The following is a 57,010-nucleotide window of genomic DNA, read 5'->3' as shown; positions in this document are numbered from 1 at the left end:
CGGTCACGGTCTCATCTCCGTTGTCATTCGGCCGGACCGAAATCGGTCCGCGTTTTCCCGCGCGGTGAAACGCGGGGAGGTCTCTGATCCCTGGGAGAGCGCTCGGGACGCGGTACGGGCCCCGAGCCGCGATCATCCCTTGGGTTTGTTCGCCGGCCGGGCGCCCTTCTTGGGATTCACCGGTTTGGCACCCGGCTTGGGTGCGAGCGCCTTGGTGTCGACCACCGGACTCACGACCGGCTCGGGCTGGCTCTTGCGGCCGAACAGGCCACCGGTGCGGGCCGGCTCAATCGGGCTTTTCAGGCCGGCCGGGCCCTTGGTGCCGGGCGCGGGGCGGGTACCGGTGCCGGGCTTGTTGGCCATCTGCGGCGGCGGGAACTTGCGCAGCACCCACTGCTGCTGAGCCAGGGTGAACAGGTTGTTCGTGACCCAGTAGATGACGACACCGATCGGGAACAGAGCGCCGGAGAACAGCAGGGTGAACGGGATGCCGTAGAGCATCAGCCGCTGAATCATGAGCTGCTGCGGGTCCTCGGCCCAGCCGGTCTTCAGAATCATCTGGCGCTGGGTGAGGAACGTGGTGGCCATCATGACGAGCACCAGGACGGCGGCCAGGATCTTGACGGTGGTGCCGTCGGCGCCGAGCGCGGCCAGCTCGCTCGCCGAGGAGCCGAACTTGGCGCTGATCGGGGCGTTGAACAGCTGGGCCACGGCCGCGCTGTTGAACTGGTCGAGCGGCCATCCGTACAGCTGCTTGTTGGTGTCGGAGATGGTCGGGTCCAGGTGCTGCAGCACGTGGAAGAGGCCGAAGAAGACCGGGATCTGGAGGAACATCGGAAGGCAACCCATCAGCGGGTTCGCCTTCTCCACCCGGTAGAGCTCCATCATTTCTTTCTGGAGCGTCTCGCGGTCACCCTTGTGCTTCTCCTGGAGCGCCTTGACCTTGGGCTGCAGCGCCTGCATCGCGCGCTGGCTCTTGATCTGCTTGACGAACACCGGGAAGAGGATGACGCGCAGCGTCACCACCAGGAAGAAGATGGCGAGGATCCAGGCCCAGTTGGTGCCGAGGATGCGACCGTCCGGTACGCCGATCGCGTCCCACAGGGAATGCCAGCGCAGAAGGATCCACGAGATGGCGTAGTAGATCGGGTCGAGACTCAATCTAAGCTCCAGTCACATCGGCAGGACGGTGACGGATCGGCTCAGGCACCGGGTCATACCCGCCAGGGTGGAAGGGATGGCATTTTAAGAGCCGCCAGATCGCCAGGCGCGTACCCCGGAGAGCACCGTGCTGTGCCAGGGCTTCCTGGGCATAGGCACTGCACGAGGGGTAGAAGCGACAGCGTGCCGGCAGCGCCGGACTCAAGTATCGACGGTACGCGACGACCAGAGCCGTCAGGAGCCGGGCGGCCAGGCTCATCGCGGCCGCCGTGGCCGACGGGCGGAAGCCAGCGCGCCCTCCAGGTCGGCGCCGAGAATGGCGTAGGTGGCGTCGGCCGCGGGAGGTAGTGCGCGGACAACCAGGGACGCGCCCGCGGGAAGTTCGGTCAGCAGCGGCCGGACGAGGTGCCGGAGGCGCCGCTCGACCCGGTTGCGGACGACCGCGTTGCCCACCGCCTTGGACACGACGAAGCCGGCGCGCGCCGTGGAGGCGAACGCCGGCTCGTCGACAAGCAGGTGGACGACCAGGGTTCCGCGGCCGGCTCTGCGGCCACCGCGAATCGCTGCGGCGAAGTCCGCGCTACGCCGCAGTCGTTGCGCTGCGGCCAGCACGACTACCTGGGCATTCCGACCGGGCTAGCGGTCGGCTCAGGCCGACAGCTCGCCGCGGCCCTTAGCCCGGCGGGCAGACAGGATGGCACGGCCGGCACGGGTGCGCATGCGCAGCCGGAAGCCGTGGGTCTTGGCACGCCGGCGGTTGTTCGGCTGGTAAGTGCGCTTGCTCACGTCAAAACTCCGTCTTCGTACTACGACTCTGGGGGCATCTTCCGCTGCAAGACGCCACTTTATCAGAGCGCGGCGGAGCAACCGCCCAACCCTACGCAGGCCCCCTTGGACGGTCAACCATATCCTGGTCCGGCACGCCGACATGGGCGAGCACCCCGGGTCCACCGGGTCCTTCCGTGCACAAAGTGAATCTTTTCTTGGCTCTGACCGGGGGATGGCCCGGACGGCGGTTGTAGTCCCCCTGTTGCCGCTGTTAGCGTGCGCGGTTGCTGGTCTCACCGGCCGTTCGCACACCGCGGGGCGGCGGCCAAAACCGGACAAGCAGGTGGATCGTTCGCCACGGTGAGCCTGTTTACCGCCCGCGCCACGACAGGCTCCGGTAAATCTGCCGACCATCCGGCCGGGAGCGGCCACCGGCACCGACACAGGTTGTGGATAACCTGTGGATAGCCGGTGGCGCCGCGCGTGTTCAGCACGTTAACTGTGCTGGGTCGGGGGGAGCCGTCCGGTCGCCCGCACGGGCGCCGGAAGGCACAGGCGAAAGGCCGGACAAGGCCCACCGGGGGTCGGTGGCGATGGGGGTGGCGCGGCGGTGGCCGATCAGGTCGACCTGGGCACGTTGTGGCGTGACACGTTGGACGAGTTGTCCGACGAGATCGCGTCACGGCAGCAGCGCGCCTATCTTCAGTTCACGCGCCTGCGGGCGATCGTGGAAGACACCGCACTCCTATCAGTTCCGGACACGTACACCCGGGACATCATTGAGTCCCGGTTGCGCCCGGCGATCACCGAGGCACTGACCAAGCGGCTCAGCCGGCCCATACAGGTCGCCGTCACGGTCCGCCCTCCGGAGGACGGTTCGGGGATGCCGGGCACCGTCTACGGCACGCCTGCCGAGCAGGCTTCGCCGATCGTCGAGGCCCAGCCACGGCACTACGCCGATCCCGGGCCCTACCAGCCGGAGCTGCCGGGTTACTCCGGCCCCCAGCGGATGCCCGACCCGCCGTACCAGCAGGCGGCCTTCGGCCCGGCCGAGCACACGCCCGAGCCCTACCCGACCGGGTCCGCCCAGCACTCGGCACCGCAGGCGCCGTACGCCCGTGGGGTGCCTTCGGCGCGCGACGGCCAGGAGGCGCTCTTCGCCGACCCGCTGCCGCAGCAGATGCCGCCACCCGCGGCCAACCGCTCCACGGCCGCGCGCCCCGGCGAGAAGGACGCGCCGAACGACGCGGTGGCCCATCGGATGGCGGCCGACGCCGCACAGCTGCGGGAGAACCAGCGTCACCGGGACGACCGCCCGATGCAGATGCCGGACCGCCGCGACGACGTGCCCGTCCGCGCGGGCGACAACGGTCCCGGCCGGCCGCCGCTCGACCTGCGAGGTCCCGGCGCCTCGCCGCGGCCCGGCGGGCAGGACGGCAACCGGCTCAACCCGAAGTACATGTTCGAGACGTTCGTCATCGGCTCGTCCAACCGGTTTGCGCACGCCGCGGCCGTGGCGGTCGCCGAGTCGCCCGCGAAGGCGTACAACCCGCTGTTCATCTACGGCAGCTCCGGGCTGGGCAAGACGCACCTCCTGCACGCGATCGGGCACTACGCCACCACCCTGGGTCACGCGCGGTCGGTGCGCTACGTGTCGACCGAGGAGTTCACCAACGATTTCATCAACAGCCTGCGCGACGACAAGACGCAGGCGTTCCAGCGGCGCTACCGCGACGTCGACATCCTGCTGATCGACGACATCCAGTTCCTGGAGAACCGCGAGCGTACGCAGGAGGAGTTCTTCCACACCTTCAACACGCTCCACAACGCGAACAAGCAGATCGTGATCAGCTCCGACCGCTCGCCACGGCAGCTGGCCACCCTCGAGGACCGGATGCGGACCCGGTTCGAGTGGGGTCTGCTCGCCGACATCCAGCCGCCCGACCTGGAGACGCGTATCGCGATTCTGCAGAAGAAGGCCGCGCAGGAACGCATGTATGCCCCCGACGACGTGCTGGAGTTCATCGCGTCGCGGGTCTCCAACTCGATCCGCGAGCTCGAGGGCGCCCTCATCCGGGTGACCGCGTTCGCCAGCCTCACCCGTTCCCCGGTTCAGCTCTCGCTGGCCGAGGAGGTGCTGCGCGACTTCATGCCGGACGGCGCCGGCCCGGAGATCACCGCCGACCAGATCATGGTGTCGACCGCCGACTACTTCGGCGTCTCGCTGGAGGACCTGCGCGGCCATTCGCGCAGCCGTGTGCTGGTCAACGCCCGCCAGGTCGCCATGTACCTCTGCCGCGAGCTCACCGATCTCTCGCTGCCCCGGATCGGCCAGGCCTTCGGCGGCCGCGACCACACCACGGTCATGCACGCCGACCGCAAGATCCGGCAGCACATGGCGGAGCGCCGGTCGCTCTACAACCAGATCGCCGAGCTGACCAACCGGATCAAACAGAACACCTGAGTCGTACGCCCGGAACGGCCCGCAACCACACCACGAGGTTCCGGCCTCGCGTCTTCGGCGTGGCTGCGCGGTACCGCGCGTCCCTCGCCGCCGGGCTGCAGCCCACTCACTGATGGCAACTGCGGGATCCGATCCACGCCGCGGCGCCTCCACCGCCTTCGGTTCATCACGTGGGGCGTCCTCGGCACCTCGATTCCACCGGCGGCCGGAGGACCCGTCCCCGGCGCGGCAACTCGGCGCAACAGCGGGCCGACGACCATGGGCGACGTGCTCGGGCGCGACCTGCTCGCCGTCCGGTGTCCGTACCCGATGAGCCCTCGACCGCAGCGGACCCTCGGTCGCTCCTTCGGCTGGTGACGAATTTCGGCGGATCCGTGCTGTGGAGAACCGGGACCAGCAGCCTTCCGCGCCGACATGTCCGTCGTCCACAGCGACGTGGCACGCAGGGACGACCTTCGACGTCCGCAGGGCGGATCCGGCGCTTTCCACAGGTCAACCACGATCGGGTGACCCCGTCCTGAGCTGGTCTTTCGCAGCATTTCAGGAGTTGTCCACCGGTTCTGCACGGGGTTGTCCACAGCTTGTCCCCAGATCATCCGCCGAACGGCCTTCCATCGACATCGTTCACTGCCAAAGATCGAGGGTCCTTAAAGGCCTTTTGTCAACGCCGCGACGTGACAGTTTCGTGCCAACGTTGTCCACACTCGTCCACAGGCGTCCACAGGCTCTATCCCCAGACGGTGGAAAACGCCTGACACCTATCTCCACAGATGTGGACCAACCCTGGGGATATCGATGTGGACAGTCACGGAGAGCAACAAAAGATCTCACAGGCTGTGGACGCCTGTGGATTACCTGTTGAAGGTTCTGGGGACGACGCGTCGGTAGCGTTCCTGCGTAATCCACAGCGCAGGGGATAAAACCAGTGGATAACCGGTGGATAGCCTGTGGGCAACGGTGGACAACCATCGCGACGGCGGGTGCCTGTGGATGCAGACCCCTGGTTATACCCCGGTTGCCCACATGTGAATCACCGGTGGATAACCCTGTCACCAGCGCAAACGCGGGTTCTCCACAGTTTGCACAGGACCGATGAAGACGACTAGTTATCTCTTCTAAGAGAACAAAAACCAATCATCAGCGTTGTGGAAGGTGTGGATGCTCGGCTTCCGGCTCGACCGGGGTCGGGGAAGCTGGGCATCGGAAGCAAGGCTTGGCGTCCCGCACTCCTGGTGGTGTAAGAAGCCGGACCAGGGCCGGGCAACCGCCGGTACGGCCGGAGCCATAGAGTTCAGGGGGGTCCATGCCCCTGTATGAGGACGCATCGCGGAGGACAGCATGAAGTTCCGGGTGGAGCGAGACGCGCTCGCCGACGCCGTGGCGTGGACAGCCAAGAGCCTGCCCAGCCGGCCTTCGGTGCCGGTGCTGGCCGGCGTCCTGCTCCGGGTCACCGACAGCCGCTTGCAGGTGTCGGGCTTCGACTACGAGGTCTCCAGCCAGGTGACGGTGGAGGTGCAGGCCGACGCGGACGGCGCCGCCCTGGTCTCCGGCCGCCTGCTCGCCGAGATCACCAAGGCGCTCCCGGGCAAGCCGGTCGACATCGCCGCGGTCGGTGCGCATCTCGAGCTGGTCTGCGGCAGCGCCCGTTTCACCCTGCCGACGATGCCGGTGGAGGACTATCCGAGCCTCCCGGAGATGCCGTCCAGCGCGGGCACGATCGACGCGGCCACGTTCGCCTCAGCGGTTTCCCAGGTGGCGATCGCCGCAGGTCGGGACGAGACCCTGCCGATGATGACCGGTGTGCGGCTGGAACTGAACGGCTCGACCATGGCGCTGCTGGCCACCGACCGGTACCGCCTCGCCATGCGTGAGATCGAGTGGACCCCGGACGACCCGGAGATCAGCCTGAACGCGCTGGTCCCGGCCAAGACGCTGAACGACACCGCGAAGGCACTGGGCCCGATCGGCGGCTCGGTGACACTCGCTCTGGCGCAGGGCAGTGCCGGCGAGGGCATGATCGGTTTCGCCGGTGGCGCCCGCCGCACCACGAGCCGCCTGCTCGACGGCGCCAACTACCCGCCGGTGCGTTCGCTGTTCCCGGCCGCCCACAACGCCGAGGCGCGTGTTGCCGTGTCGGCGCTGGTCGAGGTGGTTCGTCGCGTTGCGCTGGTCGCCGAGCGGACCACTCCGGTGCTGTTGAGCTTCAGCGAGGACGGCCTGGTGGTCGAGGCGGGTGGCACCGAGGAGGCCCGCGCCAGCGAGGCGATGGAGGCCGAGTTCACCGGTGAGCCGCTGACGATCGGCTTCAACCCGCAGTACCTGATCGACGGTCTGCAGAACCTGGGCGCACCGACCGCGTTGCTCTCGTTCGTCGATGCGTTCAAGCCCGCTGTGATCTCCCCCGCTGGCGAAAGTGGCGAAATCATCCCGGGTTACCGCTATCTGATCATGCCGATCCGGGTCACTCGCTGATACTGAGCTTTGAACCAATCGCTCATCTAGGGAGATCACCATGCAACTCGGCCTGATCGGTCTCGGCCGCATGGGTGGCAACATGCGGGAACGACTGCGTGCAGCGGGGCACGAAGTAGTCGGATTCGACCAGAACCTGGAAGTAAGCGACGCTGCCAGCCTCGCTGAGCTGGCCGAGAAACTGGCCGCGCCGCGGGTCGTCTGGACCATGGTGCCGTCCGGCAAGATCACCGAGGACACCATCAACCAGCTCGCCGAGGTCCTCGAGCCCGGCGACATCATCATCGACGGTGGCAACTCCAAGTTCACCGACGACGCCCCGCGGGCCGAGCGGCTGAAGGTCAAGGGCATCCACTACCTGGACGTCGGCGTCTCCGGCGGTGTGTGGGGCATCAAGAACGGCTATGCGCTGATGGTCGGTGGCGAGGCCGACAAGGTCGAGCACTGCAAGCCGATCTTCGAGGCGCTCAAGCCCGCCGGGGAGTTCGGCTTCGCGCACGCCGGCACCCACGGTGCCGGCCACTACGCGAAGATGGTGCACAACGGCATCGAGTACGGCCTGATGCACGCGTACGCCGAGGGCTACGAGATCCTCAAGGCGTCGGAGTACATCCACGACGTGCCCGCCGTGATCAAGAGCTGGCGCGAGGGCAGCGTCGTCAAGTCGTGGCTGCTCGACCTGCTCGACCGGGCTCTCGACGAGGACCCGGAGCTGGAGGCGCTGAAGGGTTACGCCGACGACACCGGTGAGGGCCGCTGGACGGTCGACGAGGCCGTGCGTCTCGCGGTTCCGGCGCATGTCATCGCCGCGTCGCTGTTCGCGCGTTTCCAGTCCCGCCAGGACGACTCGCCGGCCATGAAGGCCGTCGCCGCACTGCGCCAGCAGTTCGGCGGCCACGCCGTCAAGCGCTGATCCATGCACGTACGCCGGGTCGAGCTCACCGACTTCCGCTCCTACGAGCGGGTAGCGGTCGATCTCGACCCCGGCGTGTCCGTGCTCGTCGGCCAGAACGGCATGGGCAAGACCAACCTCATCGAGGCGCTCGGGTACGTGTCCGCTCTGGACAGTCATCGGGTGGCCACCGATGCGCCACTGGTCCGGGCCGGGGCCGCGTCGGCGGTGATCCGTTGCGCGATCGTCCACGAGGGACGCGAGTTGCTGGTCGAGCTGGAGATCGTGCCGGGCCGGGCGAACCGGGCCCGCCTCAACCGGTCGCCGGTGCGCCGGCCGCGCGAGGTGCTCGGCGCGCTGCGGATGGTGCTGTTCGCCCCCGAGGATCTGGAGCTCGTGCGCGGTGATCCGTCCGAGCGCCGCCGCTACCTCGACGACCTGCTGGTGGCCCGGCAGCCCCGGTACGCGGGGGTGCGCGCCGACTACGACCGGGTGGTGAAGCAGCGCAACGCCCTGTTGCGCAACGCCTACCTGAACCGCAAGGTGGGCGGCACCCGCGGCCAGGACCTGTCGACGCTGGCGGTCTGGGACCAGCACCTGGCCCACCACGGCGCCGAGCTGCTGGCCGGCCGGCTGGAGTTGTCCGCCGCGCTGGCCCCGCACCTGACGAAGGCGTACGACGCGGTGGCTCCCGGCCGGGGAGCGGCGGCGATCGCCTACGCGTCCCGGCTGGGTGAGGCACTGCCGGTGGACCGGCCCGCCCTGGAGGCGGCGATCCTGGACCGGTTGCACGAGCGCCGGCCGGTGGAGATCGAGCGGGGTATGACCCTGGTCGGCCCGCACCGTGACGATCTCGCGCTGAGCCTGGGCGACCTGCCGGTGAAGGGCTATGCGAGCCACGGGGAGAGCTGGTCGTTCGCGCTGGCGCTGCGGCTGGCCGCCTACGACCTGCTGCGCTCCGACGGCATCGAGCCGGTGCTGGTGCTCGACGACGTGTTCGCCGAGCTGGACACGCAGCGGCGGGAACGACTGGCGGCCCTGGTGTCCGACGCGGCACAGTTGCTCGTGACGTGCGCGGTTCCGGAGGACGTGCCGGCGAGCCTGCATGGTGCGCGCTTCGACGTCGTGACGGGATCGGTGAGCCGTGTTTCCTGAGTCCGGACGTGACCAGGCGCCAGAGCCCCCTCAGAGGCTTGCTGAGGCTCTCGGGGATCTCTGGGCGGGGGTCGATGAGGACCGCGAGTTGCGGGGCTCCTCACGGGGCGCTGAGCCGGTTGCGCCTTCCACGGGTGGGCCGGGCGCCGGCCGTACGCCCGCAATTGATCCTCCACAGCCTGTGGACAAGGAAGGCCTGGCCGGGCCGGACCTGGCTCGTGCCGTGCTCGACGCCGCTCTGGCACGCCGCCGTGAGGCGGCCCGGACGCCGCGCCGCACCGGGTCGGGCAGGGGCAGTGGGAAGCGCCTGCGCGGCTATTCGGGTCCCGGCCCGGACCCGCGCGACCCGCAGCTTTTCGGGGCGATGCTGGAACGGCTGGTGAAGGCGCGCGGCTGGGAGAAGCCGAAGGCCGAGGCGACCGTGTTCGGCGCCTGGGAGCGGGTGGTCGGGCCGGACATCGCCGGGCACAGCCGCCCGGTGCGCCTGGAGGCCGGGGTGCTCACCGTCGAGGCCGAGTCCACCGCCTGGGCCACCCAGCTGCGGATGCTGGCGGCCACGCTGCTCCGCAAGATCGCCGGCGAGGTGGGCAACAACGTGGTCACCCGGCTCAACATCCATGGGCCGGCCGCGCCGTCCTGGAGCCGTGGGCCCCGGCGGGTGCAGGGCCGCGGACCGCGGGACACCTACGGCTGAAACCTTTCCGGCCCGGTGTGCGTCTGATCGCGCATGACTGTGCATCTGCGCCGATTCCTGGTTCTGCTGCTGCTCGTCCTCGCCCCGTTGCCGGTGTCCGCGCGACCGGCCTGGGCGTGTTCGTGCGCTGACAATCCCGATCCGCTGGGACGGTCGGAGACGGCGTTCGTCGGCGTGGCGGAGGACGTCGACGGCTCCTGGTCCGGCAACGAGGTCGAGGTGCGGTTCGCCGTGGAGTCGATACTCAAGGGCGACGCCGGCGCTTCAGTGACGCTGATCACCATGAAGGATTCGGCGTCCTGTGGATACGGGTTCGTCGAGGGCGGCCGATACCGGGTGTTCGCGAGCGGGGGCGAGACCAACCTGTGCGACGGCAACGAGCTGCTGTCCAGCGGGCACCCCACCGGCGACGGCACGGACCGCACCCTGATCTTCTGGGGCGGCACGGTTCTGGTGCTGCTCTTCGTCGCCGGCGGAGTGACCTGGCTGGTCAGGAAGTCCTAGTAATCGGCGAAGATCGCGAAGCCGCGTTCGGCGCACCGGCGGTAGAAGCCGGCCAGGACGGCCAGTTCGGTGCGCGCGAAACTCCAGTGCGGCGAGTTGCCGGCGTCGTCGCGCAGCGCGGCGAGCCGCTGGTCCAGCCAGCGCAGCTGCTGGTCGGCGAGCCGGCCCGCGGAGATCGCGGTCCGCAGGACCTCGGTGACGGTGTCGAAGGTGACCAGGTCGCCGAACTTCTCGTGGCCCTCGACGAACCGTTCCAGGCCGCCGGCGATCCAGGCGCAGCCGTCCGGGTCGATGACCGGGTCCTCGTCCTCGGCGGCCGCGTCGGTGGCGTAGAGGACACCCTCGAGACCGAGGAGAAGATCGACCAGCTCGGTGTACGCGGTCGCGCGCACCGTGCCGGTCTTGGCGATGTGCAACGCGAGCGCACCGGTCGGCGCGGCGATCTCGGGCCGGTCGGCGATCGTTCCGAAGTCGACGAACTCGGCGGGAGCCACCGGGTCGTAATACTGGTTGGTCCGCGGCCAGTGCACCGCGACGTTGTCCAGGCCCTTGTCGTGCGCCATCCGGGGCCACCCCTCCTCGACCTGTCCTGCGACCACCCGGGAATCTCCGGCCCGCGCGGGCGAGGTTACGACACGGGCGCGGGACGCTGTCGAGCAGTGTCGCAGTGAGTGCCGGGCGAGCATCGCAGGCGCGCCCGGCCGCCGGAACTGCCGCAGCGTTTGCCATTGCGTGGGGCGACTGTGCCGTGTAGGGGAATACTTGGGTAGCGCCTTGAATCGCTCTCCGGCAGTCTCAGGCACCCGGAAGGGGTGCCGGACCCTCGCCGACTCGTTCCGGCGGAGTAGAATCGACGGCGACCGGGAAAACTGTGCATGAGGTTGCGGACGGCTACCAAGCCAGTCCTCATCGTCACGCTATGCGGTTTTTCCAGCCGATCACGATCCGCGGGACCGTCCGCGGTCGCCGGCGCGCATGGTTCCACCGGTGGCCCGCTCTTTTCCGCGGTGTCACCTCCGGTTCCTCGCGTGCGCCCGCGCCGCTGCCGACGGCCCCGACAACCCCGCTGCGGGGCCTCACGGCCCGGCGCGAGAAAGTGGCCGAGGGTGTCAGAGAATCAGCAGGAATACGGTGCCGGCTCTATCACCGTGCTCGAAGGCCTGGAAGCGGTCCGCAAACGTCCCGGTATGTACATCGGCTCCACCGGAGAGCGCGGACTGCACCACCTTGTGTGGGAGGTTGTGGACAACGCGGTGGACGAGGCGCTGGCCGGCTTCTGCGACACCATCGACGTGGTTCTGCTCCCTGACGGGGGCGTCTCGGTCACCGACAACGGCCGTGGTTTCCCGGTCGACCTGCACCCGACACTGAAGAAGCCGGGCGTCGAGGTGGCGCTGACCGTGTTGCACGCGGGTGGCAAGTTCGACGGCCAGGCGTACAAGGTCTCCGGTGGTCTGCACGGCGTCGGCGTGTCCGTGGTGAACGCGCTGTCGACGCGGATGGCCGTCGAGATCCAGAAGGACGGCTTCTGGTGGCGGCAGAAGTACGACTACTCCGTTCCCGGCGAGCTGGTGAAGGGTGAGCCGACCGACAAGCTCGGCTCGACCGTGCAGTTCTGGCCGGACCCGGACATCTTCGAGACGGTCGACTTCGACTACCAGACGATCTACCGGCGTCTCCAGGAGATGGCGTTCCTCAACCGCGCCCTCACCATCAACTACACCGACGAGCGGCCCGACCAGGTCGACGAGAACGGTGAACCCCGCAAGGTCACCTTCATGTACGAGGACGGCATCGCCGACTTCGTGCGGCACCTCAACGCCACCAAGAGCGCCATCCACAAGACCGTGATCCAGTTCGACGCCGACGCCCCCGAGGAGGGCATGGCAGTCGAGATCGCGATGCAGTGGAACGAGTCGTACGGCGAGTCGGTCTACACCTTCGCCAACCGCATCAACACGCACGAGGGCGGCACCCACGAGGAGGGCTTCCGCGCCGCGCTGACGACCATCGTCAACAAGTACGGCGTCGAGAAGAAGTTCCTCAAGGCCGACCAGAAACTGTCCGGTGAGGACATCCGGGAGGGCCTCGCCGCGATCATCTCGGTGACGCTGGCCAACCCGCAGTTCGAGGGCCAGACCAAGACGAAGCTCGGCAACACCGACATGAAGAGCTTCGTGCAGAAGGTCTGCAACGAGCAGCTGGCCGACTGGTTCGACCGGAACCCCGCGGACGCCAAGCTGATCATCACGAAGGCCGACCAGGCCGCCCGCGCCCGGATCGCCGCGCAGCAGGCCCGCAAGCTCGCCCGCCGCAAGTCGCTGCTGGAGTCCGGTTCGATGCCGGGCAAGCTGGCCGACTGCCAGTCCACCGACCCGCGTGAGACCGAGCTGTTCATCGTCGAGGGCGACTCGGCCGGCGGTTCGGCCAAGTCCGGCCGGGAGAGCCGCATCCAGGCGATCCTCCCGATCCGCGGCAAGATCCTCAACGTGGAGAAGGCCCGGATCGACCGGGTGCTGAAGAACAACGAGGTCCAGGCACTGATCACGGCCATGGGCACCGGCATCCACGACGAGTTCGACATCTCGAAGCTGCGGTACCACAAGATCATCCTGATGGCCGACGCCGACGTCGACGGCCAGCACATCCAGACGCTCCTGCTGACCCTGCTGTTCCGCTTCATGCGGCCGCTGGTCGAGCAGGGTCACGTCTACCTGGCCTCCCCGCCGCTCTACAAGCTGAAGTGGAACAAGCGCGGTGACGACGCGCAGTACGCGTACTCCGACCGCGAGCGTGACGGCCTCATTGCACTGCGCCAGCAGAAGAAGCCCAACGCGAAGCCGGACGACATCCAGCGATTCAAGGGTCTCGGCGAGATGAACTTCCATGAGCTGTGGGACACCACGATGAACCCGGACACCCGCACGCTGCGGCAGGTGACACTCGATGACGCGGCCGTGGCCGACGAACTCTTCAGTGTGCTGATGGGTGAGGACGTGGAGGCGCGGCGCTCGTTCATTCAACGCAACGCGAAGGACGTCAGGTTCCTGGACATCTAGGTCCGGTGAGCCGTATCCACAGCGTGAGCCTGCTTTCCACAACGTTATCCACAGCTAAATGCCGGATCTGGCCGCATTTGCCCGGCATCACCTTGAGTAAGGGTTAAAAGTGACTGACACTCCCGAACCGCCGGACGTCAACGAGACCACACAGGACACCGGCGGTGGTGTGACCCAGCGGGTCGAGCCGGTCGGCCTCGAGGTCGAGATGCAGCGCTCGTACCTCGACTACGCGATGAGCGTCATCGTCGGCCGCGCGCTGCCCGATGTCCGCGACGGTCTCAAGCCGGTGCACCGCAAGATCCTCTACGCGATGTACGACGCCGGCTTCCGCCCGGACCGCGGTTACGTCAAGTGCGCCCGCGTGGTCGGCGACGTGATGGGCAACTACCACCCGCACGGCGACTCGTCGATCTACGACGCGCTGGTCCGGATGGGCCAGATCTGGTCGCTGCGGTACCCGCTGATCGACGGCAACGGCAACTTCGGTTCGCCGGGCAACGACCCGCCGGCGGCCATGCGGTACACCGAGGCGAAGCTCTCCCCGCTCGCCATGGAGATGCTGCGGGACATCGACGAAGACACCGTCGACATGCAGGACAACTACGACGGGCGTACCAAGGAGCCGACGATCCTGCCGGCCCGGTTCCCGAACCTGCTGGTCAACGGGTCCGAGGGCATCGCGGTCGGCATGGCCACGAAGATTCCGCCGCACAACCTGCGCGAGATCGCCGCCGCCGTCCAGTGGCAACTCGACAACCCCGAGTCGGACGAGGCAACCGCCCTCGAAGCGATGCTCGAGCTCGTGAAGGGGCCGGACTTCCCGACCAAGGGCCTGATCGTCGGCCAGTCGGCGATCAACGACGCGTACCGGACCGGTCGTGGGTCGATCCGGATGCGCGCCGTGGTCGAGGTGGAGGAGGACGCCCGGGGCCGGCCGTGCCTCGTGGTGACCGAGCTGCCGTACCAGGTGAACCCGGACAACCTCGCCGAGCGGATCGCCGAGCTCGTCAAGGAGGGCAAGCTCACCGGCATCGCCGACATCCGGGACGAGTCGTCCGGCCGTACCGGCATGCGGCTGATCCTCGTGCTCAAGCGCGACGCGGTCGCCAAGGTGGTGCTGAACAACCTCTACAAGCACACCCAGCTCCAGGAGACGTTCGGCGCCAACATGCTGGCGCTGGTCGACGGGGTGCCGCGCACGCTCAACCTGGCGCAGTTCATCCGCTACTACGTCGACCACCAGGTCGAGGTCATCCAGCGGCGGACGGCCTACCGGCTGCGCAAGGCCGAGGAGCGGGCCCACATCCTGCGTGGTCTCGGCAAGGCACTGGACATGCTGGACGAGGTCATCGCCCTGATCCGGCGCTCCCCGACCGTGGAGGATTCGCGTCAGGGCCTGATGACGCTGCTCGACGTCGACGAGATCCAGGCCACCGCGATCCTCGACATGCAGCTGCGCCGCCTGGCCGCCCTGGAGCGGCAGCGGATCATCGACGAGCTGGTGAAGATCGAGATCGAGATCGCCGACTTCAAGGACATCCTGGCGAAGCCGGAACGGCAGCGGGCGATCATCTCCGACGAACTCAGCGAGATCGTCACGAAGTTCGGCGACGACCGGCGTACCCAGATCATCCCGTTCGACGGCGAGGTTTCCATGGAGGACCTCATCGCCCGGGAAGACGTTGTGGTGACCATCACACGAACCGGTTACGCGAAGCGGACGAAGACCGATCTGTACAGGTCACAGAAGCGTGGTGGCAAGGGTGTGAGCGGCGCCACGCTCCGCCAGGACGACATCGTTTCCCACTTCTTCGTCATCTCGACCCACGATTGGATGCTGTTCTTCACGAACAAGGGCCGCGTCTACCGGGCGAAAGCCTACGAACTACCCGAAGCGAACCGGGTGGCGAAGGGGCAGCACGTCGCGAACCTGCTCGCCTTCCTCCCCGACGAGCACATCGCGCAGATCATCCAGATCCCGAATTACCAGGTCGCGCCCTACCTTGTGCTCGCCACCAAGAATGGTCTCGTGAAGAAGACGCGCCTGGAGGAATTTGACTCCAACCGCAGCGGTGGCATCATCGCCATCAACTTGCGGGAGGATGACGAATTGGTGGGCGCGTCGCTGGTGGCACCTGAGGAAGACCTGCTGCTGGTCTCCAAGAAGGCACAGGCCATCCGCTTCAACGCGACCGACGAGGCCCTGCGGCCGATGGGCCGCGCGACGTCCGGTGTGATCGGCATGCGGTTCGGCGACAACGACGAGCTCCTTGCGATGGAAGTGGTTCGTGAGGACATGGATGTGTTGGTCGCCACCAACGGTGGGTATGCGAAGCGAACGCCCATCGAGGAGTATCCGGTGCAGGGACGTGGCGGTAAGGGGGTGCTGACCGCCAAGATCACTGAGCGTCGTGGTGGACTTGTCGGCGCTCTGGTGATCAGCCCGGAGGATGAACTGTTTGCCATCACCAGCAATGGTGGTGTCATCCGGACTCCCGTGAAGCCTGTACGGCGCACACGGGATCGGAACACAATGGGGGTCAAGCTGATGGACCTCCCAGAAGGTGTAACCATCGTGGCGCTTGCTCGCAATGCCGACGAGCCTGACGAACAGGACTAGTTGATGCCGGAGACACAGGCGAAGTCGGGGGGCCCCGGAACCTCAGCGACTCCGGACGATGCGGCGAAGAAGGATGCTGCCGCACCGTCCGGGCGCGAGACCGCAGGGCGTGCCTCTGTCCCCGCCGAAGCCCCGTCCCCGCCGAAGTTCACCCGGGCGCCGGGCATGGCCCCGCCGCCGGGTGAGCCGGCTGCCGGCAGTGCCGACGGCGCCGACACCAAACGCCCGGGCGGCACGCAGCCGCCGGTGAAGGGCTCGGCCTCGGTGCCGGTCGTCACCAAGGGAAAGGGTGCGGCGCCGGGGACGACGTCCGGTCGTATCCCCGTCAGCGCTCCCGCCACGTCCCAGGGATCCGCGCCGCGGCCGGCCGCCACGCCGGCCGCACCACCCGCGGCCGCACCCGGTGCCACCAAGCAGCGCACCGGGTCGTCGGCACCGGCCGCCGGCGGAGCAGCGGCGGTCGGCGCGGCCCGCGTCACCGAGGCCGTGCGGTCCGCCCGTTCGACGGTGTCTTCGGCGGCCGCCCGCGGTCCTCGTCGCGCCCGGCTGAACCTGAAGCGGATCGACCCCTGGTCTGTGATGAAGTTCTCGTTCGCCGTGTCGATCGTGCTCTTCATCGTGGTGGTCGTCGCTACGTCGGTGCTCTACCTCGCCCTCGACACGATGGGTGTGTGGAGCTCCGTCAACGGCAACCTGCAGGAGCTGGTCAACGCCAGCGGCGGCACCGACGGCGGCGCCTCCACCGCGTTCCGGATCACCGCCTGGGGTGTCATCGGCACGTCGATGCTGATCGGCGCGGTCAACGTGGTGCTGTTCACCGCACTGGCCACACTGGGCGCGTTCATTTACAACGTTTGTGCCGATCTGGTCGGCGGTATCGAGCTGACACTCGCCGAACGGGACTGACGTGCGGCATCGGGTTGCGGGTACCCCCGCTTTGGAATCTCGCAACCCGATGCGGTAACGTTCTGTTCGCAGGTGAGGGGCTATAGCTCAGTCGGTTAGAGCGCAGAGCTGATAACTCTGAGGTCGCTGGTTCGATTCCAGCTAGCCCCACGAGTGACCGGGTGGCCCTTGTCCGCAGAGATCGCGGACCGGGGTCACTCGTCATATCTCCTCCGGAGGCCGAGCCCCCGGAAACCCCGCATCACGGTGATTACGATGGTCCCGACTCGCGGTTTCCGTTGGGTCGTGCGTTTTCGCTCCCGCTGGGGTACGAATAAGCAGGTTCTTCCGTGACGAGCGGTTAGGGGTAGCAGTTCAGTGTTGAAGAAGCTCCTCATCATTGCCGGTGTCGTCGGCGTGGCGGCTCTGGTGGTCAAGAAGGTCAAGGCCTCCAGCGACGAGCGTGCTCTCTGGCACGAGGCCACCACCGCTCCTGACCTGCGATAACGTAGGTCACGGGGCCCTAGCTCAACTGGCAGAGCACCGCCTTTGCAAGGCGGGGGTTAGGGGTTCAAGTCCCCTGGGCTCCACTTTTATGGCCTCTCACCAGGCCAAACGTAAGTCCAAGATCGTTGGGACCACATGGGGACGATCTCAGCCCAGGTCCCACCGGCCCGCGACCGCTTCTTTCAGGGTCTCGCCGACGATCCCCCGGCGCCTTTCACGGCGTGGCCAGAAGTGCACGTAGGTTTCCAAAGTGATCGACAGCGTGGAGTGCCGTAGCGCCCGCTGAACGTCCTTCGGGTCCGCGTGATTAATGATCAGCGTGGTCGCGCAGAAGTGCCGCAGCGCGTGAAAGCCGCCGTGTTCCTCCGGCCAGCCCGCCGCCCGGCGCCACTTCACCCACTCCGACGACCATGTACGGTCCGTGAACGGATTGCCGTGCACCGTGGTGAAAAGCAGCGGCACTCGGCGCCTGACTACAGGGCCGGAGGTGATGTCCGGCATCTCGACCTCGACCGGCGGGAATTCCTTCACGTGGTACGCCAGGGCGGCGGCGACCATCGGGTCCAGGTCCACGGCGCCCGCAGCCGGATCGAACGCCCGCACGCCCTTGGGCAGGCTGAGATAGAACCCGCCGTACTCCCTGGGCGCGTAGCGCAGCTGCTGGACCACATGCAGCTCCTCGTTACTCGTGTCCAGGCAGAGCGGCCCCAGCTCGAAGCCGAGCGCTTCGCTGATGCATAGGCCCGGCGCCCGCCCCGAGTTAGAGCAGGCCGTGATATCGCTCGGGCACTTTGCCGAACAGGCGCAGCAAACAGTTGAGCCGCTCGTAGGAGCAACGCCGGGTAGTTCCATCACTCGCCCCACGGCCGGAAACATCGACGAGTCCCTCGAGCTTGCACCGACTGGACCCGGGTTCGCATACTCATGCCAGCGATGTCGGTCGCGCGGAAGGGTGGTTCGACATGACGAACACACGTGCGGGCCTGGCCCGGACGACCGCGCGGGTTTGGTGGTCGGTAGGGACCGTGCTCGTCGCGAACGGCGCTCTGGTGACGATGATCCTTTCTGGCCGGTTGCGTCAGGTCACCGGCGACGGCGGCTGGTTGGTGCCGATCGACTTCATGCTCGGCCCGGTCGGTCTGGGCGCCCTCACGGTCGGACTGGCCGTAGCCCTGAGAATCGCGTGGCGTCAGCGCGCCACAGCCGGGCCGCCGGTCACCGGGATCGGTCGGGGGATCGGGGCCACCGCGGTCGGTTGGGCCCTGGCGATCGGACTCGACGTCGCCGCGACGATCGTCGTCTTCTACATGTAACTCTGACCCGCTCTGCGGCCGATCGTCGTCACGCGTCACCACGAGCAGGTGACGACGCCGGCCGGAACCGCTGGACAGAGCATCGGTACGACTGGTCGAGGATCGTTTCAGGGTGCCGGTGAGCGGTTTTGCTTGACGCCTGCTCTCTCACGGAACGCGAGCAGGTCGAGGGAATGCGGCCGTGCCGGGACGCGCCGCCACCGAGGCCGACCCGACTCCGACCGAGGGGCCGGTCGGTGGTCGCGGTCAGGCGGTCACGGGAGTGCTGGGCCTGGCCTCGCGCGGGGTCCGGAGCTCGGCCCTCCGCCTGCCCCGGACCGTCCACAATGAGGGCACCGGCGGATTTGCCGGCTTGCTGACCGGGATCGCGCGTCAGAGCGGGGTGTCCGGCTACCCGGGTGACGGCACGCAGCGCTGGCCGGCTGTGCATGCCCGCGACGCTGCAGTCCTCTTCCGGCTCGCCCTGGAGCGGGCGCAAGCGGGCACCGTCTGGCATGCCGTGGGCGATGAGGGCGACCAGGTGCGGGATATCGCCGCGGTCATCGGCCGGCGACTGGGCCTACCCGTCGAGTCCGTGCCGGTGGAGACCTACGGCCCCCTCGGCGTCATCTTCGCGGCCGATCAGCCGGCGTCCAGCGCTCACACCCGGCAAGCGCTCGGCTGGGAGCCGAAGCACCCGAGTCTGCTGGAAGATCTGGAGAACATCCAGCCCTGATCCGCACCTCCGAGCAGTAGTGGGTGGTCGCCGGGGCGAGGGAGGAATGGCCGGTGGGTTGCGCCGCCGCCGGCCGGTGCCAGTGGCTGCGTGAAGGTCGCGGCGACCACCCGGGCGCAGGCCGCAGAGTCGCATGACGCATTCGAGCGCCGACAATACGGCTGTCCGGCCGAGATGATCCGGTAAGGCATTCCTTGACCGTTTCGGTTCCAGCACGGCTGACCGTGGCACTTGTGGAAAACGTCATTCGCGACCGCCCACCCACGCTTGTCCGGCTGCCGTTAACCATCACAGGGGCGTTACGGACCATCGATCTTTGATCTACTGGTCGGGTGAAACGCCGTTCGGTCCTGCTCCTGCTGTCGCTCGCTTCCGTTGCCGGGTGTGGTTCGCCCGGTTCGGCATTGCCGCTCCCCTCGACCTCTGCCGTACCCGACTTCGGCTGGCCTGACCGCAACGAGGATCTGACCAGTGGGTTCTGCTTCACCCTGGTGCGGGGCATCAAGCCGTACGCGCTGATCGAGCGCTTGGGCGGCGAGGAGCTGGAACGCGTCGAGTGGCACCGGGTGATCGGGCCGGGAGACGGTGAGGTGGGCGTTCGGAGCCGGTTCTTCATCGCGATCGGCCGCGTCGATGACTGGTCGGTGATCGTCGAGGACAACGGGACGCTCGGCATCACGCGGAAGATCGTGGAGCCGTTGTCAGCGGGCGGTGGCGAGGTCGTCGCGTACCGCGGTGGTGGTGGTCGTCCGGGGCGTCTCATGGTGTTCCGTGACGGAGATCTCGCCCTGGACCTGGACACGTCGGCACCGGATCGGCCCACCGGGTCCAGCCCGGACGAGTTCCGGCCGGATCTGCTGGCAGCGGGCCTTTCCGGGAGTACGGCGGCAGCCGAGCCCACCGCGGCGGCACTCACCTTCCTGGCCGCACGGACCGGCGTCGCGCTGACCGCCGAGCGGGTGGAGGAGATGACGTATCTGCTGGTCACCGTTCCGCAGGTGTAGGTACGCATTTGCCCCTACTTCGCATGTGCCGGTTATCCACAGAGGAATGACAGAACCCTGCGTTGCTGGGTTGCGCCGGTTAGCCTGCATGTCGTGAGCGAACGAAGACGGGCCGCCGCTGTGATCGTGCGGGACGGCCGTGTGCTGATGGTGCACGAGCGGAGCCGGCGATCCGGTGGCGGCGAGTGGTGGACCCTTCCCGGTGGCGGCCTGGAGCCCGGTGAGACGGCCGAGGAGGCCGTCCGGCGCGAGGTGTTCGAGGAGACCGGGCTGATCGTCAGCGACACGCGCTACGTGCTGGAGATGCCCTACCCGTCGGGCATGACGTCGGTCTTCGCGGTGACCGTCGCGGACGGGGAGCCACGGGTCGGGCAGGACGACGGCTTCGGGCCGGAGCAGCTCGGCGTCGACTGGCTGCCGGTGCCGGAGTTGCCGATCGAGACCAGCGGCGTGCCGGTGCCGCCGCTGATGGTCGTGCTTCCGACGCTCGCCGGTCATGCTGACGGGGTCGAGCCGGCCAGCGGATCGCTGGATTCGACTGCCGGTTCGGACTCCGGCCGGAGCGGCGACGCGACCGCGACGGCGCGACGGCGCTCCACCACGAAGTAGACGCAGGCCGCGGCGTACCCGGCGGCCAGCAGAAGGCCGAGGGTGCGGACCGGCGGGGGTGTGAACGGTGCCGTGGTGGTGGCGGCCGCGATCAGCGTCCAGCAGGCGAGCAGGACGGTGTTGACCGTGTCGGTCCGGTGCCAGCTGATCTGGGACCGGCGCCGCGCCTGACGTTGGATCTCGACGACGAGCGCGTGCGCCATCACCATTGCCAGGAAGCCGAGCAACAGGACCGCGAAGACCGAGTGATGTCCTCCGGAAACCGCCACCAGTGCGGTGGCACCGGTCATCAACGCGAGACCACTGATGGTCCCCACGCGTGCTTGTCGACGGTCCTTCACAACCTCTGACGATCGGCATGATCGGGCCGAATCTGAGCCCTTTCCAGGAGCGGTCCGGCCGTGGGCGGGTTCACACATGCCGATTCGGCTGCGCCGGGGAGAAACAGACGCTAGTGCGGCCCTGTCATCACTCGCCGTCCAAGTGGGTAAGGATGGCGGCATGATGGGAAGCCTGCAGACCGAGATTGCTCAGACCCGTCCGGACCTGTTGGCTCCGCCGGTCGCCAAAGCATTGGCGGTCTGGTCGCCGGAAGGCCCGATCGACGCCGACCACGTGCTGGTCGCTCCGATCGATCCCGGGCTGGCGGACACGGCGGCGTTCTGCGAGGCGTACGGGGTGGAGCCGGCCGAGTCGGCCAACTGTGTGATCGTCGCCGGCAGCCGTGGCGGGGTCACGAGGTATGCGGCCTGCATCGTTCTGGCCACGACGCGTGCCGATGTGAACGGTGTGGTCCGTCGTCATCTCGACGTCCGTAAGGCCAGCTTCGCGCCGATGGACGACGCGGTGTCGCTGACCGGGATGGAGTACGGCGGCATCACCCCGATCGGGCTTCCGGTCGACTGGCCGGTCCTGGTGGACAGCCGGGTGGTCGCCATCCCGCACGTGATCATCGGCTCCGGAGTGCGGCACAGCAAGATCGCCATCGCCGGCCCGGCGCTCGGTGTCCTGCCCGGCGCGGAGGTCATCGAAGGACTCGCCCGCGAGACAGCCTGACGTCGCGACGTTCGTCTATGTCGTTTCACGTGAAACCTCATAGACCGGCGTTGGCGGCCTCGCGTCGGGTGATCTCCTCGAACGCGGCGAGCAGGGTGCCCGATTCCTGGGCGCCCGGCACGATGTACTTGCCGTCGACGACGAGGGTCGGGACGCTGCTGATCCCGAGCGCCCGCGCTTCCTCGAGGTCGGTACGCACCGCGCTGGTCCCGGCCGCTGATTGCAGATGAGTCAGCGCGTTCGCGGCGTCCAGGCCGATCGATCCGGCGATGGTGGCAAGGGCCGGTAGCGACCCGATGTCGATGCCGTCGGTGAAATGAGCCCGCTGCAGCGCGTCGAGCATGTCCGCCTGCCGTTCCCGGATCGCCGCCCAGGCGATCAGCCGGTGTGCGGCGAAGGTGTTGGCGGCGATCGCCCGGTCGAGGTGGAGGGCCAGCCCCTCGCTCGCGCCGGTGGCGGTCACCCGCGCGAACATCTCCTCGGTGCGGGCCGGGTCGCCGACCTTCTCGATCATCACCTGCTTGATCGGACGAGCCTCCGGTGCGGGCGCGGCGTTCAGCTGGTAGGCCCGGTAGGTCACCGTCACCGCTCCGTCGAAGGCCGCCAGTGCCCTCTCGAGCCGGGTCCTGCCGATGTAGCACCAGGGGCAGATGACGTCGGACCAGACCTGAATATCCACGTCACTCCGCTATGAGGGGGGTGGCCTGCTCGGCGACCTGCCGCTTGAGGCGTGCCAGGACCGCCGTGCCGCCACGCACCCGCAACGGGCTGATCGCCTGCGCGAGACCCATCCGGGCATACAGATCAGCGGGTACGCCCAGGACCTCCGCCGCGGTGGCACCGGCCAGGCCCTCCGCGAGAATGCCGGCGAACGCGCGAGTGGTCGGTGCCTCGGGCGGACAGTCGAAGTGCGTCACGACCGTACCGTCCGGCTGCACGATCGCCTTGAGGAAGAACTGCGTCTGACACTCCGGAACCTGCTCCATGCCCTCGTGCCCGGCCAGGTCCGCGGGCAGCGGCGGCACCGCGTCGGCGAACTCGAGCAGCATCTCCAGTACGACCTCGCGAGGAGCGGAGGCGAAGTCGTCGACGATTTCAGCCAGCTTCGGCGGCATGTCACTCACGACATCGACCCTACGCGTCGATCACCGTATCGACCGCTCCGCTCAGGCCGCCGCCGAGGAGGTGGGCATCAGGGCGATGTCGCTGAGACTGAGGATCCCGACCAGTTTGCGGTCCGCGTCACAGACCAGCAGACGGCGGACGCCCCGGTCGCGCATCGCCTGGACCGCCTCCTCCACGGTGGCGCTCTGCTCGATCATCAGGAGCTCCCGGCTGGAGATCGAGGCCAGGGTGGTGGTCACCGGGTCGAGCTTCTCGGCTATCGCGCGCACCACGATGTCGCGATCCGTGACGATGCCGGCCATCGTCGGCCCCTGGGTCACGACCACATCGCCGATGCCCTGATCTCGCATCACCTGAGCGGCCTCGTCCAGGGGGGTGTCCTCCGGCAGGTAGACCACCCTCCGGGTCATGGCGTCCGCGACCAGTCTGACCATGCCTCTGCCTCTCCACCGCCGTTGAGTCACCGTTACCCGAGCCCCGCCGTGATTACACGCGCCACATCCACAAGGGGGACGTCCCTTCGTTCCTGTGTCCGGCGGTCGCGCACTTCGGCGTACCCCTCGGAAAGCCGGCGGCCCACCACGACGCACCGCGAGATGCCGATGAGCTCGGCATCGGTGAACTTGACCCCGGCCGAGACGTTGGGCCGGTCGTCGACGAGCACCCGCAGCCCGGCCCCGGACAGCGTGCCCGCCAGGGTGAGAGCGGCCTCGATCTGGCCGTCCTTGCCGGCCGCCACGACGTGCACGTCGGCCGGTGCGATCGCGGCCGGCCAGGTCAGACCGCGGTCGTCGTGGTGTTGTTCGGCGATGGCCGCGACCGCGCGGGACAGCCCGATGCCGTAGCAGCCCATCGTGGGCCGGACCGGTTTGCCACCGGAGTCGAGGACGTCGACCTTGAACGCGTCGGTGTAGCGGCGGCCGAGCTGGAAGATGTGGCCGATCTCGATACCGCGGCGCATCGAGAGGGTGCCGGCTCCACAGGCCGGGCAGGGATCGCCGGGCCGGACGACGGCCGCCTCGATCGTGCCCTCAGGGGTGAAGTCCCGGCCGCAGACCACGCCGGTGGCGTGCCGGCCCGGCTCGTTGGCGCCGGTCAGCCACGCGGTGCCGGGTGCGACCCGTGGATCCGCCAGATATCGGATCTTGAGGTCCTGCGGTCCGATGTACCCCTTGACCAGGTCGGGACGGGATTCGAAGTCGTCGAAGAGCGTCGCGGTGGCCGGGGCCAGGGCCGCGTCGAGCCGCTTCAGGTCGACCTCCCGGTCGCCGGGCAGACCGATCACCAGAAGTTCCGGATCGCGGCCGGGGTGGTGCACGGTGACCACCACGTTCTTCAGGGTGTCGGCCGCGGTCCAGTCGGACCGGCCGCCGAGCCGGCGCTCGTTGGCGAGATCGACCAGGGAGGCGATGGTCGGTGTGCCGGGGGTGTCGTGCACCTCCAGCGGCCCGGCGGTGATCTCGCGTGCCGGCGGTGCCGGAGTGGTCACGGCCTCGGTGTTGGCGGCGTAGTCACAGGCCGTGCAGCCGACGTAGGTGTCCTCGCCGACCTCGGAGGTGGCCAGGAACTCCTCCGAGGCGGAGCCGCCCATCGCGCCGGACACCGCCGAGACGATCGCGTGGTCCAGGCCGAGCCGGGCGAAGATCCGCTGATAGGCGGCACGCATCCGGCCGTACGCCTCGATCAGTCCGTTCTCGGTGAGGTCGAAGGAGTAGGCGTCCTTCATCAGGAACTCGCGCCCCCGCAGCAGGCCACCCCGGGGCCGGGCCTCGTCGCGGAACTTGGTCTGGATCTGGAACAGCAGGAGCGGGAAGTCCCGGTACGAGCCGGTCATGTCCTGCACCAGCAGCGTGACCATCTCCTCGTGGGTCGGGGCGAGCAGGTGATCCGCGCCACGTCGGTCCTTCAGCGTGAAGATGTCGTCGCCGTACTCCGTCCAGCGGCCACTCGTCTCGTAGGGCTCGCGGGGCAGCAGCGCGGGGAAGGAGATCTCCTGTCCACCGGCCGCCCACATCTCCTCCTGGACGACGGCGACGACCCGGTCGAGGACCAGTTTTCCCAGCGGGAGCCAGGTGTAGCCGCCCGGGGCCGCGCGACGGACGAAGCCGGCGCGAAGGAGGAGACGATGACTCGGCACCTCCGCGTCCGCTGGCTCCTCGCGCAGGGTCCTGAGGAGCAAGGTGGACATCCGAAGCAGCATGGGAACCGAGCTTAGGGACAGGTGACGGGGAAGACATCCGGATATCCCCCTGAACAGGCGCTAGCGTGACAGTCATGACCGTTGCCAACGATCCGGCGCAGGCGCTGCAGGCGTACGCGCATCCCGACAAACTGGTCACCACCGAGTGGCTCGCTGCGAACCTGGACACTCCCGGCCTGGTGGTCGTCGAGTCGGACGAGGACGTGCTGCTCTACGACACCGGTCACATCCCCGGCGCGGTCAAGGTGGACTGGCATCTGGAACTCAACGACCAGATCAGCCGGGACTACCTCGACCCGGCGGCGTTCGCGGCGATGTGTGCCGCCAAGGGCATCGGCCGCGACGACACGATCGTCTTCTACGGCGACAACTTCAACTGGTGGGCGGCGTACGCGCTGTGGGTCTTCAGCCTGTTCGGCCATCGTGACGTACGGCTGCTGGACGGCGGCCGGCAGAAGTGGGCCGCCGAGGGCCGCACTCTGACCAGGGAGAAGACCCTCCGTCCGGCCGCCGACTATCCGGTGCCGGTGCGTAACGACGCCGAGATCAGGGCGTTCCGGGACCAGGTGATGGGCCACATCTCCAGCGGGCGGCCGCTGGTCGACGTCCGATCGCCGCAGGAGTACACGGGCGAGCTGACCCACATGGAGGCCTACCCTCAGGAGGGTGCGCTGCGCGGCGGGCACATCCCGGGCGCGGTGAGCAAGCCCTGGAAGTCGGCAGCGAACGAGGACGGCTCGTTCAAGCCGCACGACGAACTGGTCAAGATCTACCGTGACGAACTCGGCCTGGAATCGGCGGACGACATCATCGCCTACTGCCGTATCGGCGAGCGGTCCAGCCACACCTGGTTCGTGCTGCGCTACCTGCTCGGTTATCCACAGGTCCGCAACTACGACGGCTCGTGGACCGAGTGGGGCAACCTGGTCCGGGCCCCGATCGCGAAGGGGTCCGAGCCCGGCGGCCTGAGCTGACGGTCCGGAACAAGGAAACGGCGCTGCCTCCGGGCAGCGCCGTTTTTGCATGAACCGATTTCCGGTCCGTCGGCGATAGTCCAGATGTGCGAGCGAGAAGACCGGTCAGCGACCAGAGCAGCGACGCCGAGTTGCTGCGCGCGATCGCCGCTGGGGAGACCGCGGCGCTGCGCCTGCTGCACCACCGGCATGCCGGCTGGCTGCGCGCCCGGCTGCGCCGGCGCTGCGGCGATCCCGACGTGGTCGACGCGGCGATCCAGGACACGTTCGTCGCGGTCTGGAAAGACTCCCATCGGTACGAGGAGACGACAGCCGACGCGGCGGCCTGGCTCTGGACCATCGCCGTCCGCCGCCTGCTCTCGGCATTGCGGGGACCGGCGCACCGCTGGCTGAGCGGCCCCGCCGACGACCTTCCGGACGTCACCACCACCCCGTCCGCCGAGGAGCTGGTGCTGCTCGGCGTGGAGCACGGTGCCCTGGGCCCGGCACTGGACCGGCTCTCCCCCGAACTGCGCCGGCTGATCGAGGCGACCGCCCTCGACGGCCTCTCGGTGCGCGAGGCCGCGAAGTTGCTCGGCATTCCCGAGGGCACCGCGAAAACCCGGCTGATGCGGGCCCGGACCAGGCTGAGGGAGCTGCTCACATGACCACCGACTGGCACGTCGACCCGGGCCTGCTCGAACAATACGAGAACGGCACCCTCGTGCCGAGCCGCGTCATGGCGGTCGAGGCACACATGCTGAGCTGCGCCGACTGCCGTGGCCAGGTGCCGGCCGACCCCGCCTGGCTGGACGGCAACTGGTCGGCGGTCTTCGACGAGATCCACGCCCCGCGCGTCAGCCCGATCGCACGGCTGCTCACCCGTGCCGGGCTGCCCGGACACCGTCTGCGGCTGCTCACCGCCACGCCGGCGCTGCGCTGGTCGTGGCTGCTCGCCACGTCCGCGGTGCTGGCGCTCGCGGTCGTGGCGGCCTGGCTCGGACGCGACGGCTCGCACCTGATCGGCCAGACCTTCCTGGTGCTGGCGCCGATCCTGCCGGTGACCGCCGTCTCGGGTGCTTACGGCCCGCCCGCCGACCCGATGCACGAGATCACCGGGACCACACCGGCCGCCGGGCCGGCCCTGGTGCTGTGGCGTGCCGTGTCGGTGATCGGCGTCGCCGTCGTGATGGCGGGAATCGCCGCCGTGCTGCTGCCCGGCCCCGGGTGGTACGCGGTGGCCTGGCTCCTGCCGGCGCTGCTGCTCTGCACCGGAACGCTCGCGCTGGCCACCAGCCTGACCCTGCCGTTCGCGGCCGGTGCTCTCGGCACGCTCTGGCTCACCGCTGTCCTGATCGTCGCCGGCACCACCGGGGACCTGTTCGTGCCGTCCGTCTTCGGGCCGGACGCCCAACTCGCCTATCTGCTGGCCGCGGCAGTGTCCGTGGCCGTCCTGATCCAGCGGCGCCGCCGCTTCGACCTCGGGGAGAGCCGATGACCACCGTGACCCTTCAGGGCCTCGGCAAACGCTATGGCCGAACCACCGCGCTCGACTCCGTCGATCTGTCGATCGGGGTGGGTGTGACCGGCCTGCTCGGGCCGAACGGAGCCGGCAAGACCACGTTGCTGCGCTGCCTGGCCACCGCGCTCGGCCCGGACACCGGGACGATCCGGGTCCACGGCCTCGACCCGGCGGTGGCGGCGCAGCGTACCGAGGTGCGGCGCCGGATCGGCTACCTGCCGCAGAATCCCGGCCTCTATCCGAACTTCACGGCGTACGCCCTGCTCGACTACGTGGCCGTCCTGAAGGAGATCACCGACAGGCGGCAACGGCGTGCCGAGGTGCGGCGGGTGCTCGACGAGGTCGAACTCACCGACCGTGCCAGGACCAAGGTGCGCAAGCTCTCCGGTGGCATGCGGCAGCGGCTCGGCCTGGCGCAGGCGCTGCTCGGTGACCCGGAGCTGGTGATCCTGGACGAGCCGACGGTCGGGCTCGACCCGGAGCAGCGAATGCTGTTCCGGGCACTGATCTCGCGGCTCGGTGAACGGCGTACGGTCCTGCTCTCCACCCACCAGACCGAGGACGTCGGCGCCCTCTGCGAACGGGTCGTGGTGATGAGCGGCGGCCGGGTCGTCTTCGAGGGCGGCCCGCGCGACCTGGCCCAGGTCGCCGAGGGGCAGGTGTGGCTCTCCGAGACGCCGCCGCAGGGCAACGCGGCGTACTGGCGCAACGCGGACGGGCTCTACCGGACGCTGGGCCGGCAGCCGGACGGGGCGGAGGCCGCGCGGCCGTCCATCGAGGACGGATATCTGCTGCTGCTCGGCAACGTCGCGGTCACCGAGGCGATCCGATGACGGTGACGGCGGAACGCATCGAGCGCCCGGCCCCGACTGCGCGGACGGCGACGATCGCGCTGGCCCGAGCGGAGGCCCGGCGGATGTGGCGCAGCCCGCTGCTCTGGATCGGCACCCTGTTGACCGTCGCGCTCGGCGTCGCCTGGATGTGGACGCGGATGCCGTCCTGGGAGACCTTCCACGAGAACGCCGGCGTGGCCTCGATGCTGCTCGCGGCCTGGCTGCTGATGGCCGGGCACCTCGCCGCCGGCCGTGATCGTCGTGCCGGCGCCGAGGAGAGCACCCGTACCCTTCCGGCCGGCCCCGGCAGGCGTGGCCTCGCCCTCCTGGTGACGGTGCCCATCGCGGCCGTCGCCGGCGCGGTGGCCTGTCTCGCTGAGTTGTTGCTTCTGCTTCCCACCTGGCCGGTCGGGCCGTACGACCCGTGGGTCGCCCTCACCTTGATCGTCATCCCGGCCATCGGCGCCGGAATCGGTGTGCTGATCGGCCGGGCTCTGCCCGGTGTCGCGGCCGGTCCACTCGCCGTGGTCGTCCTGGTCGCCGTCATGTTCATGTTCATCTTCGTGCCGAACGATCCACAAAGCGTCATGACCCACCTCTGGCCGGTGGTGCATGTCAACTGGAACTTCGGACTGCCCCGTCCCACCGGGTGGCACCTGCTGTACCTCGTCGGCGTACTGGTCGCGGTCATCGCGGCCAACTGCCGTCCGGCCGCGCCGAGAAGCGCGATCACGGTCACCGTGCTGGCGATCCTGCTCGCCGGATTCGCGGTCCAGCGGGAGGCCGCCGAGACTCCGGACGCGATCCACACGGAGGAGGTCATGAAGTACGTCGCCCCCGAGACCCTGGACTGCCGGACACACGAGGAGGTTCGTTACTGCGCCCTCGACGGATATGGGGCGTGGATCCCGTACTGGCGTGAGGCAGCCGAACCGGTGGCCGACCTGCTGCCGGCCGGGGCGCAGCGGCCGTCGATCCGGCAGATCAGCACCTCCGACAACCTGGTGCCGATGCAGGCGGGACATCCGGAACTGCGGGTCGGTGACACCTGGGGGCGGGTCGGCAGCTGGGCGGAGGACTCCCGGGTGCGGTTGACGCGCGACTACGCGGCGACCGCCGTGGGGCTGCTCCGGCGGGACGACCCGGAGAACTGGCGCAGTTGCGACGGATCGGGCCAGCACCGGACCGTGGTCGCCCTGTGGCTGCTGGAACAGGCCGCGCCGGGCAAGGGGCTGACCGTGCCCCGGATCCGCTACGGCGATGCCGAGCGTCAGGCCGCGGAGGTCCTGCTGGCCAAGCCCCGTGCGGAGGTGCAGAGCCATCTCGCCGCGCACTGGTCCGGGGTACTCGACCCGGCGGCCACCCCGCTGGCCGCTCTCGGCGTGACGATCACCCCGCCGCCGATCCCGTCCGAGCCGGCGCCTCCGATGGAGGGGTCGACGACGTCGGACGACCGCGGGGTCTGCCGGTGACCCGGTTGCTCGCGTCGCACCTGGTCCGGACGATGCCGGGCTGGACCTTCCTGATGGCGGTGCTGCTCGCCGTGGCTCTGCAGTTCCCGGCCCTGCAGTCGGAGCCGCGGGTCACCATGGTCCTGGCCGGTCTGCGGCTCGCGGCCGCGGTACTCGGCGCGGCCGTCGGCTTCGCCCTGCCGGATCTGATGGCGTCCACACTGGTCACACCGGTGGCGCGATGGCGCCGGCAGTGGCTGCGGATCGCCATACCGCTGATGCCCGCGGTCATCATCTGGGCCGGGCTGTACATGACCGTCCGGCAGATCGCCGGACCGGCGGTGACCTGGCCGCACGGGTTCGTGATCCTCCAGGCCGCGGTGTGTGGCCTGCTGCCGGTGGCGGCCGTGGCGGTGGCGGCCCGTCATCGGGACGATGCCCTGGGCGGCCTGGCCGGTCCGCTGGCACAGTGCGTCGCGCTGGTCGGCACCCTGTTCTTCATCGGGCGCGGCTCCCCCTGGCCGCCGCCGGCCACCACCGACTGGACCACCGCGCAACGCTCCTGGCCGGTCGCGTTGGTGCTGGTCGTGATCGTTCTGCTGGCCGCCAACCGGGAGACCGTGCGCGCCGGCCGCGCCTGACGGTGGATCTCTGACCGCGACGGTGAGGCGACGGGGGCCGTCGCGGTCAGCGAAACTCGATGATCCACAAAGCGATATCGGTCTGATTTTGTCGGTGCCACCCGGTACCGTGCCGCCCGTGAGCAACACGTTCCAGGTCGACCTGCGGGGCATTGTCGACCTGCTCAGCCACCACCTCTACGCGAGCCCCCGCGTCTACGTCCGCGAGCTGCTGCAGAACGCCGTCGACGCGATCACCGCGCTCGGCCCCGCGCACTCCGGCGTGGTGTCGGTCGTCTCGAGCACCGGCACCGGTGACGGCACGCTGCGGATCGACGACAACGGCATCGGCCTGACCGAGGCGCAGGTGCACGAACTGCTCGCCACCATCGGCCGCAGCTCCAAACGTGACGAGCTGGGGTTCGCCCGCCACGAGTTCCTCGGCCAGTTCGGCATCGGCCTGCTGTCCTGCTTCCTCGTCGCTGACGAGATCCGGGTGCACACCAGGCGGGACGGCGCCAGTCCGGTTCTCTGGACCGGGTTCTCCGACGGCCGCTACACCGTCGGTCCCGGCGCTGAGCGTGAGCCCGGCACCACGGTCACCCTGATGCCGCGCCGCGGTGCCGAGGAGTTCCTGACCGGCGAGACGGTGACCGATCTGGCCCGCACCTATGGCTCCCTGCTGCCGGTCACGGTGACCGTCGACGGCCGGCGGATCACCGCCGGCACGCTGCCGTGGGAGCTGCCGACCGAGTCCCGCCTGGCATACGCGGAACGCACCCTCGGCTTCCACCCGTTCGACGTGATCGAGCTGAACGTGCCCGCCGCCGGCCTGACCGGCGCCGCGTTCGTGCTGCCCACCCCGGTCAATCCCGCCAGCCGTGGCGGTCACCGGGTCTACCTCAAGCGCATGCTGCTCTCCGAGAGCATCGAGGGCCTGCTGCCGGACTGGGCGTTCTTCGCCCGCTGCGTCGTCGACAGCACCGAGCTGCGTCCGACCGCGAGCCGCGAGGCCCTCTACGACGACGGCATGCTCACCGAGACCCGGGAGGCCATCGCCGACCAGCTGCGTGGCTGGCTGATGCGGTTGTCGACGACCGACCCGCGTCGCCTCGGTGAGTTCCTGAGTATCCACCATCTCGGCGTGAAGGCACTGGCCCTCCACGACGACGAGATGCTTCGCCTGGTCGAGCAGTGGTACCCGATGCAGACGAACATGGGTGAGGTCACCCTCGCCGAGTTCCGGTCCCGGCACGGCGTCCTGCGTTATGCCGCGACCGCCGACGAGTTCCGGCAGCTCGCCGGGGTCGCGGCGGCTCAGGACATGGGTCTGATCAACGGCGGTTACGTCTACGACGCCGAGCTGATCCAGCGGCTGGCCTCGATCGACGGCGAGGTCCGGGCGGAACGGCTCGACCCGACGGACCTGACCACCCGGTTCACCACTGTGGACGCCGAGGCCGAGCTGCAGATGCGCCCGTTCCTGGCGGCCGCCCAGCGCCGGCTGGACCGTCTCGGGTGCGAGGTCGTGGTGCGGGCCTTCGACCCGGTCACCCTGCCGGCGCTCTATCTGGTCAGCCGGGCGGCGGCGTTCAACGACGAGTTCACCGCGAGCCGCGACAAGGCCGACGACCTGTGGGGCGGAGTGCTCGACGCGCTGTCCCGGACGGTTCCGACGGACCGGCCGCAGCTGGTGCTCAACCACCGTAATCCGCTGATCCGCCGGGTGGCCGCGCTCGGTGACGCCGAGCTGGCCGGTCTCGCCGTGGAATCGCTCTACGGGCAGGCGCTTCTGCTCGGCCACCATCCGATCCGCCCGTCCGACGCGGCGCTGCTCACCACGTCGTTCCTGGGTCTGCTCGACCGGGCCGTGCCCGAGGAAGGATCCCGATGAAGACCGCACAGGATCTCTGGCAGCTGCTCGGTGAGGCCCGGCAGATGCCCTACGGCGCTGCCCAGATCGCCCTGGTCGACGAGCTTCTCCGGCATGTGGACACGGCCGACGATCCGGCCCTGAGGTTCTATGCCCGCCTGTTCGCCACCACCGCCTACATCTACGGCGGCGAACCGGTCCGGGCCTTCCCGTCCTTCTCCTGGTGCGTGGCCGATTTCGATCGGAACCCGAGCCCGTACCACGAAGGCGGGACGCACAACCTGCTGTGGCTGTTCAAGAACATGGTCCACTCGATGACCAGGTTCCCCGAGCTGCCCCTGGAACGCACCTATGCGGTTCTCGACGACATGGAACGGCGGTACAGGGAGAGCGGCCACGGCCTGCAGCCGGTCTACAAGCACCGCTACCTGGTCGCCTCGCACATCGGGCGGACCGAGGAAGCCGAGGAGTGGTTCCGGAAATGGCAGGCCGCGCCGCGCAACCGGCTCTCCGACTGCGCCGGATGTGACCCCACCACGCTTGTCAGCCACCTCGTCGCCGACGGCCGTTTCGAGGAGGCGGCCGAGCTGGCCGCGCCGGTTCTCGCCGGTGACCTGTCGTGCTCCGAGCAGCCGCAGAGCATTCTGAGCGAGCTGATGGTGGTCTACCTGCGGACCGGCCGGCTGTCCGAGGCGGCCGACGCCCATCGCCGGTCCTATCTGGTCGAGCGCAACAACCTGGCCGACCTGTGGGGCATTGGCGACCACATCGGCTTCTGCGCCCGTACCGGCAACGAGCACCGCGGTCTGGAGATCCTGCAGCGGCACATCGACTGGCTGGATCGCGCGCCCTCGCCGGCGGCCGCGATGAACTTCGCCGCGAGCGCGGTGCAGCTGCTTCGCCGGCTCACCGCGATCGGGCACGGTGACACCCCGGTGCGCCGGGCCGACCGGGCCGACGCGACGGCAGCTGACCTGGCCGGGGAACTCGAGACGTTCGCGCTGGACCTGGCGGCCCGGTTCGACGCCCGCAACGGCACCGGCCATCAGAGCGACGTGATCAGGTCCGTGATGTCCGCCGAGCCGTACGGCGTACATGTCCCGCTCTCCCCGACGGCGCGCCGGGCCGTGGCGCCGGAACCGGAGCCGGTGCCGGCACCCCGGGCCGAGCCGCTGCCGGAGATCGGCGACACGGCGACGGCGGCCGAACTGATCGAGCTGGCCGAGCAGCACTTCCGCGGCGACCGGACGGACGCGCTGCGTGCGATCCTGACCGCCTACGACGCCAGATTCGCCGAGCCCGGCGATCCGGCGCTCGCGGCCCGGCTCTGGGCGATGCGTGGCTTCGTCCTGCCGGACGAGGCGACCGCGGAGACGGCGACGGCATGGGAGCGGGCAACCGAGCTGTTCTCCTCAGCCGGCGACACGGCCCGGGCCAGCGCGATGCGGGCCCGGCTGGCGTTGTACCTGGCCCAGAACGACGGGCTGACGGCTGAGGTGCTCGCCACGGTCGAGGCCGACGTGACGGTGCAGCAGGAGCAGGGCGACCCGGAGAGCCGGGCGGCGGCTCTGTTCCGGCTGTCACAGGCGTACCGGATGACGGACCGTCTCGAGGAGGCGAACGACACGGCCGATCGCTCCGACCGGGCCGCGGCGGAGGCCGGCGAACCCCGGCTCGTGGCCTATCACGCGATGGCGCGGGCACAGCTGCGGGCGATGGCGGGTCGCCGGGACGAGGCGCTGACCGCGGCCCGGGCGGCGCTGGCGTTCTATGCCGACCACGGGCCGGACCAGGAGCACGCCGAGGCGGCGATGGTCTTCGGTCAGATCACCGACGATCCGGCGGAGATCGTTGCCGCGCTCGGGGTGCCGCTGGCGTTCGGCCTGGTCGGTGCGGCGTTGCCGGCCCGGATCCGGCGGGGCCGGGCACTGCTGCACCTGGGCCGTGCCGAGGAGGCCATCGCCGACTTCGTCGAGGCGGTCGCGTTCTGTGCGGAATCCGGCGCCGAGGAGCACGGTCTGTTCGCCCGGCAGGAGCTGGCGCAGGCCTATCACCAGGCGGACCGCCCGGCCGAGGCGGCCGAGGTGGCCGAGGAGGCACTGCTCGGTTTCGAGCGCCGGGGTCTCGAGGAGCCGGCCGGCAACACCCGCTTCCTACTCGCCGCCGTCTACCGCGACCTGGGTGACACCGACCGGGCGCTGATGATCTACCGGGACCTGGTCGAGAGGTTGGCTGACAATCCGGCCGGTCGTGGCCAGGTCGCCGAGCTGGCCGGTGAGCTGCTCTACGACCTGGACCGGGACAGCGAGGCCGCGCTGACGTTCCGGGCGGCTGCTGAGGCGTTGCGCGAGGCCGGTGACCCGGCGGCCGAGCTGCGCGTGCTGCGCCGGCGCCTGATGGCACTGAACTACGCGGACGAGGTGCCCGAGGCCGAGGAGGTCATCGAGCTGGCCGCCCGCCGGTATTCGGAACTGCCTGCCGAACTTGCCGCCGAACCGCCGGTGATCTGGGACCGGGCGGTCTTCGCCTTCGAGATCGGCAACCTGCTGATGCGCCGCGGACGCTATGCCGAGGCCGTGCCGCACCTGTCCGGAGCGCCCGAGAGTCTGCGCGGGATCGGAGCCACCGACGATGCCGATCGGGTGGAGGGCATGCTGGCCGAAGCGCTGTTCCGGTCCGGCTCCGCGGTGGAGGCGGAGCGGGTCCTGAGCGCGCTGCTGAAGCGGATGCGGCCGGATGCGCCGACCCGGGATCTGGCCACCGGGCTGTATGACGAGGTCCACAAGGCGATGACCGGGCTGAACGACCGTTAAGTGAGGTCTTGACATCGGGTTACAGTTGCCAGGTGACGACGGTAGATCAGCGGCACCGGACCACCCCGCCGGCGCCGAGGCGGCGGTCGCGCCGCGACGAGATTCTGGAGATCGCGGTGGGCCTGTTCGCCTCCCGCGGCTACCACGGTGTGTCGATGGACGACATCGGCTCGGCTGCCGGCGTCACCGGCCCAGCCCTCTATCACCACTTCGCGGGCAAGGAAGCGATGCTGGTCGCCGCGCTGATCCCGGTCAGCGAGGGCCTGCTGGAGGGCGGCAAGGAACGGGTCGCCAGGCATCCGGAGGACGCGCAGGCGGCGCTGGCCGACCTGATCGACTTCCATGTCGACTTCGCGCTGGCCAATCCCGCGGTCATCGCCCTGCACCTGCATGAGCTGGACCGGCTGCCGGAGGATCCGCGCCGGCAGATCCGGCGCCTGCAGCGGCTCTATGTCGAGGAGTGGGTGAGCGTGCTGTCCCGGCTGCGCCCGGAGCTGCCCGCGCCGGAGGCCCGGGTGCTCGCGCACGCGGCGTTCGGTCTGATGAACTCGACGCCGTTCCTGGGCGGTGAGGTCGACCGGGTGCGGCGTGCCGCCCTGTTGCGGGACGCCACGATCCACGCTTTGATCGGCCACTGATCGATCCGGGTGCGTTTTATCGGGCCGGAATGCCTGGTGAGCCGGGAGTTGCTGTCGAGCTTTCTTCGTGCTCTTTCCTGCGATCATTTTTCTGATTTGTGCGCGTGACTTTCCGCTTGCTCGCGTCGTTACCAATACCGAGTGACCAATACCCCCCTGTTCCGGATGTTCGTAGTGAACAGGTCTGATCGGTCACCGTATCGACGACGAGGGGCAGATCATGACGGATCGGGAGGCCGCGGCGACGAGCCGATCGGCACGCCGGTCCTCGGCGATCACCCACGGCGGCTCCCCGCTCATGCCGTCCCACAGCCAGGGGGCGGAGCGGCGGGCGGAGCGCCGTACGCAACATGTCGCGACGGTGGCCCGATGCGCACCCGCGGTCGGTGAACTCCTGCAAGCGGCCGCCCAGCCGCCGGAGTCCGCCGGCGCGCTGCAGCGCACGTCGGCCGCACCCCCGCGCACCAGCGGGGCAACGGTGGGCGACCGAGCGCTGCCCGCGCCGTCGGCGGCCGCGACACGAACCATGACCGAGCCGCCGGCGGGTACTCCGCCGGAGGCTCCGGCACGGGTGCCGGGCTCACCGGCAGGCCCCGGCCGCCCGGCCGGCGCCGGCGAGCCGCCACCGGGACATCCTCGGCGATGACGGGACCGATCCGGCCGTCTCGCCTGACACCAGTGGCATCGCCACACCTCGCCGACGCTTTGTAGCGCGTCCGGGCCGCGCGATTCCCCAACCGCTTGCGAACAGGCGGCGAATCGTACGAAGGCTCGAAGGCTTCACTTCCCGCAGCTCGAAGCGTCACCTCGTGGGCGCACGTCGACAAGCGGAGCCAGGGCTGGAGAATCCGCGCCATGGCACCGCTGCGCCCGAAAACGGGAACCAACTGAATACGCGGATTTCATTGTTGACCATTTGTGAAAGGCATCCCTTTTCTAATGAAGAAGACTTGGGTTCGTAAGACTCTGAGTGTCGGCGTCCTCGCCGCCGGCGCTCTGCTGCTCGCGCCGGCCGCCATGGCGCAGGCCGACGTCGACCAGGCCACGTTCGGCAACTTCGGCACCCTGAACGGCACCCAGGTGGCCATCCCCGTCACCGTGCCGGTGAACCTGGTCGGCAACTCGGCCGGTGTCCTGGGCCAGGCGCAGAGCTTCGGTGTCGGCGCCAACCAGGTCGAGAGCGGCCGCAAGGGCGCCGGGACCCGTCAGGCCTCGTTCCAGAACAAGGGCACTCTGAACGGCACCCAGGTCGCGGTTCCGGTCACCGTTCCGGTGAACGTGTCCGGCAACGCGGCCGCGGTCGGCGGCAAGGCGAGCGCCACCGGCGTCTCCGCCAACCGGGTCGAGAGCACCAAGGTGACCGAGAACGGCTGGGGCGGCGTCGGCGGCTTCGGTGGCAGCGGCACCGACCAGGTCAGCTTCGGCAACTACGGCACGCTCAACGGCACTCAGGTGGCTGTGCCGGTCACCATCCCGGTCAACGCGTGCGGCAACTCGCTTGCCCTGGTCGGCGGTGCCAGCTCCTTCGGCGCCTGCGCCAACCAGGTGGGCCCGAACTTCGCCCGCAAGGCCCCGCACCTGGCCGAGAGCAAGGGCAAGAAGGCCGCCAAGCGGACCGAGAGCGGTTCGTGGGTGTGGCCGGCCGCTGCGGCCAACCAGGCCAGCTGGGGTAACCACGGCACCCTGAACGGCAGCCAGTTCGCGGCGCCGATCACCGTTCCGGTCAACGCGTGCGGCAACTCGCTCGGTGTGCTCGGCTACGCCAGCGCGTTCGGTGCCTGCGCGAACCAGGTCGGCGGCGGCATGGCGTACCAGAAGCCGGTGCAGTGGGTGAAGCCGCTCATCCCGGTCCAGCCGGTCTACCCGGGCTACCCGCTCGGTGACGACTGCGACGACTGGAAGGGCCACCACGGCGACGTCAAGGACGACTGCGGCGACAAGGACGGCGACGTCCGCGGCGACCAGGGCGGCTACAACGACGGTGACGTCAAGGGCGACAAGGGCGGGTACGGCCAGGGCGGCAACCGCGGCAACGACGAGTACCCGGCCGGCGACGCCGACGAGTACCCCGCGGACGAGGTCCCGGCCGACGAGTACCCGGCCGTCGACGACGACAAGGGCTACGTGAGCCCGGACAAGTACGGCGACAAGGTCGGTGGCCGCAGCGCCGAGAAGTCCCCGTCGACGGGCTTGACCCGCAACCTCGGCGGCTTCGGCTCCGCCGGCCTCGGTGGTCTGGACCTGCTGAACACGCTGCGCTGACCCGGCGCAGCGGCAGATCGGGTTGCGCCGGTCCCGGGCGCGACTCGCATCGGCTCCCTCTGGCGCCGATGACCGCCGGCACCACTCCACGGTGTCGGTAGCAGTGAAAACGGGCGGGAGTCCCCAGTGCCTGGGGGCTCCCGTCCGGCATTGCCGCCGTCCACAGCGTGAGATAGCCTAACGTTCGTTAAGGTTTGCGCCGTCGGATGCGGATGCGGGGTTGAGATGGTCGACTTCCGGCTCGACAAAGAGTACGAGGAGTTGCGGGACAGCGTGCGGCAGTTCGCCCGCGAGCAGGTCGCACCGGTCATCGCCGAGCACTACGAGAAGAAGACCTTCCCGTACGAAGTCATTCGCCAGATGGGCAGTATGGGCCTTTTCGGGCTGCCCTTCCCCGAGGAGCACGGCGGGATGGGCGGCGACTACTTCGCGCTCTGCCTGGCTCTGGAGGAACTGGCCAGGGTGGACAGTTCGGTCGCGATCACGCTGGAGGCGGCGGTCTCCCTCGGCGCCATGCCGATCTACCGGTTCGGCAGCGACGAGCAGCGCAAGCAGTGGCTGCCGCGGCTGACCAGCGGTGAGGCGCTCGCCGGGTTCGGTCTCACCGAGCCGGGCGCGGGTTCGGACGCGTCCGGGACGCTGACCCGGGCGGTGCTCGACGAGAGCACGAACGAATGGGTCATCAACGGGACGAAGGCGTTCATCACGAACTCCGGCACCGACATCACCTGCCTGGTCAACGTCATGGCGGTGACCGGTACGAACCCGGACGGCAGCAAGGAGCTGTCGACCATCATCGTGCCCTCCGGGACGCCCGGGTTCACCGTGGCGCCCGGGTACTCCAAGGTCGGCTGGTGCGCCTCGGACACCCACGAGTTGTTCTTCGACGACGTGCGGGTGCCGGCTGCCAACCTGCTCGGCGAACGCGGCCGCGGGTACGCCCAGTTCCTGCGCATCCTCGACGAGGGCCGGATCGCGATCGCGGCCCTCTCGGTCGGCCTGGCTCAGGGTTGTGTGGACGAGTCGGTGACCTACGCGAAGAACCGCAACGCCTTCGGGCACCCGATCAGCGACTACCAGGCGGTCAAGTTCCTCATCGCCGACATGGACCTGCGTGCGCACACGGCCCGGCTCGGCTACTACGACGCCGCCTCGCGGATGCTGGCCGGCGAGGACTTCAAGCGGTACGCGGCGATCGCCAAGCTGAACGCCAGCAACGCGGCCATGGAGAACAGCCGCTGGGCCACCCAGGTGCACGGCGGCTACGGCTTCATGAACGAGTCGGCGGTGGGCCGGTTCTACCGGGACGCCAAGATCCTCGAGGTGGGCGAGGGCACGTCCGAGGTGCAGCGCATGCTCATCGCCCGGGGCCTCGGGCTGTAACCGGCGAAGATCGTCAGGCGGGCAGTGCGGTTTCCGCACTGCCCGCCGTTGCGCATGGGTTGACCGCGTCGCGGATGGTGCGCAGCGAGTCGAGCAGCTCGGCCAGTTTCTGCTCGGGCAGCAGGCCCACGTACCACCGCTGGACCAGCTCGAGGTGGCCCGGCAGGACGTCGGAGAGCCGCTGCATGCCGGAGTCGGTGATCACCGCGTAGGAGCTGCGGCGGTCGCTGGGACACGCCTCGCGGCGGACGAGGCCACTGCGTTCCATCCGGTCGACGACGCGGGTGACGCCGCTGGTCGAGAGTGTGGTCTGGCCGGCCAGGTCGGTCATCCGCAGGTGGTGGCCGGGGGACCGGGCGAGCCGCATCAGCACCTCGAACTCCACCTGTGACAGGCGATGCTCCTCGAACTGCGCGGAGAGCCGGTTCATCAATCCCGTGTACGCCTCGGCGAGCAGTCCGACTGCGGTGAGGCGTGGGTCGTCCAGGTCCTTGTTCACGTGTCCAACTCTAGCAGGCACTTGACAGGAGGAATATTGTCGAGCATATAGTTGCTCCGTCAGACAAGCATCCCGCAAAGCTTCGAGAGAAGGCAGTGTCATGACCGTCAGCACCCGTCAGTTCGAAGGCCTCCAGATCCCCGCCGCCGGCACCTACGAGCTGGACGCGGCGCACAAGCGAGTCGGCTTCGTGGTCAAGCACCTCATGGTCAGCAAGGTCCGCGGCCAGTTCGCCGAGGCCACCGCCACCATCGTCGTCGGCGACAACCCGCTCGACTCCTCGGTCACCGCGTCGATCAAGACCGCCAGCGTCGAGACCGGACAGGCCGACCGGGACAACCACCTGCGCACCGGTGACTTCTTCGAGGTCGAGAAGTACCCGACCATGGAGTTCCGCAGCACGGGCGTCAAGTCGCACGCCGGTGCCGAGTTCGTGCTCGACGGTGAGCTCACCATCAAGGACGTGACCCGGCCGGTCGAGCTGGTCGTCGAGTTCGAGGGCGCCACTACCAGCCCGTACGGGCAGCATGTCTTCGGTTTCAGCGCGTACACCGAGATCGACCGCGACGACTGGGGCCTGTCCTGGAACGTCGCCCTCGAGACCGGCGGCTTCATGGTCAGCAAAAAGGTCAAGATCGAGATCGAGGGCGAGGCCGTCCTGCAGCAGCCGGCCGCCTGACGATCCACACTCGACAGCGCCGCCCGGGTTGCGGGCGGCGCTTTTCGAATCTCTGGCGGTCCTCTTCCCGAGATGGCAGGGTGAACCGAGCGCATGCGTTCGGTCACAGAGCGGTGATCGACGTCGGTTTCGTCCTCAGCCGTCCCCGGGAGGGCACATGGGCAAGGATCTGGTGACCGCCGTTTTCTCGCCGCACGATCGGGTGCTCTTCCGCCGGAGAGTTCGTGACTGTCTCGGCGCGCTGGCCGGGATGATGAAGTCCGAGCCGTTCGAGGCGGACGGCCCGACCGTCGGCCTGGAGATCGAGATCAACCTGGTCGACGCGGACGCCGGCCCGGCCATGCGCAACGCCGAGATCCTGGCGGACCTGGACGACCCACGATTCCAGCCCGAACTCGGCCGCTTCAATATCGAACTCAACGTGCCACCCCGGCGTCTGTCCGGCGACGGGCTGGCCGAGTTCGAGAAGGACATCCTGGACGCTCTGCGTGGTGCCTCCGAGTGTGCCCGCAAGGACGAGTGCCACCTGCTTCTGATCGGCATGCTGCCGACCCTCGCGCCCGGCCACCTGGTGCTCGCCAACCTCTCCGACAACGAACGCTTCCGGGCACTGGACGCCGAGATCGCCGGCGCCCGCGGCGACGACTTCCGAATCGAGATCAACGGCGCCGAGAAGCTGGTCAGCACCAGCGACACCATCGCGCCAGAAGCCTCCTGCACCAGCACCCAGTTCCACATCCAGGTCGCGCCGCAGGATTTCGGGCGCTACTGGAACGCCTCACAGGCCATCGCCGGTGTTCAGCTGGCGCTCGGCGCCAACTCGCCGTTCCTCTACGGGCGCCGGCTCTGGGCCGAGACCCGGATCCCGTTCTTCGAGCAGGCCACCGACGCGCGGCCGGAGGAGTTCAGCGCGCAGGGCGTACGTCCGCGGGTCTGGTTCGGCGACCGCTGGATCCACTCGGTCCTCGACCTCTACGAGGAGAATGTCCGATACTTCCCCCCACTGCTGCCGGAGCTCAGCGACGAGGATCCGGCCGCGGTGCTTGCCTCCGGCGGCATTCCGCAGCTGTACGAGCTGCGCCTGCACAACGGCACGGTCTACCGCTGGAACCGGCCCGTCTACGACGTGTCCGGCGGGCGCCCTCACCTGCGGGTGGAGAACCGGGTCCTGCCGTCCGGCCCGACCGTGGCCGACCTGGCCGCGAACGCCGCGTTCTACTTCGGACTCGTGCGGCAGCTCGCCGAGGAGGACCCGCCGGTCTGGTCCTGCCTGGGGTTCGCCACCGCGGAGGCGAACTTCCGCACCGGCGCCCGGGACGGCATCGACGCGCGACTGACCTGGCCGGGCCTGGGTGAGGTGGCGGTCACCACCCTGGTCCGGGACGTACTCCTGCCACGGGCGCGCAGCGGCCTGGACCGGTTCGGCGTGCATCCGGCCCAGCGCGATCGGCTGCTCGGCATCATCGAGGACCGATGCCGGACCGGACGCAACGGCGCCACCTGGCAGACCGAGGCGGTCCGTGCAGCAGAGGCGCGCGGACTGAACCGGCCCGCGGCACTGCGCGAGATGACGCAGCGCTACCTCGAGCACCAGCGCTCCAACGAGCCGGTGCACACCTGGCCGCTCTGAGCACTCGTCCGGGTGAGGTCCGGATGCGCCACGCGCCCGGACCTCGTCCGCTCACTTGCCGGAAGCCGGCCTTTCCGGGTTGATCCGGGCGACTGTCGGGTTCGCCGGGGGCGGCGTGATCGTCTGCCGGGCCGGCTCGCCGTTGCCGTTCTTCCGTTTCGCCGGCGGACGGCCGGACGGCTTCGCGGCCGCGGCGATCTCCGGGTCGGCGACCGGCGGTGTCGCCGGCTTCTCCGGGGCGGTCGCTCGCTGGACCGGTGCGCTTGCCCGGGCGGCTGCCTTCGCCGCCGGCTGCGGCGTCTCGCGTGCCTCGGTCTTCGGCGCGGCCGGCTGCGGTACCGCGGGCAGGGCCGGCTTCTCCGTACGGTCGAGACGGCTGCGCCATCCCTTGCCGATCCCCACAGCCAGCGCGGACCCGCCGATCCCGGCGAGAACGGCATAGGGCGCGATGAGGTACGCCGACTGCAGCGGCCCCATCGCCTGGGTCAACTGTGGAGCGAGAGTGAGGAACGAGAACGCCACGAGCAGCGGCCCGACCGCGCCCGAGATCGCCGTCCCGAGCCCGAACTCGCCCCGCGCCACCGCCGGACCGGCCGCCACCAGCCCGATGGCGAACGCCGCGCCCAGGGTCAGCAGCGCGCTCGGCCAGTAGATGCCGCCGTACTGCACCGGGTTGACCGATTCGGCGAACTGCCAGCTCGTCAGGTAGGTGGCGGAGTCCTCGCGGCCGGACAACTCGGCCACCACGCCGGCGATCGCGAGCGCCCACAGCCAGAGCGCCGTCCCGATGAGGTTGGCCGCCACCGGACCGGACGACACCGCCCAGAACGCGACCACCAGCCCGGCGAGCAGACCGGCCAGGGCGTAGCCGCCCGCCATGACTTGCGGGGAGAGGGTGTCGTCGCGGACCGCCTCGCGGGCCGGCAATGCCACCAGCGCGACCGCGACGAGCGCGCCGAGTGCCGAGGAGAGCGCCAGGACGAACCGCCACAGCGCACGCCACCGGCCCGGGAACTCCGCCCGCAGCCGCCCCGCGATCACCGCGCCGAGGACGGTCGCACTCGCCGTGATCCAGGTCGCCCAGCCGAGACTGCCCAGCCAGACGCTGTCCGCCTCGGCGGCGGTCACTGGCCAGGTGATGACGCCAAGTCCATACCCGAGACCCAGTTGGGCGGCGCCGGCGCCGGCCGCGATCCCGGCCGCCGTGGCGGCTTGTGAAGTCCAGCCCTTTTCGGCCATGTCGCGCACTGTACTGCTCGCCGCCGATGTCTGGGAAATGCTCTCGTACGTCGCTTTCTCCTGGTGGAAACCACACCCGTCCCGCAAGATTCGATACCTTGACGCTGCGGCGAGTACGGATGTGCGGAGCGGAAGGAACGCGGTGATGCCTGAGGAACGCGATTCCGAACCCGTGGACGAGCGTCCGGAGCCGGACGATGGTGACCGTGACGTGTGGACCGGCCGGGCCGGTGTCCGGCCCGCCGGCGCCGTGCCTCGGAACCCGTACGAGGAGGAGGGCGACTGGGCCGACCCGGGACAGCCCGAACCGTCCGGCCGGTGGTGGGCGCCGATCGCGGTCGGCAGCATCTCGCTGGTCCTTCTCGCCTTGCTCGGATTCGGGGTCGTGGTGGTCTTCCAGAACATGGGCGATGACGCCGGGACGCCGGACGCCACTCCGACGGCAGCACGATTGCCGACCGCGACGGAACCCGGTGTCGCCACACCTGCCCCGACTGTCACCACGACGACGACCGAGCCGGCCGATCAGGAGGTCAACGTGCCGGCACTGCGCGGCATGCCCTTGGCGGACGCGCAGGCGGCACTGACCCGCAGCGGCCTGGGATGGCGGGTGATCAGGCGGGAGAGCGACGCCGAGCCGGACACGGTGATCGACTGCGATCCCGCGGAAGGGCAGCAAGTTCCGTCGGACACCCGCGTCACTCTGATCGTCGCCGCTGGGAGGGCGGGCACGCCGGCGTCGCCGGCGCCCGTGAGTACCACGCCCTCGATCGGCGTTACCGACTAACGGTGAGTGGTACGGACTGTCCGGGCGGGTAGAACACCTGGACGTGTAGCGGGCTGGCGGGCGTTGCGCACCCGGGGATCGGGTGCCTTGCCCACCGGGCGCAAGCCGTTGACCTGCACGAAGATGGATCGGCGTTCGACTGCGTCACCGGTTGAGTTCAGTTCGTAGCCGTCCAGCCAGACCCAGCCCTCATACGTGGGCCAGTCATGGACCCGGATGACCCGGAACAGCATCGGTGATGCGAATTGAACGCTCGCCGCCTTCGTCACATGGATGACATCACCGGACCGAGGTAGAACCACGTCATCTCCTGCCCTGAGACTCGTGTGGAGGATTTGGTGACAAGTGCATCAGTTTGCCGTCTGAGTGCACTTTTGCAAGCCTTCGACTGATATGACCATCGAAGGTGGTTGCAGAACGTCACTACCGCCGAACAACCCCACCCGTGTCAGGGCGAAAGTCCGAAGAGGACTTCCCTAGGCTCGGCGCCCCGTGATGGACGTCGTCTTGGTACTTTTTGCCTGTCTTGCCCACGTCTCTCAAGAACATTAAGTGACGCTGGCCCTACGGAAAGATTGCACCACCAGTCCCGTCGATGCAAGTTGCATGTCACGCTTCCGTGATTCTCCGTGATCATCCACTGTGCTTGAAGGATCATGAGCGGGTCGGGAGACTGGGTAGGTGAATCGACGCCGCAGTCCCACCCTCCGTCGACGCCGCCTCGGTGTGGAACTGCGCAGACATCGTGAGGCGGCCGGCGTGACCATCGACGTGGTGGCTGAGCGGCTTGGCTGCTCGCCGTCCAAGATATCCCGCATCGAGACCGGACATACCAACGCCAGCGCCACTGACGTAAGCGACATGTTGTCGTTTTATGGCGTTAACCCGGACATTGTGGAAACCCTTGTCGAAATTGCGCGAGACGGTCGCCAGCGCGGCTGGTGGCATCCCTACTCGACCGTCCTGAACAGCACTTATGTCGACTTCGAGGCCGGTGCAAGATCAATTAGGACATATGAGCAGCAGGTCATTCCCGGCCTGCTGCAGAGCGAGGACTACGCGGCGGCTCTCATTGGATCCGCCCGATGGGATGACACCGATCAGAGAATCGCGCAACGGGTCCGCGTCCGCATGCAACGCCAGTCGTTGTTGATTCAGGACGATCCAATCGATCTCTGGGTGGTGCTCGATGAAGCGGTGGTGAGTCGGCCGGTCGGTGGCGATGCGGTCATGCGCGGGCAGTTGCGACATCTGCTCGAGTCGGCCCGTCTGCCGAACGTGACTCTCCAGATCCTGCCGTTCGCCGTCGGTGCACACGCCGCGATGGACGGAGCGTTCGCGATCCTCGACTTCCCCACGGACGGAGACCCCGCCCTGGTGTTCGCCGAGAACGCGGCCGGTGGGGTCTTCCTGGAGAAGGACGACGAACTCCGTACGTACCGGGAGGTGTTCGACACCATCCGGGCCGCAGCCCTGGATCCAGAGGCGTCCAGCGACATGATCAAGATGCTGGTAGAGGAGCCATTGTGGAAATCGAGGCGAAGGGCCTCCGAGTCGATCTGAACCAGGCTCAGTGGTTCAAGAGCACGCGAAGCGGCCCCAACTGCGACAACTGTGTCGAGGTCGCGTTCGTCGGTGAGGCGATCGCGGTGCGGGACTCGAAGAACCCGACGGGACCGGCACTGATCTTCACGTCGGCCGAGTGGGACGCGTTCGTCGGTGGTGCCAAGGACGGCGAGTTCGACCTCTGAGAACGTCGGCACGGCCGGCCCGGCGAACTGATCCGCCCGGGCCGGCCGTTGCTATTTGCCCGATTTTGCCGTCGCTGTGTGCGACCCGCCTCGTTGAAATGTCCAAGCGCGGACCGGACCGCGCCGTTGGCCGGGACAACATCACTGGCTGTCGCACACCGCTGTCTCAGCGCGGCTGAGACAGCGGCACGTGACAGCCCGAACGAGGCAAGGCAGACAGATGACGATTGGTTCCGAGAACCTCAGCAACGGTTCGTCGACGGCGCAGGACCGGTTCAGTGGCGGAGTGAGCGCGTACCGGCAGGGCCGGCGGGAGGCGGCACACTCGTCCGACAGCGACGGGGAACTCGTGTCGCGTACCAGCTCAGGGTTGCCGACCCGGTCGCCCGGGCGGTCGCACAGCAGCATCGAGCCGACGAGCCCGCTGGACCGGGCCGCCAGGCTCCCCTCACTCGACCTGCACGGTCTCAGCGACCCGGTCTTCTCGGCGTCCGGCTGGAGCGACTCGTCGAGCCAGTCCATGGCTGACCACCCGCTGCTGCGGGGTCTGCTGCTGGAACTGCCGGCCCGCGGCACACTGCCGCCGTCGGAGTGGCTGGACCGCTGGTTCGAGGCCGCCCGATCCATCCTGGAGCTGCTGTACGTCCAGGAAGCGAAGAAGCAGTAAGGAACATCAGTCAGCGGACGCCGGCCGGGATCCGCTCGCGATCCCGGTCGAGCCGTGCCAGCGCCAGCGGGGCGAGGCGGCTGTGCCGAAGGCCGGCCCGGATCCCGATCAGGGCCACCGCCAGCACGATCGTGATGACCGCGATGCCCGCCACCGCGGTGGCCTGGCCACCCGGCAGGGCCACCACACCGGCCGCGATCGGCAGGCCCACCAGTGCGGCCAAGCCGGTCACCTGCAACGGCGCGGCCAGCAACGGGTGTGCTGCCGCGGCACGCAGAGCCGGCGGAACCGGTGTGAGCGGCGCGGTGGCGAACGCCCCCGAACCACGCCGGACCCAGCCGAGGCGCCGCACGGTAGCGGTCAGCACGATGAGGGCCGGCACGGCCGGAAGCAGAGCGGCGGTGGGTGCCGCCGACAGACCGGGGATGACCCCGGAGACGAGTGGCACCGCGGCGAACACCGCGACACCCGCGACGACGAGCGCGGACAGCAGCCCGGCCCGGCGGCGGAGCTGACGGGCGGTGCCGACGGCCGACATGCCGTCGGCGAGGAGCCCGGCGGCGAGCCAGACTGCGGCAAGGGTGCCGATCAGGATGACGTCCACAGCGGTGTTCACATCGACAGCGTTCACCGTTCACGCCAGTTGCGAAACCGGGAAATGCCCCGACGAGGTACCCCTACGGGTGCGATATCACGTTCCGTGTCTGCCTTGTCGCTCCACGCCAGGAAAGCCGTGGACGATGTGGACAAAGCCCGCAATCAAAGAGTGACGCGCGCCTCACTGTCGGAACAAAGATCTTTTGGGTCAGACCGCGAACTCGTGGACCGGTTCGGTCGCCGGTGCGGGCGGAGCCGCCTTCCACAGGCCCAGCTTCTGCGCGCCGAGCCGGCTCAGGTAAGCCGGATTCAGAAGGATGTACCGCTTCCACAGCCGCTTCGGCTCCAGGCCCAGACGCCACAGCCACTCCAGCGCGTACTTCTGCATCCACGCGGGCGGGTTCTTCAGCAGGCCGGCGTGATAGTCGAAGGCGGCGCCCACGGCCAGCAGCGGCATGTCCAGCAGCGGCCGCATCGCGTAGGTGAAGATCTCCTGCCGCGGGCAGCCGAGCCCGACCAGCACGATCCGCGCGCCGGACGCCTTGATCCGCTCGGCGATCGCCTCGGGCTCGCCCGGTTGCGACTTGCGGAACTTCGACGCCTCCACCCCGGCGATCTTCAGGGCCGGGAACATCCCCTGCAAGGCCGGCACCAGCCGCTCGAGTGTCGGTTCGGTCGAGCCGTACAGGTAGATCGGCAGACCCTCGGCGGCGGCCTGCTCGACCACCTTCAAGGTCAGGGTGGGCCCGTACACCCGATCGGTCAGCCCGGCGCCGTGCAGCGTGTTGAGTGCCCACCGGACCGGCTGCCCGTCCGGTGTGACGAGGTCGAAGGAGTTGAGCCGCGCGTTGTGCGCCGGATCCTCGACACCGGTCATCACGCCGTGCACGGCCAGCGCCGTGACAGCGAAGCCACGGTGTTCCCGCGCCGCTTCGATGATCCGTGCCGTAGCAGTCGCATAGTCGGTCGCATCCACAAGCACACCGAGCACATTGCGCTTGCCCTGCCCGACACCCGCACCAGTCGCCGTCACGACCGAACTCCACCCTTGAGGACCGAATAAGGCGGCGAGCATAACGCTCCCCGGAACTTCACCCGAAAGTTGACGCCGGCTTCCCGCTTCCCGAGCAACCATCGGCCAGTCACGGCTGAACCCACAATCCCCGATTCGTGTCCGGCAGGCTCAGGCCGTACCGCCAAGGGGTGGAGATCCGCACCCACAGTGCCGAACCACCCACCGCAAGCAGGTCACCACCAGCGACCAAGGTCATCAACCGCAACCGATCCGCCGACCGCAACCAAGGTCACCAACCGCGACCGAACCGCCGAGCGCAAGCACCGTGATGCGGGGTTCCCGGGGGCTCGGCCCACGGGGTAGATATGACGAGGGCGACCCCGGTCCGCGCTTCCCGCGGACACTGGTCGCCCATTCGCTCTCGTGGGGATGGGGGGAGTTGAACCCCCACGTCCTTTCGGACACACGGACCTGAACCGTGCGCGTCTGCCATTCCGCCACATCCCCATGTGACTTTCCGCCAAGATCATACATCTGATCTTTTTGGCTGAAGCTGACCGGTCGGGCCTGCTTCTTGTTACTGGCTGCGACAGACTACGCTGTCGCACGTCACCTAGCGAGTTGATATCGCCCCGGCAACGGAGGAAACATTAGCACGGCGTTGCGGGGCGCCATACGAGGGTCAGAAGTGCCGGCTGCTCTTGGGCTACAGATGCGCAAGCGGTCGCCGGATACCATCATGTCCTCGGAACCCGAGGAGGAGCCGGTGAGCGTGCTGCAGCGCTTTGAAAAGCGATTGGAAGGCCTGGTCGAAGGGGCCTTCGCCAAGGTCTTCAAGGGTGTCGTGCACCCTGTGGAGATCCTGAATGCCATGCAGCGGGAGGCCGAGGCGCACAAGGCCATCCTGGCCGGTGGGCGCACCCTCGTGCCCAACCGCTACGTGATCGACCTGTCGCCCTACGACCACAGTCGTCTGGCGCCCTATGCGGCCGCGCTGGCGCAGGAGCTGGCGCAGTCCCAGGCCGAGTTCATCGGCGAGCAGGCCTGGACCGTGTACGGCGACGTGATCGTCGAGATCGAGCGTGGCGACGGCCTGGACACGGGCATGTTCCGTGTCACGGCGGAGGTCTACACCGGTGGCGAGGTCGCCCCGGTGCAGCAGCCCGCCTACGACGCCGGCCCGCAGTATTCGCCCTACGACCAGCAGGGTGGCTACCAGCAGCATCACGGTGGTCACGGCGGCCCGCGCAGTGTCGGTCTGGTCTCCGGTGACGGGCGGACCTATCCGCTGCAGATGGGCTCGACGGTGATCGGTCGTGGCGACCAGGCGAACCTGCGTCTGCCCGACGTCGGCATCTCCCGCCGGCACGCCCGGCTGGACTACGACGGCAACCAGGTCGTGCTGACCGACCTGGGCTCGACGAACGGCACCATGGTCAACGGCCAGCGGGTGTCCGCCGTCGCGCTGAACCCGGGCGACATGATCCAGCTCGGGACGACCACGCTCACCTTCCGAGTGGACGGCTAGCAACCTTGCCCGAATTCGTCCTCACCGTCGCCCGGTTCGGATTTCTCATCCTTCTGTGGATCTTCGTGTTCACGGTGGTCGGGGTGATCCGGCGGGATCTCTTCGCAGGCGGCCGGACCAAGAGCATCGTCGCCAGCCCTCGGGGGGTGGGTGGCGCGGTGCTTCAGGGCCGGCCCGCGAAGGCGAAACGCGGTAAGGCAGCGCGGCAACTGGTCGTGACTGCCGGCAACCTGGCCGGCACGAGGATCACACTCGGTGAAGCCCCGATCACGATCGGGCGGGCTGAGGATTCGACGCTCGTCATCACCGATGACTTCGCGTCGGCCCGGCATGCCCGGCTGGTGCCCCGTGAGGGTCAGTGGTTCGTCGAGGACCTCGGCTCGACCAACGGCACCTACCTTGATCGCGGTAAGGTCTCCGGACCCACTCCAGTCCCCCTTGGCGTTCCGATCCGGATCGGGCGCACTTCTCTCGAGTTACGGCCATGACCCTGACCCTGCGCTATGCCGCTCAGAGCGACCGCGGTCTGATCCGAGACCTGAACCAGGACTCCGTCTACGCCGGGCCGCGACTTCTCGCTGTCGCGGACGGCATGGGCGGCATGGCCGCCGGTGACGTCGCGTCCAACATCGTCATCGCTGCGATGGCCCCTCTCGATGACGACGTCCCCGGGGACGCCATGGTCGACGCCCTGCGGCATGCCGTCGGGACCGCCAATCAGCAGCTGCGCGACACCGTCGACGCCAACCCTCAGCTGGAGGGGATGGGGACCACGCTCACCGCGGTCCTCTTCTCCGGCAGCAAGTTCGGGATGGTGCACATCGGCGACTCCCGGGCGTACCTCCTGCGCAAGGGTGAGTTCGCGCAGATCACCAAGGACGACACGTACGTCCAGATGCTGGTGGACGAGGGCCGGGTCAGCCCGGAGGAGGCGAGCAGCCATCCGCAGCGTTCGCTGCTCACCCGTGCGCTGGACGGCCGGGACATCGACCCGGAGTACTCGGTCCGCCAGGTGCTCAAGGGCGACCGTTACCTGATCTGCAGCGACGGCCTCTCCGGTGTGGTCAGTGGTGAGACGATCGCGCAGACGATGCGCGAGCTGACCGACCCGAAGGCGTGCGTCGAGCGGCTGGTGCAGCTGGCGCTGCGTGGCGGCGGACCGGACAACATCACGGTCATCATCGCCGACGCCATCGACAAGGACATCGTCGAGCAGGCCCCGATCGTGGGCGGCGCCGCATCACTCGACCGGGGCAACACCACGGTCGCGGACAGCTCCACCTCGGCGGCGCGGGCCGCGGCCCTGAAACCGCCCCGCCCGGCGGCCCAGCCGGAGCCGGCGAACGGTTACGACCGTGACGCGGAGCCGGCCGGTCACCCGGTGCGGACCGCCCTGCTGGTGCTGGTTCTGCTCGCGGTGCTCGGCGGCGGTCTGTGGGCCGGCTGGCGATACACCCAGGATCAGTACTACGTCGGAGCCACCGAGCAGGGGCAGCTGGCCATCTTCCGGGGAGTGCCCGGACAGGTCGCCGGCATCGAACTGTCGACGGTGAGCGAGACGAGCACGGTTCAGCTGGACGACCTGACCACGGCCGCACAGGACCGCGTCAAGCAGGGCATTCAGGTCGCCGATCAGGCCGCCGCCCGGACCGCGCTGACCGACCTGACGGCGGACGACCCGTCCAACGCGAACCTGAAGCCGCTCTGCGCCGCTGCCGGCACGACGCCGTCGGCCTCGGCGACACCGACACGGCCGGTCAACGCGAGCCCGCCGACCGCCTCCGCTCCGGCTGCCTCCGAAAGCGCTCCGCCGACGGTCGACCCGGTCGGGTGCCGGACCGTCGACTGAGCACGGCCTACACGTCTGGGGAAATTCTTGACCGCGTCCGCCGTACCGGCTCCCACGCCCGCCTCCACGGGCGAGATGTCGCGTATCCGGGGATTGAAGACACGCCGCAACGCCGAGCTCGGGCTGCTGGTGTTCGCCATGCTGCTCGTCGCGGCGTTCGGTGCGACGGTGGAGGCCAACCAGTTCGACGAGATCCGTCCTGGCTTCTGGCTGCCCGCCGCCCTGATCGGCTCGCTCTTCTTGGGCCTGCACATGGTGGTCCGATTCACCGCGCCGTACGCCGACCCGGTGCTGCTGCCGTCGGTGGCACTGATCAACGGCATCGGGGTGGCGTTCCTGCGCCGTCTGGACATCGCAAAGGCGATCGCGCAGGGGACACCCGAACCGGGGCTCTTCGCCGACACCAGCGGACGTCAGCTGGCCTGGACGCTGCTGTCGCTGGTGCTGGCCTCGGTGCTGCTGCTCGTGCTGCGCGATCACAAGGTCATCTCGCGGTACGCCTACACGCTCGGCCTGGTCGGCATCGTGCTGATGATGATCCCGGCAGTGCTGCCCGAGGACTACTCCGAGGTCAACGGCGCGAAGATCTGGATCAGGTTCGGTTCGTTCTCGATCCAGCCCGGTGAGTTCGCCAAGCTCGCCCTGGTCTCGTTCTTCGCGTACTACCTGGTCCGCAAGCGCGAGGTGCTGTCCCTGGCCAGCCACCGATTCCTCGGCATCGACTTCCCCCGCGGCCGCGACCTCGGCCCGGTTCTGACGGTGTGGCTGTTCAGCCTCCTGGTCCTGGTCTTCGAGAAGGACCTCGGCACCGCGCTGCTCTACTTCGGCCTCTTCGTCGTGACGCTCTACGTCGCCACCGAACGATCCAGCTGGCTGATCATCGGTCTGATCCTGTTCTTCGGTGGCGTCTACGTCGCCTACCTGCTGGGCGCCGCGGTCGGCGGGCCGTTCGCCAACTTCTACGACCGGGCCGAGCTCTGGCTCGATCCGTTCTCCCAGGAGAACTACAACCGGGAGAGCGGCAACAGCTACCAGCTGGTGCAGGGCCTGCTCGGCCTGGGCACCGGCGGTCTGTTCGGCACCGGTCCGGGCGCCGGGTCGCCGGGCAAGGTGCCGGAGGTGCGGACCGACTTCATCTTCGCCGGCCTCGGTGAGGAGGTCGGCCTCTTCGGTCTCTCCGCGATTCTGATCATCTACCTGCTGATCGTGGAGCGCGGCCTGCACGCGGCCCTGGCGGTCCGGGACTCGTTCGGCAAGCTGGTCGCCGGCGGTCTCGCGTTCACCCTCGGCCTTCAGCTCTTCGTCATCCTCGGCGGCATCACCGGTCTCATCCCGCTGACCGGTCAGACCACCCCGTTCCTCTCCGCCGGTGGCTCCTCGCTGATGGCGAACTGGTTGCTGATCGCCATGCTGCTACGGATCTCGGACGCCGCGAGGCGCCCGGCGAACACTCCTGCCGAACGGGCCGGCGGGCCCAAGAAGGCACCCACCCAGTTGCACGGCGCCATGACGGAGGTGATCAAGCCGTGAACGCCCCTCTCCGACGCTCCGGCGTCGTCATCCTCGTCCTCTTCGCTCTGGTCTTCGGCAAGTTGAACTGGGTCCAGGCGTACAAGGCCGACGAATACCGCACCGACCCGCGGAACAACCGGGTCCAGGTCGCCGAGTACGAACGTCCCCGCGGCGTGATCGAGGCCGGCGGTCAGACGCTTGCCTCGAACACCGAGACCGGGGGCGAGCTGAAGTACCAGCGGATCTACCCGAAGAAGGAGGTCTACGCGCCGGTGATCGGCTACAAGCCGGTCAACCTCGGTGCGACCGGCGTCGAGAACTTCGAGAACGACATCCTCTCCGGCTCCAGCGACAAGCTCTTCGCGGACCGGGTCAGCGACATGTTCACCGGTGACAAGACCGGTGGCGGCAACATCGTGCTGTCGTTGATCCCGCGTGCCCAGGAGGTCGCGTGGAAGGAGATGGTCAACAACGAGCGCGGCGTGAAGAGGGGCGCGGCGGTGGCCATCGACCCGGCCACCGGGGCGATCCAGGCGATGGTCTCCATGCCGAGCTACGACCCGAACCCGCTGGCCAGCCATGACGACAAGGTCGCGGTGGCCGCCTATCGGAAGCTCGACTCGGACAAGGGCCAGCCGCTGTTGAACCGGGCCGTCGCCAACACCCTGCCGCCCGGCTCGGTCTTCAAGGTGATCATCTCGGCGGCGGCACTGGAGTCCGGCCAGTACAAACTGGACACCGAGGTCCCGGCGGGTGCCGTCTACCAGGAGGGCGGTGCCACCATCCGCAACTCCGCGGACGAGGTCTGCCCCGGCGACGAGATCACTCTCAAGGAAGCACTCACTACGAGCTGTAACACCGCGTACTCGAGGATGGGCGTGAAGCTCGGCCGCGATGTGGTGATTAACACAGCGAAGAAGTTCGGCTTCGAGGACGAGTCACTCCGTGTAGGAGACCTGGAGGACCTGAACACGGGCCTCAGCGTGGCGGCCAGCCGGACCGGCGCGATCGCCAACCAGGACGGCAGCGTCGACAAGGCGGCACTCGCCCAGTCGTCGCTCGGCCAGCGTGACGTGCGGATGACCCCGCTGCAGGGCGCGCTGATCGCCTCCACGGTGGCCAACGACGGCAAGCAGATGCGGCCCTACCTGGTGCAACAGCAACTCGACTCGGACCGGCGGGCGATCTACGCCGCCAAGCCGAAGGTCCTGCGCGAGCCGATCACCTCGGATGTCGCCGACGGCCTCCGGGAGATGATGATCAGTGTTGTTCAGAACGGCACCGGTAAGAATGCCAAGATCAGTGGCTTGAGCGTCGGAGGCAAGACCGGCACCGCGCAGAACGCCGAGGGAGCCGACGACCACGGATGGTTCATCGGGTTCGCGTACGACAAGGACGGTAAGCCGGTGTCCGCGGTGTGCGTCATGCTGGAGAACGTGCCCGGTGGTCACGCGAGCGCCGAGGCAGCCCGCATCGCCGGGCTCATCATGAAGGCCGCCGGCCGGGGAGGGGACTGACATGATCCGCCCAGGGGTCATGCTCGGTGGGCGATACCGCTTGGAGGAGCGGATCGCCGGTGGCGGCATGGGTGATGTCTGGCGTGGCATCGACGACGTGCTCGGCCGGACGGTCGCCGTCAAGATTCTGCTGCCCGCTCTGCTCGACGAGCCCGGCTTCGCCGAGCGCTTCCGGGGCGAGGCGCGGACGATGGCCACCATCAACCACCCGGGCGTCGTGGACGTCTACGACTACGGCAGCGATCAGGAGATCGCCTTCCTGGTCATGGAGTACGTGGAGGGTGACGCTCTCTCCCGGACGCTGAGCCGGGTGGGCCGGTTGACCCCGGCGCGCACCATGGCGCTGGTCGCACAAGCCGCCGACGCGCTGCAGGCCGCGCATGGCAACGGCATCGTCCACCGCGACGTCAAACCCGGGAACCTTCTGGTACGCCCGAACGGCACCCTGGTCCTCACCGACTTCGGTATCGCCCGCTCTGCCCTGGTCGGGCAGCTGACCGTGGCCGGTGCGGTGCTCGGCACCGCTTCCTACATCTCTCCGGAGCAGGCCGCCGGCGACGTCGCGACCGCCGCGTCCGATGTGTACGCCCTCGGCGTCGTCGCCTACCAGTGCCTGTCCGGCCATCGCCCGTTCGACGGGGCCACCCCGATCGAGATCGCGATGAAGCACGTCCGGGAGACACCGCGTGCGCTGCCGGCCGACATCCCACCCGCGGTGCGCGCCATCGTGGAACGGGCCATGGCCAAGGACCCCGCGGCCCGCTGGCCGAGTGCGTCGGCGATGGCCGCGGTGGCCCGGCAGGCGGCGTCCTCGCTGACCACCGCCCAGCAGCCGGTTTCGCCGCAGCCTCCGCAGGTGCACAACTCGCGTCCGACGAGCGCGCCGCCGAACCGTCCGCAGTCGGGCGGGCCCACCTCGGGTGCGGCCCGTGCCTCAGTGCCACATCGGCCGGTGTCGGGTGCCCGCGGCGCGGCGTCGGTTCCGTCGCCGCCGCAGATGGCTCAGCCGATGTCGCCGCCGGCCCCTCCGCCGTACCGTCCGCAGTCGGGTCCACCGGCCAACGCCTACCACGTGCCGGCTCCCAAACAGGAGAGTTCGTTCGGGCGTCAGGTGCTCGTGGTGCTGGCCGTGGTGCTGGCGCTCCTGGTGCTGCTTTGCGCCGGTGTCATCTCTTTCCTGTTACGACAAGGCAACAGCCCCACCGCCTCAGGCAGCACGCTGGGTCATCACAGCAGCTCTGAGGCTATCCTCCGCTCGGGCGTGGTCGTCGACCCTGTGTCGGTGGCGTCGTACCGTCTTATGAAGGCCGATGCCCAGCTCGGCTGGTTCCGACCGAACGAAGGACGACAGACGTTATGACGGCCCAGGCCCGCCTGCTCGGTGGCAGGTATCAGGTCGGCGAGCTGCTTGGCTACGGCGGCATGGCCGAGGTGCACAAGGGTCGCGATCTGCGCCTAGGCCGTGACGTCGCGATCAAGATGCTGCGTACCGATCTGGCCCGTGACGCCACGTTCCAGGAGCGGTTCCGTCGTGAGGCGCAGAACTCGGCAGCTCTGAACCACCCCGCGATCGTCGCCGTCTACGACACCGGCGAGGAGATCTCCGCGACCGGGGAGAAGCTTCCGTTCATCGTGATGGAGTTCGTCAACGGGCGGACTCTCAAGGAGGTCCTCGCCCAGGAGCAGCGGCTGCAGCCACGCCGTGCCCTCGAGATCATCGCCGACATCTGTGCCGCCCTGGAATTCAGCCACCGGCACGGGATCATCCACCGGGACATCAAGCCCGGCAACGTGATGATCACCCAGAACGGCCAGGTCAAGGTGATGGACTTCGGCATCGCGCGGGCTCTGGCCAGCGGTGCCACCACGATGACGCAGACCAGTGCGGTCATCGGTACGGCACAGTATCTTTCGCCGGAGCAGGCGCGCGGTGAGTCCGTCGACGCCCGTTCCGATGTGTATGCGGCCGGCTGTGTCCTCTTCGAGCTGGTCATCGGCCACCCGCCGTTCGTCGGCGACAGCCCGGTCAGCGTGGCGTACCAGCATGTTCGTGAGGAGCCGCGGGTTCCGAGTTCGGTCAACCGGGAGGTCCCGGCGGACATCGACGCGATCGTGCTGAAGGCGCTGTCCAAGAACCCGCTCAACCGTTACCAGAGCGCTCAGGAGATGCGCGCCGACGCGCTGCG

Annotated in this window: 57 protein-coding genes and 3 tRNA genes (2 of these 60 only partly in view); 42 read left to right on the top strand and 18 right to left on the bottom strand. The window is 68.7% G+C overall.

All coding sequences use genetic code 11. The features are described from left to right. The 5 genes from AB0G04_RS14480 to rpmH form a co-directional block, all read right to left on the bottom strand. Positions 1–7: the 5' portion of a R3H domain-containing nucleic acid-binding protein gene (locus AB0G04_RS14480; protein WP_360982013.1), read on the bottom strand. The gene continues 560 nt to the left of window position 1, outside the view; 7 of the gene's 567 nt are visible here — the first part of the coding sequence; the start codon lies at positions 5–7; its stop codon lies off the left edge, out of view. A gap of 125 nt (positions 8–132) precedes the next feature. Then, positions 133–1,161 (bottom strand): membrane protein insertase YidC, encoded by a 1,029-nt coding sequence (yidC, locus tag AB0G04_RS14475; RefSeq protein WP_360982009.1) that lies wholly within the window; start codon positions 1,159–1,161, stop codon positions 133–135. Between the two features lies 1 nt (position 1,162). Continuing rightward, a complete protein-coding gene (gene yidD, locus AB0G04_RS14470; protein WP_360982007.1) occupies positions 1,163–1,420 on the bottom strand; it encodes a membrane protein insertion efficiency factor YidD in 258 nt (85 codons plus the stop codon). Then, positions 1,417–1,773: a ribonuclease P protein component gene (gene rnpA, locus AB0G04_RS14465; protein WP_360982005.1), complete on the bottom strand. Its 357-nt coding sequence runs from the start codon at positions 1,771–1,773 to the stop codon at positions 1,417–1,419. The genes yidD and rnpA overlap by 4 nt, the downstream gene beginning before the upstream one ends. 36 nt (positions 1,774–1,809) lie before the next feature. Then, positions 1,810–1,947, bottom strand: a complete 138-nt coding sequence (gene rpmH / locus AB0G04_RS14460; protein ID WP_093620811.1) for a 50S ribosomal protein L34 — start codon at positions 1,945–1,947, stop codon at positions 1,810–1,812. 592 nt (positions 1,948–2,539) lie between these two features. Here rpmH and dnaA point away from each other — a divergent pair. The 6 genes from dnaA to AB0G04_RS14430 all read left to right on the top strand — a co-directional run bounded on the left by dnaA (position 2,540) and on the right by AB0G04_RS14430 (position 10,110). Further along, positions 2,540–4,393: a chromosomal replication initiator protein DnaA gene (gene dnaA, locus AB0G04_RS14455; protein ID WP_360982003.1), complete on the top strand. Its 1,854-nt coding sequence runs from the start codon at positions 2,540–2,542 to the stop codon at positions 4,391–4,393. Between the two features lie 1,338 nt (positions 4,394–5,731). Next, the gene (gene dnaN / locus AB0G04_RS14450; protein ID WP_360982001.1) at positions 5,732–6,865 is read left to right on the top strand and encodes a DNA polymerase III subunit beta; all 1,134 of its coding nucleotides are present in this window, start codon (positions 5,732–5,734) and stop codon (positions 6,863–6,865) included. A gap of 40 nt (positions 6,866–6,905) precedes the next feature. Continuing rightward, on the top strand, positions 6,906–7,778 hold the full coding sequence (gene gnd / locus AB0G04_RS14445) for a phosphogluconate dehydrogenase (NAD(+)-dependent, decarboxylating) (protein WP_106327863.1): 873 nt from the start codon (positions 6,906–6,908) through the stop codon (positions 7,776–7,778). A gap of 3 nt (positions 7,779–7,781) precedes the next feature. Continuing rightward, the gene (gene recF / locus AB0G04_RS14440; RefSeq protein ID WP_360981999.1) at positions 7,782–8,912 is read left to right on the top strand and encodes a DNA replication/repair protein RecF; all 1,131 of its coding nucleotides are present in this window, start codon (positions 7,782–7,784) and stop codon (positions 8,910–8,912) included. A 181-nt stretch (positions 8,913–9,093) separates the two neighbouring features. Beyond that, positions 9,094–9,606, top strand: coding sequence for a DciA family protein (locus AB0G04_RS14435; RefSeq protein WP_360981997.1), 513 nt, complete (start codon positions 9,094–9,096; stop codon positions 9,604–9,606). A gap of 33 nt (positions 9,607–9,639) precedes the next feature. Continuing rightward, entirely contained in the window at positions 9,640–10,110 is a 471-nt protein-coding gene (locus tag AB0G04_RS14430) for a hypothetical protein (RefSeq protein WP_360981995.1), read from the top strand. On the opposite strand, the gene AB0G04_RS14425 is transcribed toward AB0G04_RS14430, so the two are convergent. Then, positions 10,107–10,673 (bottom strand): hypothetical protein, encoded by a 567-nt coding sequence (locus AB0G04_RS14425; RefSeq protein WP_360982299.1) that lies wholly within the window; start codon positions 10,671–10,673, stop codon positions 10,107–10,109. The genes AB0G04_RS14430 and AB0G04_RS14425 overlap by 4 nt on opposite strands. 543 nt (positions 10,674–11,216) lie before the next feature. Here AB0G04_RS14425 and gyrB point away from each other — a divergent pair. The 6 genes from gyrB (at position 11,217) to AB0G04_RS14395 (ending at position 17,267) form a co-directional block, all read left to right on the top strand. Continuing rightward, the gene (gyrB, locus tag AB0G04_RS14420) at positions 11,217–13,169 is read left to right on the top strand and encodes a DNA topoisomerase (ATP-hydrolyzing) subunit B (protein ID WP_360981993.1); all 1,953 of its coding nucleotides are present in this window, start codon (positions 11,217–11,219) and stop codon (positions 13,167–13,169) included. A 169-nt stretch (positions 13,170–13,338) separates the two neighbouring features. Beyond that, positions 13,339–15,792 (top strand): DNA gyrase subunit A, encoded by a 2,454-nt coding sequence (gyrA, locus tag AB0G04_RS14415; protein ID WP_360982297.1) that lies wholly within the window; start codon positions 13,339–13,341, stop codon positions 15,790–15,792. 3 nt (positions 15,793–15,795) lie between these two features. Further along, positions 15,796–16,698: a DUF3566 domain-containing protein gene (locus tag AB0G04_RS14410; protein ID WP_360981991.1), complete on the top strand. Its 903-nt coding sequence runs from the start codon at positions 15,796–15,798 to the stop codon at positions 16,696–16,698. 76 nt (positions 16,699–16,774) lie between these two features. Beyond that, positions 16,775–16,848 (top strand) — tRNA-Ile (locus AB0G04_RS14405). Between the two features lie 207 nt (positions 16,849–17,055). Further along, positions 17,056–17,184, top strand: a complete 129-nt coding sequence (locus tag AB0G04_RS14400; protein ID WP_211304171.1) for a DLW-39 family protein — start codon at positions 17,056–17,058, stop codon at positions 17,182–17,184. Positions 17,185–17,194: 10 nt separating this feature from the next. After that, a tRNA-Ala gene (locus tag AB0G04_RS14395) sits at positions 17,195–17,267 on the top strand. A 64-nt stretch (positions 17,268–17,331) separates the two neighbouring features. Here AB0G04_RS14395 and AB0G04_RS14390 read toward each other — a convergent pair. After that, positions 17,332–17,853 (bottom strand): tyrosine-type recombinase/integrase, encoded by a 522-nt coding sequence (locus tag AB0G04_RS14390; RefSeq protein ID WP_360981989.1) that lies wholly within the window; start codon positions 17,851–17,853, stop codon positions 17,332–17,334. 293 nt (positions 17,854–18,146) lie between these two features. Here AB0G04_RS14390 and AB0G04_RS14385 point away from each other — a divergent pair, with 293 nt between their 5' ends. From AB0G04_RS14385 to AB0G04_RS14370, 4 genes are all read left to right on the top strand, one after another. Then, positions 18,147–18,497 (top strand): hypothetical protein, encoded by a 351-nt coding sequence (locus tag AB0G04_RS14385; RefSeq protein WP_360981987.1) that lies wholly within the window; start codon positions 18,147–18,149, stop codon positions 18,495–18,497. A 181-nt stretch (positions 18,498–18,678) separates the two neighbouring features. Further along, positions 18,679–19,212: a hypothetical protein gene (locus AB0G04_RS14380; RefSeq protein WP_360981985.1), complete on the top strand. Its 534-nt coding sequence runs from the start codon at positions 18,679–18,681 to the stop codon at positions 19,210–19,212. Positions 19,213–19,544: 332 nt separating this feature from the next. Further along, positions 19,545–20,216 (top strand): DUF6461 domain-containing protein, encoded by a 672-nt coding sequence (locus tag AB0G04_RS14375; RefSeq protein WP_360981983.1) that lies wholly within the window; start codon positions 19,545–19,547, stop codon positions 20,214–20,216. A 93-nt stretch (positions 20,217–20,309) separates the two neighbouring features. Beyond that, positions 20,310–20,825, top strand: coding sequence for an NUDIX hydrolase (locus AB0G04_RS14370; protein ID WP_360981981.1), 516 nt, complete (start codon positions 20,310–20,312; stop codon positions 20,823–20,825). On the opposite strand, the gene AB0G04_RS14365 is transcribed toward AB0G04_RS14370, so the two are convergent. Further along, positions 20,711–21,142 (bottom strand): hypothetical protein, encoded by a 432-nt coding sequence (locus AB0G04_RS14365; protein ID WP_360981979.1) that lies wholly within the window; start codon positions 21,140–21,142, stop codon positions 20,711–20,713. The genes AB0G04_RS14370 and AB0G04_RS14365 overlap by 115 nt on opposite strands. A gap of 187 nt (positions 21,143–21,329) precedes the next feature. Here AB0G04_RS14365 and AB0G04_RS14360 point away from each other — a divergent pair, with 187 nt between their 5' ends. After that, complete coding sequence (locus AB0G04_RS14360; RefSeq protein WP_360982295.1) at positions 21,330–21,881, top strand: YbaK/EbsC family protein; 552 nt, start codon at positions 21,330–21,332, stop codon at positions 21,879–21,881. Between the two features lie 37 nt (positions 21,882–21,918). Here AB0G04_RS14360 and AB0G04_RS14355 read toward each other — a convergent pair whose 3' ends face one another. From AB0G04_RS14355 to AB0G04_RS14340, 4 genes are read right to left on the bottom strand one after another with little or no spacing between them, the layout of a single operon-like run. Continuing rightward, positions 21,919–22,560, bottom strand: coding sequence for a DsbA family oxidoreductase (locus AB0G04_RS14355; RefSeq protein WP_360981977.1), 642 nt, complete (start codon positions 22,558–22,560; stop codon positions 21,919–21,921). 1 nt (position 22,561) lies between these two features. Continuing rightward, positions 22,562–23,005 (bottom strand): SufE family protein, encoded by a 444-nt coding sequence (locus AB0G04_RS14350; protein WP_360981975.1) that lies wholly within the window; start codon positions 23,003–23,005, stop codon positions 22,562–22,564. 42 nt (positions 23,006–23,047) lie between these two features. After that, positions 23,048–23,440: a CBS domain-containing protein gene (locus AB0G04_RS14345; protein ID WP_360981973.1), complete on the bottom strand. Its 393-nt coding sequence runs from the start codon at positions 23,438–23,440 to the stop codon at positions 23,048–23,050. Positions 23,441–23,472: 32 nt separating this feature from the next. Continuing rightward, positions 23,473–25,206: a proline--tRNA ligase gene (locus AB0G04_RS14340; RefSeq protein WP_360981971.1), complete on the bottom strand. Its 1,734-nt coding sequence runs from the start codon at positions 25,204–25,206 to the stop codon at positions 23,473–23,475. Between the two features lie 74 nt (positions 25,207–25,280). Here AB0G04_RS14340 and AB0G04_RS14335 point away from each other — a divergent pair, with 74 nt between their 5' ends. From AB0G04_RS14335 to AB0G04_RS14280, 12 genes are all read left to right on the top strand, one after another. Beyond that, a complete protein-coding gene (locus AB0G04_RS14335; protein WP_360981969.1) occupies positions 25,281–26,180 on the top strand; it encodes a sulfurtransferase in 900 nt (299 codons plus the stop codon). 86 nt (positions 26,181–26,266) lie between these two features. Next, a complete protein-coding gene (locus AB0G04_RS14330) occupies positions 26,267–26,827 on the top strand; it encodes an RNA polymerase sigma factor (RefSeq protein WP_360981967.1) in 561 nt (186 codons plus the stop codon). After that, the gene (locus AB0G04_RS14325) at positions 26,824–27,657 is read left to right on the top strand and encodes a zf-HC2 domain-containing protein (RefSeq protein ID WP_360981965.1); all 834 of its coding nucleotides are present in this window, start codon (positions 26,824–26,826) and stop codon (positions 27,655–27,657) included. Before AB0G04_RS14330 ends, AB0G04_RS14325 begins: the two co-directional genes overlap by 4 nt. Next, on the top strand, positions 27,654–28,514 hold the full coding sequence (locus tag AB0G04_RS14320; RefSeq protein WP_360981963.1) for an ABC transporter ATP-binding protein: 861 nt from the start codon (positions 27,654–27,656) through the stop codon (positions 28,512–28,514). Before AB0G04_RS14325 ends, AB0G04_RS14320 begins: the two co-directional genes overlap by 4 nt. Next, positions 28,511–29,986 (top strand): hypothetical protein, encoded by a 1,476-nt coding sequence (locus tag AB0G04_RS14315; RefSeq protein ID WP_360981961.1) that lies wholly within the window; start codon positions 28,511–28,513, stop codon positions 29,984–29,986. Before AB0G04_RS14320 ends, AB0G04_RS14315 begins: the two co-directional genes overlap by 4 nt. After that, entirely contained in the window at positions 29,983–30,606 is a 624-nt protein-coding gene (locus tag AB0G04_RS14310; protein WP_360981959.1) for a hypothetical protein, read from the top strand. Before AB0G04_RS14315 ends, AB0G04_RS14310 begins: the two co-directional genes overlap by 4 nt. Positions 30,607–30,724: 118 nt before the next feature. Then, a complete protein-coding gene (locus AB0G04_RS14305; RefSeq protein ID WP_360981957.1) occupies positions 30,725–32,479 on the top strand; it encodes an HSP90 family protein in 1,755 nt (584 codons plus the stop codon). Further along, a complete protein-coding gene (locus tag AB0G04_RS14300) occupies positions 32,476–35,271 on the top strand; it encodes a tetratricopeptide repeat protein (RefSeq protein WP_360981955.1) in 2,796 nt (931 codons plus the stop codon). The genes AB0G04_RS14305 and AB0G04_RS14300 overlap by 4 nt, the downstream gene beginning before the upstream one ends. A gap of 32 nt (positions 35,272–35,303) precedes the next feature. Then, positions 35,304–35,909 (top strand): helix-turn-helix domain-containing protein, encoded by a 606-nt coding sequence (locus AB0G04_RS14295; RefSeq protein ID WP_360981953.1) that lies wholly within the window; start codon positions 35,304–35,306, stop codon positions 35,907–35,909. 220 nt (positions 35,910–36,129) lie between these two features. Beyond that, positions 36,130–36,555, top strand: a complete 426-nt coding sequence (locus tag AB0G04_RS14290) for a hypothetical protein (RefSeq protein ID WP_360981951.1) — start codon at positions 36,130–36,132, stop codon at positions 36,553–36,555. Between the two features lie 293 nt (positions 36,556–36,848). Next, a complete protein-coding gene (locus AB0G04_RS14285; RefSeq protein WP_360981949.1) occupies positions 36,849–38,171 on the top strand; it encodes a chaplin family protein in 1,323 nt (440 codons plus the stop codon). 225 nt (positions 38,172–38,396) lie between these two features. After that, a complete protein-coding gene (locus AB0G04_RS14280; RefSeq protein ID WP_360981947.1) occupies positions 38,397–39,554 on the top strand; it encodes an acyl-CoA dehydrogenase family protein in 1,158 nt (385 codons plus the stop codon). 13 nt (positions 39,555–39,567) lie between these two features. Here the strand turns inward: AB0G04_RS14280 and AB0G04_RS14275 are convergent, their stop codons facing one another. Next, on the bottom strand, positions 39,568–40,053 hold the full coding sequence (locus tag AB0G04_RS14275; RefSeq protein ID WP_360981945.1) for a MarR family transcriptional regulator: 486 nt from the start codon (positions 40,051–40,053) through the stop codon (positions 39,568–39,570). A gap of 100 nt (positions 40,054–40,153) precedes the next feature. Between AB0G04_RS14275 and AB0G04_RS14270 the strand changes: the two genes are divergently transcribed. Then, the gene (locus AB0G04_RS14270; protein WP_360981943.1) at positions 40,154–40,732 is read left to right on the top strand and encodes a YceI family protein; all 579 of its coding nucleotides are present in this window, start codon (positions 40,154–40,156) and stop codon (positions 40,730–40,732) included. A 157-nt stretch (positions 40,733–40,889) separates the two neighbouring features. Further along, positions 40,890–42,362, top strand: coding sequence for a glutamate--cysteine ligase (locus tag AB0G04_RS14265; RefSeq protein ID WP_360981941.1), 1,473 nt, complete (start codon positions 40,890–40,892; stop codon positions 42,360–42,362). A gap of 51 nt (positions 42,363–42,413) precedes the next feature. Here the strand turns inward: AB0G04_RS14265 and AB0G04_RS14260 are convergent, their stop codons facing one another. Further along, positions 42,414–43,601 (bottom strand): Hansenula MRAKII killer toxin-resistant protein 1, encoded by a 1,188-nt coding sequence (locus AB0G04_RS14260; protein WP_360981939.1) that lies wholly within the window; start codon positions 43,599–43,601, stop codon positions 42,414–42,416. Between the two features lie 145 nt (positions 43,602–43,746). Between AB0G04_RS14260 and AB0G04_RS14255 the strand changes: the two genes are divergently transcribed. Next, on the top strand, positions 43,747–44,388 hold the full coding sequence (locus AB0G04_RS14255; protein ID WP_360981937.1) for a PASTA domain-containing protein: 642 nt from the start codon (positions 43,747–43,749) through the stop codon (positions 44,386–44,388). On the opposite strand, the gene AB0G04_RS14250 is transcribed toward AB0G04_RS14255, so the two are convergent. Beyond that, on the bottom strand, positions 44,385–44,690 hold the full coding sequence (locus AB0G04_RS14250) for a hypothetical protein (protein WP_360981935.1): 306 nt from the start codon (positions 44,688–44,690) through the stop codon (positions 44,385–44,387). The genes AB0G04_RS14255 and AB0G04_RS14250 overlap by 4 nt on opposite strands. Positions 44,691–45,069: 379 nt before the next feature. Here AB0G04_RS14250 and AB0G04_RS14245 point away from each other — a divergent pair, with 379 nt between their 5' ends. The 3 genes from AB0G04_RS14245 (at position 45,070) to AB0G04_RS14235 (ending at position 46,806) form a co-directional block, all read left to right on the top strand. After that, on the top strand, positions 45,070–45,951 hold the full coding sequence (locus AB0G04_RS14245) for a helix-turn-helix transcriptional regulator (protein ID WP_360981933.1): 882 nt from the start codon (positions 45,070–45,072) through the stop codon (positions 45,949–45,951). Further along, on the top strand, positions 45,915–46,139 hold the full coding sequence (locus AB0G04_RS14240) for a DUF397 domain-containing protein (RefSeq protein ID WP_360981931.1): 225 nt from the start codon (positions 45,915–45,917) through the stop codon (positions 46,137–46,139). The genes AB0G04_RS14245 and AB0G04_RS14240 overlap by 37 nt, the downstream gene beginning before the upstream one ends. A gap of 220 nt (positions 46,140–46,359) precedes the next feature. Continuing rightward, positions 46,360–46,806 carry a hypothetical protein gene (locus AB0G04_RS14235; protein ID WP_360981929.1) on the top strand — a complete coding sequence of 149 codons (447 nt, stop codon included), beginning with the start codon at positions 46,360–46,362 and terminating at the stop codon, positions 46,804–46,806. Positions 46,807–46,816: 10 nt separating this feature from the next. Here the strand turns inward: AB0G04_RS14235 and AB0G04_RS14230 are convergent, their stop codons facing one another. The 3 genes from AB0G04_RS14230 to AB0G04_RS14220 all read right to left on the bottom strand — a co-directional run bounded on the left by AB0G04_RS14230 (position 46,817) and on the right by AB0G04_RS14220 (position 48,925). Next, positions 46,817–47,422: a hypothetical protein gene (locus AB0G04_RS14230; protein WP_360981927.1), complete on the bottom strand. Its 606-nt coding sequence runs from the start codon at positions 47,420–47,422 to the stop codon at positions 46,817–46,819. Between the two features lie 189 nt (positions 47,423–47,611). Further along, positions 47,612–48,436 (bottom strand): WecB/TagA/CpsF family glycosyltransferase, encoded by an 825-nt coding sequence (locus tag AB0G04_RS14225; protein ID WP_360981925.1) that lies wholly within the window; start codon positions 48,434–48,436, stop codon positions 47,612–47,614. A gap of 406 nt (positions 48,437–48,842) precedes the next feature. Beyond that, positions 48,843–48,925: transfer RNA gene (locus tag AB0G04_RS14220), tRNA-Leu, on the bottom strand. Positions 48,926–49,157: 232 nt separating this feature from the next. On the opposite strand from AB0G04_RS14220, the gene AB0G04_RS14215 reads away from it, so the two are divergent. The 7 genes from AB0G04_RS14215 to pknB all read left to right on the top strand — a co-directional run. Next, positions 49,158–49,946, top strand: a complete 789-nt coding sequence (locus tag AB0G04_RS14215; RefSeq protein ID WP_106327929.1) for a DUF3662 and FHA domain-containing protein — start codon at positions 49,158–49,160, stop codon at positions 49,944–49,946. A 5-nt stretch (positions 49,947–49,951) separates the two neighbouring features. Next, entirely contained in the window at positions 49,952–50,434 is a 483-nt protein-coding gene (locus tag AB0G04_RS14210) for an FHA domain-containing protein (RefSeq protein WP_360981923.1), read from the top strand. Then, positions 50,431–51,795 carry a PP2C family serine/threonine-protein phosphatase gene (locus AB0G04_RS14205; protein ID WP_360981921.1) on the top strand — a complete coding sequence of 455 codons (1,365 nt, stop codon included), beginning with the start codon at positions 50,431–50,433 and terminating at the stop codon, positions 51,793–51,795. Before AB0G04_RS14210 ends, AB0G04_RS14205 begins: the two co-directional genes overlap by 4 nt. Before the next feature lie 75 nt (positions 51,796–51,870). Then, complete coding sequence (locus AB0G04_RS14200; protein WP_360982293.1) at positions 51,871–53,325, top strand: FtsW/RodA/SpoVE family cell cycle protein; 1,455 nt, start codon at positions 51,871–51,873, stop codon at positions 53,323–53,325. Continuing rightward, positions 53,322–54,824 carry a penicillin-binding transpeptidase domain-containing protein gene (locus AB0G04_RS14195; RefSeq protein ID WP_360981919.1) on the top strand — a complete coding sequence of 501 codons (1,503 nt, stop codon included), beginning with the start codon at positions 53,322–53,324 and terminating at the stop codon, positions 54,822–54,824. The genes AB0G04_RS14200 and AB0G04_RS14195 overlap by 4 nt, the downstream gene beginning before the upstream one ends. A gap of 1 nt (position 54,825) precedes the next feature. Continuing rightward, entirely contained in the window at positions 54,826–56,184 is a 1,359-nt protein-coding gene (locus AB0G04_RS14190) for a serine/threonine-protein kinase (RefSeq protein WP_360981917.1), read from the top strand. Continuing rightward, on the top strand, positions 56,181–57,010 hold the start of the coding sequence (gene pknB / locus AB0G04_RS14185) for a Stk1 family PASTA domain-containing Ser/Thr kinase (protein ID WP_360981915.1). Its footprint extends 946 nt past the window's final position; 830 of the gene's 1,776 nt are visible here — the first part of the coding sequence; it begins with the start codon at positions 56,181–56,183; its stop codon lies beyond the right edge, outside the window. Before AB0G04_RS14190 ends, pknB begins: the two co-directional genes overlap by 4 nt.

The organism is Actinoplanes sp. NPDC023801, from assembly GCF_040639655.1.
Taxonomy (GTDB): domain Bacteria; phylum Actinomycetota; class Actinomycetes; order Mycobacteriales; family Micromonosporaceae; genus Actinoplanes.
The sequence above is the reverse complement of the archived record's forward strand: the minus strand, read 5'-3'. Positions and strand labels throughout refer to the sequence as shown.

Bases quoted from the DNA above. Each gene is read 5' to 3' on its own strand.
- AB0G04_RS14215 (WP_106327929.1), top strand. From the start codon at position 49,158: ATGTCCTCGGAACCCGAGGAGGAGCCGGTGAGCGTGCTGCAGCGCTTT.
- yidD (WP_360982007.1), bottom strand. From the start codon at position 1,420: ATGAGCCTGGCCGCCCGGCTCCTGACGGCTCTGGTCGTCGCGTACCGT.
- AB0G04_RS14345 (WP_360981973.1), bottom strand. From the start codon at position 23,440: ATGGTCAGACTGGTCGCGGACGCCATGACCCGGAGGGTGGTCTACCTG.
- AB0G04_RS14255 (WP_360981937.1), top strand. From the start codon at position 43,747: ATGCCTGAGGAACGCGATTCCGAACCCGTGGACGAGCGTCCGGAGCCG.
- AB0G04_RS14325 (WP_360981965.1), top strand. From the start codon at position 26,824: ATGACCACCGACTGGCACGTCGACCCGGGCCTGCTCGAACAATACGAG.
- AB0G04_RS14235 (WP_360981929.1), top strand. From the start codon at position 46,360: ATGACGATTGGTTCCGAGAACCTCAGCAACGGTTCGTCGACGGCGCAG.
- AB0G04_RS14190 (WP_360981917.1), top strand. From the start codon at position 54,826: ATGATCCGCCCAGGGGTCATGCTCGGTGGGCGATACCGCTTGGAGGAG.
- AB0G04_RS14205 (WP_360981921.1), top strand. From the start codon at position 50,431: ATGACCCTGACCCTGCGCTATGCCGCTCAGAGCGACCGCGGTCTGATC.
- AB0G04_RS14285 (WP_360981949.1), top strand. From the start codon at position 36,849: ATGAAGAAGACTTGGGTTCGTAAGACTCTGAGTGTCGGCGTCCTCGCC.
- AB0G04_RS14265 (WP_360981941.1), top strand. From the start codon at position 40,890: ATGGGCAAGGATCTGGTGACCGCCGTTTTCTCGCCGCACGATCGGGTG.
- AB0G04_RS14410 (WP_360981991.1), top strand. From the start codon at position 15,796: ATGCCGGAGACACAGGCGAAGTCGGGGGGCCCCGGAACCTCAGCGACT.
- AB0G04_RS14300 (WP_360981955.1), top strand. From the start codon at position 32,476: ATGAAGACCGCACAGGATCTCTGGCAGCTGCTCGGTGAGGCCCGGCAG.
- AB0G04_RS14360 (WP_360982295.1), top strand. From the start codon at position 21,330: ATGGGAAGCCTGCAGACCGAGATTGCTCAGACCCGTCCGGACCTGTTG.
- AB0G04_RS14425 (WP_360982299.1), bottom strand. From the start codon at position 10,673: ATGGCGCACGACAAGGGCCTGGACAACGTCGCGGTGCACTGGCCGCGG.
- AB0G04_RS14290 (WP_360981951.1), top strand. From the start codon at position 36,130: ATGACGGATCGGGAGGCCGCGGCGACGAGCCGATCGGCACGCCGGTCC.
- AB0G04_RS14200 (WP_360982293.1), top strand. From the start codon at position 51,871: ATGTCGCGTATCCGGGGATTGAAGACACGCCGCAACGCCGAGCTCGGG.
- AB0G04_RS14340 (WP_360981971.1), bottom strand. From the start codon at position 25,206: ATGCTGCTTCGGATGTCCACCTTGCTCCTCAGGACCCTGCGCGAGGAG.
- AB0G04_RS14260 (WP_360981939.1), bottom strand. From the start codon at position 43,601: ATGGCCGAAAAGGGCTGGACTTCACAAGCCGCCACGGCGGCCGGGATC.
- AB0G04_RS14385 (WP_360981987.1), top strand. From the start codon at position 18,147: ATGACGAACACACGTGCGGGCCTGGCCCGGACGACCGCGCGGGTTTGG.
- AB0G04_RS14315 (WP_360981961.1), top strand. From the start codon at position 28,511: ATGACGGTGACGGCGGAACGCATCGAGCGCCCGGCCCCGACTGCGCGG.
- gnd (WP_106327863.1), top strand. From the start codon at position 6,906: ATGCAACTCGGCCTGATCGGTCTCGGCCGCATGGGTGGCAACATGCGG.
- AB0G04_RS14335 (WP_360981969.1), top strand. From the start codon at position 25,281: ATGACCGTTGCCAACGATCCGGCGCAGGCGCTGCAGGCGTACGCGCAT.
- AB0G04_RS14270 (WP_360981943.1), top strand. From the start codon at position 40,154: ATGACCGTCAGCACCCGTCAGTTCGAAGGCCTCCAGATCCCCGCCGCC.
- recF (WP_360981999.1), top strand. From the start codon at position 7,782: ATGCACGTACGCCGGGTCGAGCTCACCGACTTCCGCTCCTACGAGCGG.
- AB0G04_RS14320 (WP_360981963.1), top strand. From the start codon at position 27,654: ATGACCACCGTGACCCTTCAGGGCCTCGGCAAACGCTATGGCCGAACC.
- AB0G04_RS14430 (WP_360981995.1), top strand. From the start codon at position 9,640: ATGACTGTGCATCTGCGCCGATTCCTGGTTCTGCTGCTGCTCGTCCTC.
- dnaN (WP_360982001.1), top strand. From the start codon at position 5,732: ATGAAGTTCCGGGTGGAGCGAGACGCGCTCGCCGACGCCGTGGCGTGG.
- AB0G04_RS14280 (WP_360981947.1), top strand. From the start codon at position 38,397: ATGGTCGACTTCCGGCTCGACAAAGAGTACGAGGAGTTGCGGGACAGC.